The following is a 57,186-nucleotide window of genomic DNA, read 5'->3' as shown; positions in this document are numbered from 1 at the left end:
GTGACCCGGCTGCTGATGGAACGCCGGGCCGAGCTGGCCGCCGCCCATCCGGCGGCGGGACGCATGAGCCCCCGCTCGGCGATCGTCACCGCGCCGTTGTCGCTACACCCGGGCGCGGCCGCCTGGTACCGCGCCACCAAACCGTGACGGCCGGGCCTCACCGGGCCGCAGAGGTGTGCGGCTCGACTGCCGGTTCGTCGTCCGCCGACGGCACCGAGAGGGCGGGAGTCGGGAACCACAGGGCGGCGATCAGCCCGCTGGACTCCCCCGGGCGCATGGTGAGCCGCCCGTCCGACGCGTCGACAAGCACTGCGGCGATCGTCAGGCCGAGCCCGGCGCCGTCCACGTTCTGCGCGTCCGGGGCCCGCCAGAACCGCTCGGTCGCCTGACCGAGCTGACTCTCCGTCATGCCGGGGCCGGAGTCGCGCACCTCCAACGCCACCCCGCCGTCGCGGCGGGCCACCGTCACCGTCACCGCCCCGCCCGCACCGCTGAACTTCACCGCGTTGTCGATGAGCGCGTCCAACGCCTGGTCGACGGCGGTCGGCACGGTCTGGGCGTACGCCGGGGCGTCGCTCGTGGCCAGCCGCAACGCCACCGAGCGGTGCCGGGCCAGCGGCGCCCACGCGGCCACCCGGGAGGCGGCCACCGCCGCGGCGTCGACTGTGACCCGCTCGTTCTCCTCGCGTTCGGCCCGGGCGAGGGTGAGCAGGGCGTCGAGCACCAACGCCAGCCGGTCGGTCTCCTCGAGCGCCAGCCGGTGTTCGGACCGCCCGTCCGGGTCGGAGAGGCTGGGCCCCAACTCCTCCACCCGCAGTCGCAGCGCGGTGAGCGGGTTGCGCAGTTGGTGGCTGGCGTGCGCGACGAAGGCGCGCTGCCGGTCCATCACGTCGGAGACGACGTCGGCCATGTGGTTGAAGCTGGCCGCGAGGCGGCGCAGCTCCGGCGGTCCCAGCCGGTGCTGCACCCGGGCGCCCCGGTCGCCCTCGGCGATCTCGTGGGTGACCGCGTCCAGTTCGGTGACCGGGCGCAGCACCCAGCCGGCCAGCCCGAAGGCGGTGAGCACGCAGGCCAGCACGGCGAGCAGACCGGCCAGGGCGAGCAGCAGCCACCACGCGACGACGGCTCGGCGGATCGGGCCGGACGGGGTCACGATCACCGCCGCGCCGAGCACCTCACCTCCGTCGTTTATCGGCACCGCCACCACCACCGGGTCGGTGGTCCAGGGCCAGACCGACTCGGGGGCGCTCGTCTGCTGCCCGGACAGTGCGACGTCCAGCACCGTCGCGGTCCCCGGGCCGGGCTGCCACCTCGGCGACGAGACGGTGATGTTCCGGTCCCGGTCGACGATCGCGGCGCCGATCGCGTACAGGTCGTCGTAGCTGGCCAGCTCCGACTCGATCGGGCCGGGCCCGCCGTCGCGCAACGCCGGCCCGGCCAGCGAGGCGAAGCGGGTGGCGTCGGCGAGCCGGTCGGCGCGGACCCGTTCGGTCTCGCGGCTGGCCATGGTGGCGGCCAGTGGCGTCTCCAACGCGATCAGGACGAGGACCATCAGCAGCAGATAGCTGATCACCAGGCGACGGCGCACGTCAGCTCCTCACGCGTCCCGCAGCCGGTAGCCGACGCCGCGCACGGTCTCCACCAGGCGGGCGTCGCCGAGCTTGCCGCGCAGCGACCCCACGTGCACCTCGACAGTGTGCCGGTCGGCCCAGGTGGTGCCCCAGGCGTCGAGCAGGATCCGGTCGCGGGGCACCGCCACCCCGGGCTGACGGGCCAGCGAGAGGAGGACGTCGAACTCCTTGCGGGTCAACGTCACGGGGCGGCCGTCGACGGTAACCGTCCGGGCGGCCACGTCGATGCGGACCGGCCCGGCCTCGATGAGGTGCCGCTCGGGCGCGGCGTTCGCGGCGCGGCGCAGCACCGCCTCGATCCGGGCCTGCAACTCCACCATCGAGAACGGTTTGACCACGTAGTCGTCAGCGCCGAGACGCAGACCCAGCACCCGGTCACGTTCCTCGCCCCGGGCGGTCACCGCGATGATGCCGAGGTGACTGCTGCGCCGACGCAGTTCCCGGCACAGGTCGGTGCCGTCCCCGTCGGGCAGGGTCAGGTCGAGCAGCACCAGGTCACAGGGGGCGGCGGAGAGCGCGGCGGCGACGGTCGCCGCGTGCTCGACCTCGTAGCCCCGGCGGGTGAGGGCGGAGGACAGCGCAGCGGCCACCCGGCGGTCGTCCTCCACCAGCAGGATTCGCACCCGTGCCCCCGTCCGTCGCAGCGCTGTTCTGCGAATGGTGGCAGAAGCGCGCGTGGACCGGGAGGGCCGCCCGCCCGCGCCGGGCGGGCCACCTGCCGCTACAGACCGAAGGTGTCGTCGGCGGTGGCGTCCCGCACACCGTCGGTGAACCCGCGGAAACCCGGGTCCTCGTGGCTGGCCGGCACGCTCGTGACGTTGACCCCGCTGGCCTGGGTGACAGCGTCGACGAGGGGCGGATAGTCGATCTCGGCATCCTGGAAGGCGTCGTCGTCCGCCTCGGCCAGGTTGATCACGTGTTGCACGTCGTCGGACGGCGTGTCCGGGTCCTCGGCCCACTCGCCGCCGGCCCGGTAGCACTCGTCGTACAGCGCGCGCTGGCTGTCGGTCCAGTCATCGTCGTAGCTCTGCATCGCCCATCCCTCCGCGGCCGTTGACCTGAGCATGCCCGGCGGGAGGCGACGGGCGCGGCGGTACCGACGAAAACCGGGCGGGTGCGTCGACGGTGGCCCCGTACGCTGCTGTGGTGATCTACAAACTGCTGTCGAACGCGGAATGGGACGACGCGCTCACCGTCGGCGCCTTCGCCGGCTCCGCGGTGGACCGGCAGGACGGTTTCATCCACCTCTCCGGCGCCGACCAGGTGGTGGAGACGGCGCGGCGGCACTTCACCGGTGCGACCGGGTTGACGGTGCTCAGCGTCGAGGAGGAGCGCCTGGGCGACGCGCTGCGGTGGGAACCGTCGCGCGGCGGGCAGCTCTTTCCGCACCTGTACGGCCCGCTGCCGGTCGCGGCGGTGGCGGTGGCGCAGGCGTTGCCCGCGGACCTCCCGGTCGCCGACGCCGTGGCCGCACTGCTGGGCTGACAGCACCGCGCCCGACCCGACGGTGTCGGATCGGGCGCGAGGCCGTGCGGACGGGCTCAGTGGCAGAGCCGGTCGATCTCCTCCTGGAACCGGTCCATCGGGTTGGCCTCGGCGGGGCCGAGCAGGTAGGTCTTCAGCTCCCGGCGGGCCTCGGTCATCGGGTCGTCGCCGGCCCGGGTGACCGACACGATCTTCTCCAGCTCACCGCAGTCCTTGGAGAGCAGGTACGCGGCCCGCGCCGTCGGGTACTCGCGGCGGAACTCGTCCTCCGACAGGCCGGCCGGGTTGGCCACCACGTACGGCCGCTGGCTCTGCACGAAGTCGGACACCACACTGGACACGTCACTGATCAGCAGGTCGGTCTGGTTGAAGCAGTCGAACAGCGCCGGCGTGCGGCCGGTGACCACCAGGTGCGCGGTGCCGTCCAACGAGGACGCGTCCGGGTTGCCGCCGGCGGCACGGATCGCGGTGACGATCCGGTCGTGCACGACCTTCGCCGCCCTGGACCGCGAGCCGGTGAGCGGGTGCGGCTTGTAGATCAGACGGACCCGGGGGTTCGTGGCGAGCAGGCCCTTGACGATCCGGTCACCCATCAGCACCAGCGAGGTGTGGTACGGGTCGTCGTCGAGCCAGCCCTCCCAGGTGGGCGCGTAGAGCACTGTGAACGGCCGGTCCACCGACTCGGCGCCGAAGGTGTGCACGCCGGCGAGTTGCGGCCGGCCGATCTCGACGATGTCCGAGTCGAGAACGCCCACGCCGGCCCGCGCGTAGCGCTCCCGGCCGGCGAGGCCGGCGACCCAGACCTCGTCGTACACCTTGCTGTAGGGGTTGACGCTGGCCTGCTTGTCGCTGTCGCCGTGCCCGACGAAGACGTGCTTCGTCCCCGGCTCGCGGAGCATGTGGATGTTCGCGCCAACGTTCGCGGAGTACAGCGCCGCGCGGATGCCGCCGAGGTCGAGGTTCATGAAGTCGACCCCGGCCGGTACGCAGATCACCGGCAGTCGGGTGTCGGCCAGTTCCAGGAACGCGTCCCGGCTGCGCATCAGCACCACCGCGCGCTGCTGCAGCGCCTCGGTCGGGGCGAGCCACATGTTCGCCTGGTAGACGTCCTTGGCCGGGCCGGCGAAGTAGAGCGCCACCTCCGGCCGGTAGTTGTCCATCCAGCGCTGGACTGCGGGCAGCAGCGGGCCCTGCCCGGCGCCCCGACCGCGGAGCCAGGTCAGCGCGATGATGGCGCCCACCAGTCCGGTCGCCACGACCGCCACCGCGCCGGCCACGAAGAACGGCGTCGGATCGTGCTGCACCGCGGCGGCCACGCCGGCCGGCACCAGCAGCAGGTTGAGCAACGGCATCCGGTCACCGGCGACCGCGGCCGCCCAGGCGGGCGGTTGGGGGGCGCTGGACAGAGGACCCAGCTCGATGTTGCGCACCATTGCGGAGAGCGGGTTACGTCGCTCGATCATGGTGGAGAGCGCACCGGCGAAGACCGACACGACCCACACCGCGGCCGGCAGGACCAGCAGCAGGGTCAGCTCGCCCCCGCTGAGCCGCACCTCGGCGGTGACGAGCAACACGGCGGCGAGGTCGCGGGTCAGCTGCCGGTACGACCAGTGAAGGCCCACCTTCTCCAACAGCAGCTGCGAGGATGGTGACCAGCGGGCTACGGCGAACTCACCGAGGATGGCGGCCAACCCGGCGACGGCGAACAGGCCGACCCAACCGAATACGCCACCGACGAGCATGACCAGGTAGGCCAGAACCAGTAGCGCACTCTGGGCGGCCACTCCGAGGCGTCCTGTCAACGTGCCGAACAAACGAGTTCGCTCCCTACGAGATTTCGTTGCGGGCGGTGCCCGTGATGGACCGACGTCACTCCCCCGTCGCGCAGCGGCTCAGTCGCGGCCGGCTGCGTGTGACTGCGACCTTAACGCGAGGGGACAGCTCGGTGTCGCTCGGGTATCCGGCACCATTTCGGGCAAAGTTCGCCCGGCGGCGCGCCCGACCTGACCACGGGGTCGGGCGCGCGGTGCGGGTGCAGCGCTCAGCCGACCCGCCGGAAACAGGTCATCGCGCCGGGCGCCTTGCGCGTGGCGAACTCCTGGTAGCCCAGTTGCGGCGCGGTGTCGCGGGCGTACTGGTTGCCGTTGTAGACGCAGATGGTGCCCACGTCGACGCGGTCCAGTGCCGGCTTCAGCTCGGCCGGCGTCGGGCTGGCAGTGCCGTCCGCGAAGCCGGCGAGCAGCAGTCGGTCCTTGGCGAACTGGGAGCTGAGGTCGTACTCGACGAGGTAGAAGTCGCGGGGCAGGACGACCCGGACCTCGCTGGTGACGACGGGCGTGGTGCGCATGATCGTCTTCGGGGCGAGCAGCAGGCCCTCCGGACGGTCCAGGTCCTTGATCCAGAACGCGATCGCCTGACGCTGCTGCGGAAGCTTCCAGGTGGGGCGGTCGTGCACCTCGACCCAGCTCTTGGGCGACCACATCGGGGTGGCGAACAGCGCGAACGAGGCCACCAGCAGCACCGCGATGCCCCCGGACGCCGCCCGGCGCAGCGCCCGGGTCGGTGCCGGCACGCGCACGGTGCAGAGCAGACCGATGAGCGTCGGCAGGGCGAGCAGCCACGGCACGCGCCAGAGCACCACCGAGATGCCTGTCAACGCGCTGAGCAGTTCCAGGACGCCGGGCACGAACAAGACGCTGAGCGCCAGGGCGGCGCCGGCGGCGAGCAGCGCCGGCGTACGCCGACGGGCCACCAACGCCCCGCACCACAGCGCCAGGCCACTAATCACCCCGACCACGCCGAACAGGAGGGTCCGCCGGTAGGTGTACGCCGCGTCGAAGAAGGCGTCGTCCGCGCCGGTCGCTGTCATCCCGCCGAGCACCAGGCGGGAGACCACGAGCGAGCCGATCGGGTACGCGAGGGCGGCGACCGCCGCGACGACGGCCGCCTTCCACCGGCCGACGAGCAGCATGGCGAAGCCGGCGGCGCCGACCAGCATCGGCAGGATGATCGCCGCGGTGTTGGTGAGCCCGATCGCGGTGATGGAGAGCGCCACGATGAGCAGCAGGCTGCGCCGCGACCGGTTGTCGAACCACTCGGTCAGGTAGAGCCACATCAGCGGGATGACCGCCGAGACGAACATGCCCTTGCCCTCGTGCAGCCGGGGAAGGTGGAACGTGCCGAGCGCGGCGTCCCCGCCCGCGACGAGGTAGAGGTACGCGACCGCCACGGTGAAGGCGAGCAACGGACGGCGCGGGGCCCACCGGTGCGTCAGCCGCCACAGCGCCAGCACCGCGAGCACGGCCATGATGGGCAGCAGGACGTACCAGAGGGCCGAGCTGGCGTGGATGCCGACGACGTGTGCGAACGCGCCGTCGAAGACCTCGATCGACGGGATGGGTGGCTGCGAGCCCATCGGCGGCAGCACGTTCTCGGAGAACAGGAAGTCGTTGAGCGGGATCAGGTCACGCTCGGCGATCCAGACGGACTTGCCGACGTAGTAGACGTCGTCCGGGGTGTTGCGGGCCAGGAAGAACGACGAGATGCCGACCAGGACCGAGACGACGAGCGCGTACGCCGACTGCGCCGGGGTGGGCACCGGGGCGGCCGGGGTGGGCGCCGGGCCGCTGAGCCATGCCTGGCGCACCAGCAGCAGCCCGCCGACCGCCGCCAGCAGGCCGGACACGGCCGGGATCCACCAGGAGACGTTGACGCTCGTGTTGGCCAGACCGGCGGAGACGGCGGCCACGACGGCGGCGACCAGAACACCGATCAGCAGGCGACGGTCGGCTGCCGGGCGCGGGCTGACCGGCTCGTCCTGCGCCGCCGGGGTGCTGTCGGCCGGGGCGCTGTCGGCCGGGGCGCTGTCGGCCGGGGTGCTGTCGGCCGGGGCGCGGCGGCGGGCGCGCAGCACTGCCACCACTGCGAGCACCACACAGGCCACCAGCCAGATCCGGAAGGTGACCGACGGACGCAGGTCACCCAGGAAGGCCAGGTGGTAGATCACTGTGAAGAGCGCGAACGCGATCACCGCGCCGTCGGTGAGCACCGCCGGGGCGACGGCCACCAGCGCGCGTACCCGGGACAGCCCGGCGCGGCCGTCGGCGGGCCGGGACGCCCGCTCGGGCCGCGGTGTCGGATCCGGTTCGGCGGGCGCTACGGCGATGCTGTCGACGTTGGCCACGGGCGTCCTTACTCGTCAGGCGGATGAGGGGCATCGGCACGGTGACGGCCGGGTGTCAAGGGGGCAGCGTAGCGGAATCGGGCAGGGAGACCGCTGCTGCCGGTGACCGAGTGTCGAAGGGTTGGTCAACCCGACATCGGTGCCGCACGGGGGCGGGGCAGCGAGCTGTTCGCGCCGAGCCCGGCCGCCACCGAGTCGACGAGGTTGTCGAGGTAACCGTCGGTGAGTGGCAGCCGGGCGATGGCGAGCCGCCAGTAGAGCGGCCCCACGATGAGGTCGATGGCGGCGTCCAGCTCGGTGTCGGCAGGCAACTCGCCACGCTGCACGGCACGGGTGACCAGGCGACCGCCGATCTCCTGCTGGCGGGCGTGCACCACCTGACGCAGTGTGGCGTCGATGCTGGGGTTTCGAGCCGCCTCGGCCAGCAGGTCCGGGATGATCTGCGACGCCAGTGGGTGCCGGAGCGCATGGGCCACCGCCTGGAACAGCAGCGCGAGATCACCGCGCAGGGTGCCGGTGTCCAGGGCGGGTAGCTTGCCGTGTGCCGCAGCGGCGACGATCTCCAACACCAGGTCGAGTTTCGAGTTCCAGCGTCGGTAGATCGCCGTCTTGCTGACGCCGGCCCGCCGGGCCACCGCCTCGATGGAGAGCCGGCCGTAGCCGACCGCGGCGAGCTCCTGCATCAGCGCCCGGCGGATCGCCGTGGTGATCTCGCCGCGCAGCACCGCCGCGCCGGCCGGGGCCCGCCTCTTTTCGGCTGTCATCGAGGGCTCTTATCGCAGGTCACGCCGGACAGCGTAGCGCAACGACGATACGGTTGCGTCCCGACGTGTTTCGGACTACTGTCCACGCAGCGACGAGGCGGCGCCCCGCGCATATTTCCCACTAGGATTCGATCGTCGCGAGCAACCCCCGTCTGCACGAAAGATCGGAGCGCCATTTCCATGGCCACCACCGCGCTGGTCGACCCCGAAACGGGCCTGACCCAGGCGCAGCTGGCCGCTCGGCACGGGCTACGGGTCGCCGGTGAGCGACCCAGCCTCGTCGAGTACAGCCGCCGACTATGGGCCTACCGGCACTTCATCGCCGCGTACGCCAACGCCAAGCTCGTCGCCTCGTACAGCAACGCCAAGCTGGGTCAACTCTGGCAGGTGCTCACCCCGCTCACCAACGCGGCGGTCTACTACCTGATCTTCGGGGTGGTGCTGAGTCAGAACGAGATTCCGAACTACATCGCCTACCTGACCACCGGGTTGTTCATCTTCAACTTCACCCAGAGCGCGGTCCTGGCCGGCACCCAGTCGATCAGCAGCAACCTGGGGCTGATCCGGGCGCTGCACTTCCCCCGGGCCAGCCTGCCGCTGTCGACGACCATGACCCAGTTCCAGCAACTGCTGGCCTCGATGGTGGTTCTGATCGGCATCGTGCTGGCCACCGGCGAACCGCTCACCTGGGAGTGGCTGCTGCTCGTGCCGGCCCTGTTCCTGCAGGCGGTGTTCAACGCCGGCGTGGTGCTGATGGTGGCCCGGCTGGGCTCCAAGTCGAGCGACCTGAAGCAGGTCATGCCGTTCATCATGCGCACCTGGATGTACGGCTCCGGCGTCCTCTACAGCGTCAGCCTCTTCGAGCGGCTGCCCGGCTGGGCGACGACCCTCGTGCAGTACAACCCGCTGCTCGTCTACATCGAGCTGGCCCGGTACACGCTGCTCGAGGAGGCACCGCTGCTCAACGAGTCGCTGACCCAGCTCTGGCTGGTCGGCACCGGATGGGCGCTGCTGGCCGGCGTCGGCGGTTTCATCTACTTCTGGCGCGGCGAACAGGAGTACGGCCGTGGTTGAGCGATTCGGCACCCCCATCGAGGCGGCCCCCATCGAGGCGAGCGCGACGATGACCCGGACTCAGGAGCGCATCCCGACAGTGGTCGTGGACGACGCGCACATCATCTACCGGGTGCACCAGGGTGCCGCCGGTGGCACCACGCCGGTGGCCGCGCTGCGCCGGTTGGTCAAGCGCACCCACGCGCCGAACGTCCGGGAGGTGCACGCGGTGAAGGGTGTCTCCTTCACCGCGTACCGGGGCGAGGCGATCGGGCTGATCGGCAGCAACGGTTCCGGCAAGTCCACCATCCTGCGGGCCATCGCCGGCCTGCTGCCGGTCAACCGGGGCGCCATCCACACCCAGGGGCAGCCGTCGCTGCTGGGCGTCAATGCCGCCCTGCTCAACGACCTCTCCGGGGAGCGCAACGTCGTCCTCGGCTGCCTGGCCATGGGCATGCACCCCGACGACGTGGCCAAGCAGGCCGCCGGGATCATCGACTTCTCCGGGATCAACGAGCGGGGTGACTTCGCCAGCCTGCCGATGCGGACGTACTCGTCCGGCATGGCGGCCCGGCTGCGGTTCTCCATCGCCGCCGCCAAGAAGCACGACGTGCTGCTCATCGACGAGGCGCTCGCCACCGGCGACAAGGGCTTCCGCAAGCGCAGCGAACAGCGGGTGCGGGAGCTGCGCGAGGGCGCGGGAACGGTGTTCCTGGTCAGCCACCAGCTCTCGTCGGTACGGGACACCTGTGAACGGACGATCTGGCTGGAATCGGGCCTCATCCGCATGGACGGGCCGACCGACGAGGTCATCCGGGAGTACGAGGCGTACGCGAACAGCAAGTAGAGTTCCGGCGAACGTCCGGCATCGACACGGCACCTGAGGACCGCGTCGCCCACGTTGGGGCGACGCGGTCCGCGCGTTAAGGTTCATTCCGTCGCCGCTCGGGCGGAACCTACCGTTAACGCATCCCTGAGAGTGAGGATCCGGCAATGACGCAGGACCAGACCACTGGCCCGGACGCCGAAGCGGAGACCCCGACGCCGTGGCGGCCCTCGCGGACGGTGGCGGTGGTCCTGGCCGGAGGCACCGGGACGCGGCTGGGCCTCGGCATCCCGAAGCAGCTGCTGAAGATCGCCGGTAAGCCGATCATCGAGCACACCCTGGCGGTCTTCGAGGCGGCACCGGAGATCGACGAGATCATCGTGCTGATGGCCACCGGTCACGTCGAGGACGCCCGGCAGATCGTCGAGAAGGCCGGCCTGCGCAAGGTCACCAAGGTGATCGAGGGTGGCGACACCCGCAACGCCACCACCCGGATCGCGCTCGACGCGGTGGGCCCGGACGACTGCAACATCCTCTTCCACGACGCGGTGCGCCCGCTGCTCAGCGGCCGGATCGTGCGCGAGTGCGTGAACGCGCTGTGGAGCTACGACGCCGTGGACGTGGCCATCCCGTCCGCGGACACGATCATCCAGGTCGACGAGAACGACTGCATCACCGACATTCCGGTGCGCTCCCGGCTGCGCCGGGGTCAGACCCCGCAGGCGTTCCGCTCCCCCACGATCCGGGCGGCGTACCGGATCGCCGAGGACGACACGGACTTCGCCGCCACCGACGACTGCGGCGTGGTGCTGCGCTACCTCCCCGGCACCCCGATCAAGGTGATCGACGGCTCGGACGAGAACATCAAGGTCACCCACCCGGTCGACGTGCACCTCGCGGACAAGCTCTTCCAGCTCGCCGCGGCGCAGGCGCCCCGGCTGACCGACCACCGCAGCTACAGCGAGGAGCTGACCGGCCGCACCATCGTGGTGTTCGGCGGCAGCTACGGCATCGGGCACGAGCTGACCGAGCTGGCCCGCCGCTACGGCGCCCAGGTCTTCCCGTTCAGCCGGTCCAGCACCGGCACCCACGTGGAGCGGGCCGAAGACGTCGAGGCGGCGCTGACGACCGCCTTCGAGGCCACCGGCCGGATCGACCACGTGGTGGTCACCGCCGGCATCCTGGAGAAGGGCGCCCTCGCCGAGATGGACGAGGAGACCATGGACCGGCTGCTCCAGGTCAACTTCGTCGGCCCGGTGACGATCGCCCGCCAGGCCCTCCCGTACCTGCAACAGACCAAGGGTCAGCTGCTGCTCTACACGTCCAGCTCCTACACCCGGGGCCGGGCCCGCTACGCGCTCTACTCGGCCACCAAGGCCGCCCTGGTCAACCTCACCCAGGCGCTCGCCGACGAGTGGGCCGACATGGGCGTCCGCGTCAACTGCATCAACCCGGAGCGCACCGCCACCCCGATGCGGACGCGGGCGTTCGGCGAGGAGCCGGAGCACACCCTGCTCGCCGCGGAGGCCGTCGCCCAGTCGTCGCTGGACGTGCTGATCTCCGACCTGACCGGTCAGGTGATCGACGTACGCCGGGCACCCGGTGACGGGGCCACGCCGAGCGTGCCGGCGCAGGCCGGGGCGGGTCGGCTCGAGACGCCGGCCGGCGCGACCTCCGCCAACTGACGCCGACGGCTGCGGAACCACGAACGGAGCGACATGCGCGGCGACCTGGTCCGAAAGCTGGCCGCCCGGTGCCTGACCACCGGGTTGGCAGTGCTGGCCTTCGTCGTGCTGGCGCTCACCGGCGCCACCGGTTGGGGGCTGGCCCTGGCCGTCGCCGCGTTGGCCGCCGCAGCCGCCGAACAGCGGATCCGGCCCGGCGCCGACCTGGTGGCGGAGACCGCGTTGATCGCCGCGGCGGTCCTGGTCGGATACTCCCGGCGGCTGGATGACGGGCTCGACCTCGCGCTGGTCGCCACCGGGTTGGTCCTGTTGGGGCTGGTGCTGCTGGTGGGGCCGCTGCGCACCGCCGGCAGCCTGGAGATCCGCACGGCGAACCTGCCGGTACGCGCCTGGACGCCGCTGATCGCCGGCCGGCTCGGCACTGCCCTGCTCGGGCTGCTCGCCGCCGTGGCGCTCGCCGCCGCGCTGGCCCTGCCGGCCGGTGTGGCGCTGGCCGCCAGCCTGCTGGTCGCGGCGGGCGCGGGTGCGACAGCACTGGACCTGGCCCGGCGGCGGTTCCGGCCGCGTGCCGGTGGTGGTCCGGTGGCCGCCGCGCTGCGCCGGCACCAGCCGGAGTTCCTGCTCTACTTCTCCGCGCCGCCCGGCTCGGAATACCAGGTCACCATGTGGCTGCCGTACCTGCAACGGATCGGCCGGCCGTTCCTGGTCATGCTGCGCGAGCCGGAGTTCCTGGCCCCGGTCGCCGCGGCCACCGACGCCCCGGTGGTCTACTGCCCCACGCTGGGCGCGATGGACCAGGCGTTGGTGCCGAGCCTGCGGGCGGCTTTCTACGTCAACCACGGGGCGAAGAACAGCCACTGCGTCCGCTTCACCCAGCTCACCCACATCCAGCTGCACCACGGCGACAGCGACAAGGCACCGAGCGCCAACCCGGTGTCCGGGATCTTCGACCGGATCTTCGTGGCGGGGCAGGCGGCGATCGACAGGTACGCCCGCGCCGGGGTGCGGATCCCGGCGGAGAAGTTCGTGGTGGTGGGTCGCCCACAGGTCGAGTCGATCGAGGTACGCCCGGAGCCGGCGCGTGGGCTGGCGCACCCGACGGTGCTGTACACCCCGACATGGACCGGGCACCACGCCGACGCCGACTACTGCTCGCTGCCGGTGGCCGAAGGGCTGCTGCGCCGGCTTCTGGAGCGCGGCGCGACGGTGATCCTGCGGGCTCACCCGTACACCGCGCAGAACCCGGCATCGGCCCGCCAGTTGGGCCGCCTGACCGAGTTGCTCGTCGCCGACCGGGCCCGTACCGGCCGTCAGCACGTGGTCGGCGCGGCGGCGCGGGAGCTGAGCCTGACCGAGTGCGTGAACTCCGCCGACGCGCTGGTCTCCGACGTGTCCGGCGTGATCTCCGACTTCCTCTACTCCGGCAAGCCGTACGCGGTCACCGACATGAGCGACGAGGGCGACCGGTTCGTGGAGCGGTTCCCGCTCGCCGGGTCGGGTTACGTGCTGCGCCGGGACATGTCCAACGTGGACGAGGTGCTCACCGCCCTGCTGGACACCGATCCGCTGGCCGAGGCCCGCTGGGCCACCCGCCGCCGCTACCTGGGCGACTTTCCGGCCGAGTCGTACGCCGAGGCGTTCCTGACCGCCGCCCGCCGGGAGCTGACCCCCGCCGAGACCCTCACCGCGTCCGCACCGGTGTGACCGGTCACCGGTACGGGTCGAGCAGCGCCAGCACCGCCGCCGGGTCCTCCACGTGCGCGTTGTGCCCGAGACCGGGCAGGGTGGCGACCGGTACGCCGTACTCCTTGAGCTGTTCGTCGGTGACCATCGGGTCGTTCTCCCCGCGTGCCAGCACCACCGGCACGTCGGTCGCCGCCAGCAGCGCGGCCAGGTCGGGCTCGCCGACGGCGAAGGCTCCCGGGTCCATGGCGAGGCGCCACCGGCCGTCGACCTGACGCAGCCCGGCGTCGACCACCGGGTGGTCCGGCGACACCAGGCCGGCCAGTCCGGCGACGCGCAGGTGGCGGCGGGCCGCCTCGCTGCGGCTGGCGAACCAGCTCACCGGGCGGGCGGCGACCTCGGCGGCGCGGGCCAGCTCAGCGGGTGACCAGGCCGTCTTGATGCCCAGCCCGACCACCGCGTCCACTGGCGTTCCGGTATCGCGGGCGGCCAGCGCCAGGCCGACCACCCCACCCAGCGAGTGCCCGAGCACCACCAGCCGGTCGTCGGGGGCGAGGGCCTGGGCGATCTGCCGAGCGAAGCCCGCGAAGGAGTACGACGGCAGGGGCTGCGCCCAGCCGTGGCCGGCGAGGTCCGGTGCCAGCCACCGCCCGGGCCAGTGCTGCTCAAGGTACGGAGCCCACGGCAACCACACGTCCCCGGTCGCGCCCATGCCGTGCAGCAGCAGCAGGACCGGCCCACGGCCGGCGGGACCACCCGTCTTCTCCACCACTGTCGCAGTCTTCCACGGTTCACGACCCGGTACGAGAGCCGTGGACGGCGGGCCGCGCGGACAGACGCCGCGGGCGCCGGCCCCTTGTGGGAGACGGCGCCCGCGGCGGTCAGGGTGCCTGGGTCAGGCGGAGTAGCCCCGGCTGGCGATCCAGTTGGCCAGGTCGATCGTGGTGATCCAGTACGACGGGTCGCTCGGGTTCGCCGAGTCGGCGATCCGCACGGTGCGACCGTTGTCCTTGTAGCCGACGACGGCGATGTAGTGCCCGCCGCCGTAGGAGTGCCAGCTGCCGTCGGTGTCGGTGGCGTCTCCGACGACGTTGGCCACCACGCCACGGCCGTCGGTGATGGCAGTCACCACGTCGGCCTGGAGGCGGTCCATCTGGGCGGAGCTGGGTGCGCCGAGGAACATCCGGGTCCGGTACGGGGAGCCCTTCACCTCGGCGTTGAGCACCCGGGTGGTGTCCTCGGCCGAGTTGGTGCCCATCTCGGTGGTGCCGAGTTCGGCGCCGAGTTCCTCCTGGGTGCGGTCGATCCCGCTCGCGCTGAGCGCGTTGCGGGTGGCCGCCGGCCCGCAGTTGTAGTAGGTGTTCTGCGCCTCGTAGTCGTAGTCGAGCACCTTGGTCGCGGGGGGCTTCGGCGGCGTCGGCTTACGGGTGAGGTCCGGGTTGCTCTTGGCCTTGGCGGCGGGCGAGGCGGCGGTGGTGGTCGGGGCGGCGGTGGTCGGCGCGGCGCTGGCCGACGGGGACGCGTCAGTCACCTCGCCCTGGGAGGCGGCGACGTCGCTGCGCATCTCGGCGACGGTGGTCGCGGGGCGGTGGCCGGCCGGGGCGTCGTCGGCGGTGGTGAGCAGGGCGCCGGTGGTGGTGGCGATGGCGAGGGCCGCGGCGGAGGCGGCAACGATCTGGTACGGGCGCTCGGTGGCGAGGCGGCGGAGCTGGCGCTTCACTGTGTGCTTCACGGGGTCCTCCACGGATCGGGGGGTGAGCGGCACACCGGGGCCGGACCGGTATCCGGGCAGGCGCCAGCGCGCGGACAGTGGTCCGCGGATGGTGAACCGCTCAGGGGAACGCCCGGCGCGGCCGGGCGGGTAAGGCGATGACCCGGGGGTCAGCTCACCGTCGTGTGACGAATGAGCGGGTGCACCGCCGCGCCGTGGAGGCGAGGGAACAGCCGAGGGGTGGAAAGGTGCTGCACGAGGATGGGACTCCTTCCGACACCGCCTACCGGGTTAGCTGACGGATTCGGGCGGGAAGATCGCCCTACCGCGGGCCGTGGCTCGCGGATTCACCCCGGACTTACTGATGGGTCCCCGGTTCGTTGATCACGATTGAGCGGGTCGGCGCGGCGTCGCGTCTTGCGATCGGTTACCGCACCGGACGGGACGACACTACTGGCCTCTCCACGCCCTGCCAAGCCAGGTTCACCTGCGTAAACCCCAATTGACGCGACAATTTCTGCGCGTATTGCCGATGATGTGACTCGATGGGACAACCGGTTACGGTGGCGCCTGTGGTCGACAACCGGACAGGCCGCGAAGAAGGCGACCATAATCGCGAGAACAATGCCACCGATCGCGTCGACCGTCCGATTCCGCTATTGGGTGAGCGGCCTCACATCACAGATCGGGCTCAACTCACCCGGGCCGGGAGCCACCGTGTCACGACGGCGGGTCGCATCGCCCGGGCCACCGACCGGCGAGCGGGCAGCGGGGTCGGGCGCAGGCGGGCCGCCGCCGCGTACGCCTCCTCGGCGAGAGTGCGAGCCGACTCGGCGGCCAACTCCGCGTCGCGCCAGACGGCCCGTTCACGGGCGGCGGCCACCTGGTAGTCGGCCCGCCGCGCGTCCCGGACCACCCGGCTGATCAGCACCTCCTGCTCGACCGGGTGTCGCCGGGGATCCCAACCGCGCCGGTGTCCGAACACGTCGCCGAGCTGGGCCATGGTGAGGTCGCCCCGCCAGTACGCCGCCATCGCCGCGCGGTGCAGGTAGCGTTCCCGGGCGGCGTACTCGGTGGGGGTGTGCGGGGTCTGCGGGGTGGGCACCGCCCCGGCCCCCGCGAAGCGACGCGCGACGGCGTCCGCCTCGTCGTACCCGGCCCAGGCCCTCTCCAGTTGCTCCTGAGCGGTCAGCCAGGCGGCGCGTCGGCGCCGGGCGGTGGTGGCCGCGCCGGCCGCGGCCACCGCCACCTCCTCGGCGTAGCGGCGCCTGTCGACGGCCTCGGCGGCGGCCACCTCCCGGGCGGTGGGCTCGGCCGGGGGCGGATCGTCGGTGGGCCGTTCCCGTTCGGGGCGGGCGGCCAGCACGGTGAGCAGACCCAGGGTCAGCAGGAACAGCGTCGACCAGATGGCGGCGGCCTGCGGCACCTCGGTCACGAACTGGTAGAAGACGACGGTCTCCATGGTCGGCACCTCGGGGAGAGAGCAGTGCGATGGGAGCCGCGCCGGCTCGCGGGCCACTGTGGGCCACGGGGCGGCGGGGTGGGAAGCAGGTCTGTCGACGGGGCGCGGTGAGGGGACTGTCGTCCCGGTGGCTCAGCGCGCCGGTGGGGCCCGGGAAGCCCGATTGCTCGCCGCGTGGACGAGGGGCAGCCGGTCCGGCCCGGCCGAGCGGACCGGCAGCACGCCGGCCGCGACGACGCCCTGGTCGCCGGGACGAGCCACCGGCGCGTCGACCGAGCATGCCGCAGCCGACCGTTCGGCGGCCTCGGGCGGTGTCGCCGAGCGCGCCGCACGGTGCGACCCCACCTGCCGGCAGGAGGCTGCCGACGACCCGGCGGCGTCGAAGGCCGGCACCGCCTGCGACGTCGGCACCGGGCTGGGCGTCGACGTGGCGGCCGTGGCCGGGCCTGCGCCGAGCGCCAGGGCCGCGACGACGGCGAGGCTGGTCAGCACCCGCGTCGCCCAGCGCGCCACCCACCACAGCGGACAGGTGAACGCGACCGGAAGCACGTCACCACGCTACCGTCGGGCCGACCCGGGCGCACCGACCACGGGCGTGTCGGATCACGCCGCGCCGACCCTGCTGACCAGGGCGGATGCTGTCAGCGCCGGTCGACGTACGGTGATCGACCGCCGGGCTGACCGGCCTCGTCGGCGGCCCCGCCGGCCTCGCCGCGGGCGTTGCTCGCGGGGTCTCCGGCGTCGTCGGCGGCGGTCCGCTGTCGGGGGACGGACGCCGGACGAGCCGCACGGCGCGGCGCGAGCCGGCGCATCATCGGCGTCTCGACGAAGCGGTGCAGCAGCCCGGCGAGGATCAGGTTCGCCACCAGGAAGCCGAGCACCACGGCCGGGCCACGCCAACCCGCGAAGCCGACCCCCCAGGTGCCGCTCCAGCGCAGCACGCTCGTCATCACCAGCACGTGCACGAGGTAGAAGGCGAACGAGACCTCACCGAGCCAGATCAACGGCCGGGACCGCCACGGCGAGCGCCGACCCCGCACGTCCGCGTCCGCGGCGGCGGTGATCACCAAGAGGTACGCGACGGCGAGCAGCGTGGTCCACAGCTCGGCGCGGATCCACTGCGCCGCCGCCACCCAGGTGACCACGAAGATCCCGCTGGCCACCGTCAGCCGGGGACCGCGCCACAGCCCTCGGCGCATCAACTCGGCCGCCACCGCCCCCAGCCAGAACTCCAGCGACCGGACCGGTGGGAAGACCTGGGTGAACCACCACCGACTCACCTCCGGCACCAACTCCTGCGCCGGCCACAGCGCGAGGATCAGCAGCGGCATGGCGACGACCAACGCCCAGAGCAGCTTCGGTCGGGCCCGGCGCAGCAACGGCAACACCAGCGGAAGGCAGAGGTAGAAGAAGAACTCGCAGGAGAGCGACCAACTGACCGTGTTGATGCTGTAGAACCAGCCCGGCCGGGGGTCCCACGCCTGCAACAGCAGCAGGTTCTCTAGCGCGGCCACCGGCAGGACCGGGTCGGCGAACCACCAGGCGACCACCAGCGTCGCTGCCCACAACACCAGGTGGTTGGGGTAGATCTTGGCGACCCGGCGACGCCAGAAGGTACGCCGGGAGTCGCCCACACGGGCCGACCAGACGAGCACGAAGCCGCTGAGGATGAAGAAGAACTGCACCCCGGAGAGGCCGAGGGTGAACAACGCGTCGACAACCGCCTTGTAGTCCGGCTCGGCGATGATCCGCATGGTGCCCGCGTGGAAGCCGAAGACCAGCAGGGCGGCGATCCACCGCAGCCCGGTCAGCGAGGGCAGCCGGGACGGGGCGGGTGCTGGCCCGGCGGCCGACGTCGCGGCGACGCTCGTCATGCCGGGATCCCGGCGCTCGGCAGGGTCACCAGCACGGTTCGTATCCTCCTCGGCGCGGCGTCGGACGGCGCGACGGCGACGCCCACGACGGCCCGGCAGGGCCGCACCGAGGCACCCTACCGGGTCACTACCGGCGGAACCGGACGCGTCCCACCCGCCCCACCAGGCCACGGCCCCAGGGCCCGGGCGCGGCCCACCGGCCGGCGTTAACCTTCCGCTGGGCGGGAGTTCAGGGATTCCACCATCGGCGGCAACGTCAGGTTCCGGGGCCGGCCACCCGGGTCGTCGAAGGTGGCGGACGTGGTCAATGAGCCGACGCACGCACCGCTGCTGAGCATCGTCGTGCCCGTGTACGGCGTCGAGGCGTACCTGTACCAGTGCCTCGAGTCGATCCGGGCCGACATCCCGGCGGGCGAGTCGGAAGCGGTCGAGCTGATCGCCGTCGACGACGCCTCCCCGGACGGCTGCGGCGACATGCTCCGCGCGTACGCGGTCGGCCGCACCGGCGTCCGTGTCGTGCACCTGAGCAGCAACGTGGGTCTGGGGTTGGCCCGCAACGCCGGGCTCGACGTGGCCACCGGCCGGTACGTCTGGTTCGTCGACAGCGACGACTGGTTGCCGTCGGGCACCATCGCCGCGGTGCTGGACCGGTTGCGCCAGCACCAGCCCGACGTGCTGATGCTCGACCACCTGCGGGTGCACGAGGACGGCCGACGGGAGGTCGACGCGAGCAGCCCGCTGCTGCGCGGGATACCCGACGTGACCCGGCTCGCCGACCAACCGCGGCTGCTGCGGGTGCAGCACACCGCGTGGAACAAGGTTGTCCGCCGGGACTTCATGGACGAGCTGGAGCTGCGCTTCTTCCCCGGCTGGTACGAGGACATCCCGTTCAGCCACCCGCTGCTGATCGGGGCCGAGAAGATCTCCGTGCTGGACCGGGTCTGCTACCTGTACCGCCAGGGCCGCCAGGGCGCCATCACCTCCACCCGCAGCGGCCGGCACTTCGACGCCTTCGACCAGTACGAGCGGCTGATGGACTGGGTCGCCCGGAAGCACCCGGACGAGCGGTTGCAGGCCGAACTGTTCGAGCTGATGATCAACCACTACCTGGTGGTGGTGGGCAACGACGGTCGGCTGCACCCACACCTGCGACGTGACTTCTTCCAGCGGGCCGCCGCGCACTACCGGCGGTACCTGCCCAGCGGCGACCACCAGCCGCCCCCGGGAGTGTCCGGGCTCAAGCACCGCCTCGTCGGGCGGGGTGACTGGTTGGCGTACTCGGCGCTGCGCCAGGCCCACCGGGTCGCCGGCCGCCTGCGACGGCCCGGCCCGGTGGCCGGCGCCGACAGTGGTTCGGCCGACAGCGGTCCGGCCGCCGCCGACGAGGACCCGGGCCGAGCGGCGGGCGCCGAGCCGACGCGCGACGGTGGGCCCGCGTCGGAACGGCGCGACGCGCTGGCCGGTGGCCGGCTGCCGTGACCGACTCCACCACCGAGCACGCCGGGAGCCGGGGCGGCTCCCGGCGTCCCGGTTTTCCAGGTCGTCCGCCCGCCGGGTGGACGACGACAGCACCACCGCACCACGGTGCGGGCGTACCTGAGCAGAGGTCGGAATGACGGCGACAATCAAGATCGGACCGCACGCGGTCGGTGCCGGGGAGCGACCGTTCGTGGTCGCCGAGATGTCCGGCAACCACAACGGCGATCTGAACCGGGCGCTGGCCATCGTCGACGCGGTGGCCGAGAGCGGTGCGCACGCGCTCAAGCTCCAGACGTACCGACCGGACACGATCACCATCGACGTCGACACCCCCGCGTTCCGGATCTCCAGTGGGCACGAGCTGTGGGGCGGGGAGAACCTGTACCGCCTCTACGAGCGCGCGCACACCCCGTACGAGTGGCACGCCCCGATCTTCGCGCGGGCCCGCGAGCGTGGCCTGACCGTCTTCTCGTCGCCGTTCGACGCGACCGCCGTGGAGTTGCTGGAGTCGCTCGACGCGCCGGCGTACAAGATCGCTTCGTCGGAGCTGGTCGACCTACCGCTGATCCGGCTCGTGGCCAGCACCGGCAAGCCGATGGTGATCTCCACCGGGATGGCGACGGTCGCCGAGATCGACGCCGCTGTACGCACCGCCCGCGAGGGTGGCGCGGCGGGCATCGTCCTGCTCGCCTGCACCGCCTCTTACCCGGCACCGCCGGCCGACAGCAACCTGCGCCGGTTGCCGGTGCTGGCCGGCGCGTTCGACGTGCCGGTGGGGCTTTCCGACCACACGCCCGGCATCGGGGTAGCTGTCGCCTCGGTGGCGCTGGGTGCCTGCTTCATCGAGAAGCACGTGACGCTGGACCGGGCCGACGGTGGCGTGGACTCGGACTTCTCGCTGAACCCGGCCGAACTCACCGCCCTGGTCGCCGAATCCGGCCGGGCGTACGCGGCCCTGGGCGGCACCGCGATCGGCCCGACCCCCGCCGAGCAGGAGGGGCTGCGGTTCCGCCGGTCGCTCTTCGTGGTCGAGGACGTCCGGGCCGGCGACCCGGTGACCGCGCAGAACGTCCGCTCGATCCGGCCGGCCGGCGGGCTGGCCCCGGTGGAGATCGACCGGGTGCTGGGCCGCACCTTCACCACTGACGTCCCCCGCGGAACCCCCCTGACCTGGAACGAGATCTAACCCCAGGCCCATCCCGGGCCCTGCCTCGGCCCTGGCCCGTCGATCATGGAGTTGTGGTGGGCGTTTCGCCCGTCGGTGCCCGTTCTGCACAGCACCACAACTCCTTGATCGACCGGGGCGGAGCCGGGGCCGGGGCGGGCGGCGGGGGCGGGAGGGTCGGGGCGAAGCCGACGGTGATCACCAGGTCGGCCAGCCGCAGGGTCCGCCAGACTGCCGGTCCGTCGGCCGGCGCGCCCAGGCCGTGCCGATGCCACCAGGACGCCACTGGCACGTCGGCCAACTTGCAGTAGCACTCGGCGCGAGTCCACCGCGCCCAGAAGTCGCTCGCGCCGAACCGGCGGGCCAGCGCCGGCGGCACCGGGGCGTCGGCGCGTTCCGCGTCGATCGCCACCCGCCAACCGGGCACCGACGGCCCGTACCAGCCGACGCAGCGCCCGTCGTCGAGGTAACTGCGGGTCACCGCGTCGGCCAGGGCGGCCGGTGACCCGCAGCGCAGGTGCCGCTCGGCGGCAGCCAGCAACGCCGGCACCGGACGGGTCACGGCGGCGCCCACCCCCGGCGACACGGCCGTCCGGGCACCGCCTGCCGGCCGCGCCGGGTCAGCCGGCGGGAGACCCGGCCGCAGGTCAGATGGCGGCGGCACCGTCCACCACGATGACCTGGCCGTTGATGTTGGTGTGCTCCCGCAGCAGCATCCGCACGACAGGGGTGACCTCCACCGGCTCGGTCAGGTGACCCGTCGGGGTGCGGCGCACGATCTGGTCGAGCTGGGTCGGGCCGAGCACCGCCGACATCTCCGAGGCGAAGAAGCCGGGCGCCACCGAGTTGACGAGCATCCGGCCGCCCAGTTCGCGGGCGAGCGAACGGGTGGCGGCGTCCATGCCGCCCTTGGTGGCCGAGTACGCGACGAGGCCGGGGAAGCCACGCTGCCCGCAGATCGAGGTGATGTTGACGATCCGCCCGCGCAGCCCCTTGGCGAGCATCCGGCGGATCACCAACCGGGTCAGCTGCAGCGGGGCGGTCAGGTTGGTCTCGATGATCCGGGCGATGTCCTCGTTGGCGGTGTGCGCGTGCAGGGAGTCCTGCCCCATCGCGGCGTTGTTGACGATGCCGTCGATCGGGCCGAGGTGTTGCTCCACCTCGCGGATGAAGCTCTGCGCGGCGCGCAGGTCGGTGACGTCCACCGAGCCGACGTGCACCAGGTCGGGGTGCTCGGCGGCGAGCTTCTCCAGCTCCGGGGTGACGGTGCGGGCGAACGCGGCCACCCGTACGCCGGCGTCGAGCAGGTCGGTGACGATGGCCAGGCCCAGGCCACGGGAGCCGCCGGAGACGAGCACGACGGAGCTGGGCGGGACGAGTGGGGTGTCGGCGGGCTCAGACATCGCTCTTCAGGGTCTCCTTGACGGGAATCTCGGTCAGGACGCGAATGCGGCGGGGCACCGCGTGCTCGGGTAGCCGGTCGGCGCACCAGCGGACCAGCGCGGCCTCGTCGGTGTCCACTGAGGACGCGGTGAGGACGACCTCGGCGACCACCATCCGCCCGAGCACCGGGGCACGGCGGCCGGTCACCCGGGCCCAGGCCACCGCGGGGTGACCACTGAGCACGTTGCGGACCACGCCGGCGGAGACCTTGCTGCCACCGACGTTGATCTCGTCGGAGTCCAGTCGGCCGGTGATCAGCACCCGGCCGTCGAGCACCTGCACCCGGTCGCCGGTGCGGACCGGGCCGCCGAGCCCGGCCCCGTGGTACGGGGAGGTGACCACCAGCTCGTCGTCGCGGACGGAGAGCGTCGGGCGGCCCGGGGTCTCCCGGTCCAGCCAGTCGACCGGGAACCCGGCTTGCCCGTCGTGCACCACAATGGACGCCCCCACCTCGGAGGACGCGTAGATCCAGGAGATCCGGGCCGCCGGGAAGAGTGCCCGGAGCTGGTCCAGGATCGCCTGGTCCACCGGCTCTCCGCCGAGGGTGATCTGACGCAGCGGCACCCGGGCCAGCGCGTCGGCGTCGCGGTAGAGGGTGCGCCGCCAGAAGGTCGGGGTGCCGGAGGCCGCGTCGACCCCGTGGGCGGCAGCGATCGAGGGCCAGTCGTCCAACTCGTCGGGCTCGACCACCACCAGGTGCTGGCCGGGCTGGGTCAGCGACAGGGTGACCACCTGCCACCAGGCGTACGTGCCGGGGGCGTACGGGCAGAGCCAGGTCCGGTCGGGCTGGTCGGCGCGCACTGTGGTGAGCGTGTCGAGGGTGTGCCCGACCCGCTTCGGTCGCCCGGTGGAGCCCGAGGTCAGCAGCCAGAGCCGGCCGGGCTCGGCGGCTCGCGCCCGGGCCGGTGCGCTCGGGTGCCCTCCGTCGTCGTCGAGGACGGTGACGGTGAACCCGGCCTCCAGCACCTCGGCGCGCATCGCGTCGTCGACCCGGCCGGTGGTGCTGAGCAGCAGCTCGGTGCCGTGCACGGCGTGCTGCCACGCGGCGGTGAGCGCGTGCACGGCGGAATGGGCGAGCACGGCCGCCGGATCGGGCAGGACCGGCGTCGGCAGTGCGCGCCAGGTCAGCGCGGCGCCACCGACGACCAGTCGGTTGTCGACACCGGCCGGCTCCGGGTGCCCGGGGGTGGGGCGCCGCGACGTCGTGAGGGTCACTGGTGTTGAAGCTCGACGAGGAAGTCGAGGACGTCCCCGACGGTGGCGATGCGACGCAGCCCAGGGGCGTCGAAGTTGAGCTCCTCCCCCGTCTCGTCCTCCACCCGCAGGGCCAGCTCGGAGAAGTCGAGCGACCGGAAGCCGATCTCCCGCAACTGCGCCGCGTCGTCCGCGGGCAGCTCCTTGTCCTGGTTCTTCAGCACCTGAGCCATGAGGTCGCGGATCTGCGCGCGACTCAATTCGTTCATGTGCCGCAGTCTACAACCCGACGAATGGAGATCTGATTTCCCGGTAGGCCCGGGTAAGGTGCCGGGACCCGACGTGAACGGCGAGGAAAGCGAGACGCACGTGTTGCGCGAAGCAACGGCGGACGACGTTCATCTGATGTTGTCCTGGCGTAATCAGGAAACCAATCGACAGGTCAGCAAGACCAGTCACGAGATCACCGTCGAGGAGCACGCCCGGTGGTGGTCGGCAGTCCGCGACGACCCGTCCCGGCGGGTGCTGGTGTACGTCCGCGACGACGTCCCCTGCGGGGTGGTCACCTTCTTCGACCTGCGCCTGGACGGCCCCCGTACCGGGGCGTGGGGCTTCTATCTGGACGCCGACGGGCTGGACGGGCGGGGCGAGACGCTGCCGGCCTGGCTGGGGGTCATGCGGGAGGCCGTCGAGTACGCGTTCGACGGGCTGCACCTGGATCGACTCGACGGCGAGGTGCTCGGCCACAATACGGTGGTACGACAGATGAACCGGCGTTTCAGATTCGTCGAGGGCACCCCACGACAGGAGCTGTCCGACGGTCGGGAAATCACCGTCATCCCGATTTCCCTGGCTCGGGAGGACCGCCGTCAGCGCTGATTGTCGGAACGTTTTCCGGACTGGAGGTTAACCATTAACTGCCGGTCCCCCCGGTGGACATCCGCCGTTCACGAATAGCGGTGTCCACCGGGGCCGATGAGGTCAGGCGCGCCGCCAGGCCGCCCAGTGCTGCTCCGGGTTGCCGCCGAGCCGAACGAAGCCGTACGCGGTGCCGTCCCAGTCGTCGGCCTGCCCGGGCGCCCAGCGGGCGAACACCACCTGCGCGGCGGCCGGCGGCTGCCCGAGCCCGAACCACCTGACGTCGGTCCAGGTCACCTGGTGGCTGAGGTTGAACCGGAGGATGTAGTGCACGCCGGTCGAGGCCCACACCCGCTCGCCGGGGCGTACGCCGACGTCGGCCACCCGGGGCGTGGGCGCGGTGCTCGCGGCGGTGGGCTGCACGATCCGCTTGTCGATGACCTGCATGGTGACGAGGTTGACCACCACCAGGACACCGAGCATCGGCAGCCGCAGGCGGGGCACCCGGACGGCGGCGACGAGCAGCACACAGCCGGCGACGCCGACGAGCGATCCGACCACCGGCCGCAGCTCATGCCAGCCGCCGGTCAACGCCACCAGGTCCGGCGCGCTGAAACCGCCGTAGCGCAACCGGTGGCCCTGGCTGGCCACGTACGCGAGTCGGGCGGCGACCAGCGCGCCACCGCCGACGAGCAGCGCCACCGCGACGGCCGACCGGCGCAGCACCGCCTGCCACCCGGCGGTGAACAACATCCCCAGCCCGACCAGCAGCCAGAACGGTGCCAACATCTGCACGTACCGGCCGTAGATGGCGTCCAGCGGCTTGCCGGTGATGCCGGAGAGGATCACCGACGCGCCGCCGGCCACCCCGACGGTCACCACAAGTGCCACGCCCATCGTCCAGCGTGCCGCGTCGCCGTGCCGTGGACGCCACAGCTCGCGCACGGCGCCGGCCCAGGCCACCCCGGCCATCCCGAACGTGATCACCACGAGGTACCAGAGCTGGGTGGTGACTGCCGCGCTGGTGCGGATCACCCCCTGGGCGGAGGCGAGCGCCTCCAGCGTGCTGCCGCCGGGGGTGCTGCCCAGCAGGTAGACCTTGTCGCCGAGGTGGCGGATGACGACCGCGTTGACGAGCGCCATGGCGAGCACCGGCAGCAGCGCCGCGAGCACCGCTGGTGGGCTGATCCGGCGGCGGACGAACAGCAGCAGGACCAGCCCGGCGTGCACCGCCACGATCACCAGGCCGCGGGAGTGCAGCAGGTGGAAACCGCCGACCAGCAGGCCGACGGTGGCGGCGGCGAGCGGGCCGGGCCGGGAGATCCAGCGGTGTACGGCGAGCAGCCAGGCGACCACGAGTGGCGCCATCACAGCGTCGATCATGGCGACGCCCGAGTAGAAGGCGGTGGCCGGCAGGGTCGCCGCCGCGACGGCGCCGAGCAGGGCGTACGAGCGGCGCAGTGGGAACAGGCGACGACCGAACAGGTACGCCAGCGGCAGCAGCGCGGAGTTCACCATCGCGTTGATCAGCTGGACGAGCCGGTAGCTGTCGGTGAAGTCCCGGTCGCCGAGGAACGCCGGTGAGATCAGCATCGGGTAGCCGACCCGGCGCAGCAGGTCGTTCTCGCTGCTGAAGCCTCCCGGGCCGCCGGCCAGCGCGCGGGCGGTGTTCAGGTAGCTGTCCTCGTCGGTGTGCGCGATCGGCAGCACGATGTGCCGGGACCACCACATCCGCCAGGCCACGCTGAGCACCCAACCGACGACGAGCAGCAGTGGTACGAGCCAACGCCGGGCGGGCGGGCCGCTCGGCGTCCCGGCCACCGTCACCGGCCGTTCGATCACGTCACTACCGGGTGCCATCAACGCCTCCAGAACTGCCGGCCGGACCGGGCCCACGCCGATGTGACGGGCTCGTCGGGCCGCCCCGGTGACGCCGGGGTGGCCCGCTCGCACCGGGCTGGTGTGGATGTCGGGTGAACGCGGGAGCCGACTGCGCGCAGGGCAGCCGGTCGTACGCGCGGTCACTGTAGCGGCCCGATCGGGCCAGGTCAGCCCACCTGTCGGGCGGTCGGAAGTGTTTGCCTGCACGGTGTCCGGCATTCACGGGACCAGAGTTTGCGGTTCACCCGCGAACGCCGGGGAGTTAACCCGCCATGGCTAGCGTGTCACCCCGGTCGGCCGGCCCAGGGCCGCTCGTTCATCCACGAACACGGGAGCACCACATTGAGTGAGTTGAATGGATCGTCCATTCTGATCACCGGGGGAACTGGTTCCTTCGGCAGGACGTTCCTCCGGCACATCCTCAACGAGGCCGATCCCGCCCGCGTGGTGGTCTTCTCCCGCGACGAGCTCAAGCAGTACGAGCTGCGCCAACAGCTCGGCGACGACCCGCGGCTGCGCTGGTTCATCGGCGACATCCGGGATCGGCACCGCCTGACCCGCGCCATGCACGGCGTGGACCACGTGGTGCACGCCGCCGCGCTGAAGCAGGTGGACACCGCGGAGTACAACCCCTCGGAGTACATCGCCACCAACATCACCGGCTCGCAGCACGTCGTCGACGCGGCGATCGAGGCCGGCGTCAAGAAGGTCATCGCGCTCTCCACCGACAAGGCGTCCAGCCCGATCAACCTGTACGGGGCGACGAAGCTGGTCGGCGACAAGCTGTTCGTCTCGGCCAACCACTACGCCGCCCAGCACCCCACCCGGTTCGCCGTGGTGCGCTACGGCAACGTGGTGGGCAGCCGTGGTTCGGTAGTTCCGCTGTTCCGCCGGCTGGCCGCCGAGGGCAAGAGCCTGCCGATCACCGACAAGCGGATGACCCGCTTCTGGATCACGCTCGACCAGGCCGTGCAGTTCGTCATGGACTCGTTCGACCAGATGCAGGGCGGCGAACTGTTCGTGCCGCGTATCCCGAGCATGCGCATCCTCGACCTGGTCGAGGCCGTGGCACCGGACGCCACCACCCACGAGATCGGGATCCGGCCGGGCGAGAAGCTGCACGAGGAGATGATCGCGCCCGACGACAGCCGGCGAACGCTGCGCGCCGACGGCCGCTTCATCGTCCAGCCAACCATCGCGACCTGGGGCTACCAGGCGCCGGTCGACTGTGACCCGGTGCCGGACGGCTTCGCCTACCAGTCGGACACCAACGACGAATGGCTCACCGTCGAGCAGTTGCGCGACATGCTCGGCATCAACGGATGACGGGGATGCTCCCGTACGGCCGACAGTCGATCGACGAGGACGACATCGCGGCCGTCGCCGACGTGCTGCGCGGCGACTGGCTCACCACCGGGCCGCAGGTCGACGCCTTCGAGGCCGACCTCGCCCGATGGACCGGCGGGGTCGGGGTCGCCGCCGTGTCCAACGGCACCGCGGCGCTGCACGTGGCGTACGCGGCGGCCGGGGTGGGACCGGGTGACGAGGTGGTCGTCTCGCCGATGACGTTCGTGGCGACCGCCAGCAGCGCGGTCGCCCTCGGCGCGACGATCGTGTTCGCCGACGTCGACGACGAGACGTTCTGCCTCGACCCGGCGGCGGCCGCCGCCGCGGTCACCTCGCGGACCGCTGTCGTCGCCGCTGTCGACTACGCCGGCCATCCCGCCGACTACGACGCGCTGCGCACGTCGATCGAGGGCAGCGACGCGCTGCTGCTCGCCGACGCGGCGCACTCGATCGGCGGGACGTACCGCGGTCGGTCGGTGGGCTCGCTCGCCGACCTGACCACGTTCTCGTTCTTCCCCACGAAGAACCTGACCACCGCGGAGGGCGGCGCGGTCGCCGCGCTGGACCCGGAGATCCTGAAGCGGGCCCGCCGGTACCGGGGCGTCGGCATGGTCCGCGACCGCGACGACCTGCGCTTCCCCGACGAGGGCGGCTGGCACCAGGAGGTGCACGAGTTCGGGCTGAACTACCGGCTGCCCGACGTGCTCTGCGCCCTGGGCCGCAGCCAACTGCGCCGGCTGGCCGCGTTCAAGGCACGCCGGACCGCCCTGGTCGCCCGCTACGACGAAGCGCTCGCCGACCTGGACGGGGTGCTGCTGCCCGGCCGCAGGTCGTGGGCCGACCCGGCCTGGCACCTCTACCCGATCCGGGTGCTCGACGGACGCCGCCGCGAGGTGTACGACCGGATGCGCGCCGCCGGGATCGGCGTACAGGTCAACTACGTGCCGGTGCACTGGCACCCGGCCTTCGCCGACCTGGGGTACCGGCGCGGATCCTGCCCGGTGGCCGAGTCGTTCTACTCCCAACAGCTGTCGCTGCCGCTCTACCCGGGTCTCAGCGACGCCGACCAGGACCGCGTCATCGACGCGCTGACCGCCGCCCTGCGGGTCGGCGCGGTGCGTTCCGCCGCCTGATGGGAACCTGATGCACCACGCCAACCACTTCTACGGTCACGCCCACGTGCTGGCCCGCTACGCCGGCCTCGGCGACAGACATCCACCACGGATCAACGGGTACGTGCAGCACGGCTGGAACATCGGTGACGGCCTGGCCCCCGGCCACCCGTACGCCGATCGCACCCCCAGCCTGCTCTGGTCCGAGCAGACCCGCCGCCGGGCCTGGTCGGTGGGCCGCCGCAACGTGGTCGTCATCGGCGCGCCGTTCGTCTACCTGCTGGCCCTGCGACCCGAGGAGCCGCCGGCCGAGGAACGGGAGGGCACCATCTGGTACCCGTTCCACGGCTGGGAGGGACAACACGTCAAGGGTGACCACCGCAAACTGATCGCCCTCATCCAGGACACCGAACCCGGCCCGGTCACTGTGTGCCTCTACTGGCACGAGTACCGGATGCGCAACGTGCGCCGGCTGTACGAGCGCGCCGGGTTCCGGGTGATCTGCCACGGTTACCGGGGGCACTGGTGGAAGGACACCGACAGCGAGTTCCTCGACCGGCAGCTCACCGAGCTGCGCCGGCACCGCCGGGTAGCATCCAACCGGCTGACCAGCGCGATCTTCTACGGCATCGCCGCGGGGTGCGAGCCGGCGGTCTACGGCGACCCGATGATCCTCTCCAACGAGGACCCGACCTTCGGCGGCACCGCCCGGATCCGTCGGCAGTGGCCGCAACTGCACGGCACCACCGTCGACCTGCCCACCGCTGTCGAGATCGCCCGCGCCGAACTGGGCACCGACCACCGCTGCACGCCGGCCGAGCTGCGCGAGCTGCTCGGTTGGGCGAACCTCCAGGAGGAAGAGGAAGACCGTGACGACTGAGACGGCACCCGCCGGCCGGATCACCCTGCCGGGCGGCGAGATGCTGGCCTGGTCGGACCTGCCGCAGGAACGGCTGGCCAACGGTGGACCGCTCGCCGCCCTGGCCGCCCGGCTGGTGCCGCCCGGCGCCCGGGTCCTGCTCGCCGGACCACACGACCCGGCGCTGCTCGACCAGCTCACCCACGCCGAGGTGACCTGCCTGCTGCGCAGCCACCCGGACGCGGTGGCGCTGGCGCACCGGGCCGCCCACGTGGTGGTGGGCGGGCCGGCCGGCCTGCCCGACGACGAGACGTACGACGTGGTGATCGCGGCCGCCGGATTGGACCCGGTGGAGTCGGTGGAGGGCACCCGGCTCGGCTGGGACGGTGTGCTCGCCCGACTCGTCGCCGCGCTGCGACCGGGCGGAGCGTTGCTGCTGCGCCTGGACAACCCGCTGGGCCTGCACCGGTTGGTCGACACCAACCCCTGGTACGCCCGCCGCGACGACTCCGCCTGGGTGATCGGCGGCGTGCTGGACCAGGCCCACCCGGCCAACCGGGACCAACTGCGCGAGCGACTCGGCGCGGCAGGGCTCCTGCCGGCCGCGTGCTGGGCCGCGTACCCCGACGTCAGCACCCCGACGGCGCTGCTGGACGCCGACCACCTCGACCGGGACGCGGGTTCCGGGTTGTTCGACGCGGTGCTGCACGGTGCCTGCGCCGGCGGTTTCACGAGCGCCACTGTGCTCCAGGACCCGGCCCGGCTGGCGGTGGACGCGCTGCACGCCGGTCGCGCCGCCGACCTCGCACCGGGCTGGCTGACCCTCGCCCACCGGCCCGCCGACGCCAGCGACCCGACAGCGCCGACAGTCGACAAGGACCTGCCGGTGGCCCTCGTGCAGACCGGTCGCCCCGGCATCGGCGTGCTGGAGGTCCTGCACGGGCCCTCCGGTTGGCGCTGGGGGCTCATCCCGGCCACCGACACGACGACGCCGGCCGGCGCGCCGTTCGCCAGCCGCGAGGCCGCGTACCGGGACGCCGACTCGCTGTCCGGGCCGGTGCCCTCCGGCCGGCTGCTGCGTACCCTGCTGCTCGACGCGTCCCTGCGCCGCGACCTGGCCACCCTGCGCACGCTGCTGCACGGGTACGCGGGCTGGCTCGCCGACCAGGCCGACGCCGACGGTCGGATCGCCGGCGCGACGGCGCTGGCCGGCACCGACAACGTGGTGGTCGACGGCGAGCGGTACGCGGTGCTCGACCCCAGCTGGCGGGCCACCGCCGCGCTGCCCGCCGACGTGGTGCTGGCCCGCGGCCTGTGGCGCTTCGCGGCGGGCCTGCTCACCGGCGGCTACGCCCACCCGTGGTCCTCCACACTCGACGTCGCGGGCCTGACAGTGGTGCTCGGCGGAATCGCCGGTCACGACCTCGACCGGGCGACGGTGAGCGAGGCGGTCGAGGCCGAGGCAGCCATCGCCGCCGCGCTGCACGGGCTGGACGCCGGCCGCACTGTCGACCTCGCCGCCGAACTGCACGCCGTCGCGCCCACCGACCCGCCGGTCGGCGGGCACAGCTACCAGCAACTGCGTGAGGCGTGGCTGCGCCAGCGCGAGGAACTCACCCGGCTGGCCGCACTCACCGCGTGGACCGAGGAACTGCTCACCTCACGGGAACGGGCGCTGCGCCGGGCCGAAACCACCATCAGCCTGCTCAGCGGGTCCATCAGCTACCGGGTGGGCCGGCTCGCCATCACCCCGGCCCGACTGGCCAAGCGGGGTGCCCGCGCCGCCAAACGCCGGGCCACCGCGATGCTCTCCCACACACAGGAGGAGCAGCAGTGACCGGCGTACCGCAGCCCGCCCCCGACGCGAACGGCACGGGGCCACGGATCGTCGGCATCGTGCAGGCGCGCATGGGTTCGTCCCGGCTGCCCGGCAAGGTGCTCCGCCCCCTCGCCGGGCGGTCGGTTCTGGGCCGGGTCGTCCGCGCCGCCCGCGACAGCGGTGTCCTCGCCGACCTGGTGGTCGCCACCAGCACCGACGCCGTGGACGACGCGGTGGCGGTCGAGTGCGCGCGGCTGGACGTGGCGTGCCACCGCGGGCCGGTCGACGACGTCCTGGACCGGTTCGTGGGCGCCCTCGCGGCGCACCCGGGGGACGCCGTCATGCGGTTCACCGCCGACTGCCCACTGCTCGACCCGGAGATCATCACCCTTGTCGCGTCGGTGTACCGGGCGGTGCCCGGGCTGGACTACGCCAGCACGTCGATCGCCCGGACCCTGCCCCGCGGCCTGGACGTCGAGATCATCCGAGCGGACACACTCCGCACCCTGGGTCGGCTCGCCACCGACCACCACCGGGTCCACGTCACCTCGTACGCGTACACCCACCCGGAGCTGTTCCGGGTGCTCGGGGTGACGCTCACCCCGGACCGCTCCGCACTGCGGCTGACCCTCGACACCGAGCAGGACTGGGCACTGGTCAACGCGATCATCGACCACTTCGGTGACGTGAGCGTGCCGCTGGCCAAGCTCACCGACTGGCTCGACGGTCAACCCCGGCTGATTGCGCTGAACGCCGACGTTCGACAGAAACAGTTGGAGGAGTCCTGAGCACCCTCCGGGTCGGGTTGCGCTGCGACGCCGGGCCCCGGCGCGGCGTCGGCCACCTCGTCCGCTGCCTGGCGCTCGCCGAGGAGTTCCTCGCCCGGGGCGCCCACGTCGCCGTCCTCGGCACCGTCGAACGGCTCGACTGGGCAACCGCCGAGCTGGCCGCGCGAGGCATCCCCCTGCTCCCCGGCCCGGACACGGCGGCCGACCTCGTCGAGGCGGCCCGCCGACACGAACTGGACGTCCTGGTCCTCGACTCCTACGAACTGGACCCGGCCGGGGCCGGCGCCCTGCGCGACGCCGGTGTGTACACCCTCGCCATCATCGACGGCGACAGCAGGGGTCAGGTCGCGGACCTCTACCTCGACCAGAACTTCGGAGCGGAGCTGCCGGGGCTGGGGTCAGGGCTCGGGCCGGAGCTGCCGGGGGCGGGTTTCGGAGGGAGGCTGCCCGGTCGGCTGCTCGCCGGGAGTAGGTACGCCCTGCTGCGGGACGCCGTGACCAGCGCCCGGCCGCCGGTCGCCCCGCCCGCCACTGCGGTCGGTCGCCCTCGGGTGCTGGCCTTCTTCGGCGGCACCGATGCCGTCGGCGCGGCCCCGGTCCTGACCCGCGTGCTGGTGGCCACCGGTCACCCGATGGACCTCACTGTCATCGTCGGGCGACCCGAGATCGAGGCCGAGGTCGAGGACGTCACCCCCGGCCGGGGGCAGATCATCCGACCGGTCCCGCCCACCACCGCGCTGCCGGACCTGATCACCGCAGCCGACCTGGTGGTCAGTGCCGCCGGCACGTCCACCTGGGAACTGTGCTGCCTCGGCGCGCCCAGCGCACTCGTCTGTGTCGTCGACAACCAACGTGAGTCGTACACCCGGGTGGTGCGGCACGGCCTGGCCGCCGGCCTCGGTGAGCTGCCGGAGCTGACCGCCGGTGGCGTCGCCGGACGGGCCGCCCGCGCGGCGGCGGCACGGACCCTGCACGGACTGCTCGGCTCGCCGCAGCGGCGCGCGACCCTCGCCGCACGGGCGTGGTCCACCATCGACGGGCAGGGCCGCGCCCGCGTGGTGGACGAGGTGTTCGACGCCGTACGCGCCGCCGCCGGCGACACCGTTCCCGTCAGCGGCTGACGGTCGAGGTCGCGCCGCCCAGAGGCGGGCGGCACGGCCCACGGCTAGCACGGGTGTACGAAAGTGCTGCTAGGGTGGCCGCATGACGCCTGCCGCCTACCAGCCGTCGATGCTCGACCTGGTCGACGCCGGGCCGACCCTGGGCCCGCTGCCCGGCCAGATCCGCCGACACCAGCTCAGCCGGGGCGCCTGGGTCGACCACCTTCCCGGCTGGGTGCGCGGCTCCGACACGGTCCTCGACACCCTGCTCACCGAGGTGCCCTGGCGTGCCGAACGGCGCACCATGTTCGACGCCGAGGTCGACGTGCCCCGCCTGCTCTGCTGGTACGACGGCGCGACGCCACTGCCCCACCCCGTGCTCACCGCGGCGCAGACCACGCTCACCGAGCACTACGCGCCCGAGCTGGGCGAACCCTTCGTCACCGCCGGCATGTGCCTCTACCGGTCCGGGCGCGACAGCGTGGCCTGGCACGGCGACACCATCGGCCGCTCGGCGCACACCGACACGATCGTCGCGATCGTCTCCTTCGGAGCACCACGACCGCTGCTGCTCCGCCCACGCGGGGGTGGCGAGCGCCTGCGCTTCCCGGTGGGCCACGGCGACCTGATCGTGATGGGCGGCTCCTGCCAACGCACCTGGGAACACGCCATCCCCAAGACCACCCGCCCCACTGGCCCCCGCGTAAGCGTCCAGTTCCGCCCCCACAACGTCGCCTAACCCCAGCCCAGTCCAGTCCAGCCCTCGTCGATCTTGCACTTTCGGTTGCTTGTATGCCCTTTTTGTGGTTTTTGTCGGCGCAGAAAGTGCAAGATCGGCGCCGTTTGCCGGCGGCAGTAGCCACGGCTGGGGCCACTCCGGGCGGCACCCATCGGCGCGAGCGGGGCGGCGGGTTAGAGGAGACCGGCCAGTTTGTAGAGGACCAGGGAGCCGGCCACCGCTACGTTCAGGCTGTGGCCCTGGCCGACCATCGGAATCTCCACCACCGCGTCCAACTGGTCGAGCGCCTCGGGTGGGATGCCTGTCGCCTCGTGTCCCAGCAGCACGACGGTGCGGCCCCGAGCGGCGGGCAGATCACCGAGCCGGACGGCCTCGTCGGCCAACTCGACACCGAGGACCCGGGTGCCGGCGGCCCGCTCGGCGGCGAGCCAGCGCACCGGGCTGCCGACCCGGTGGACGCAGCCCGGTTGGCGCAGCGTGTTGCCCCGGGCCACTGCCTCGTCCACCCAACGGAACGGGGGTACGGCCAGGCAGGCACCCACCGCGTCGCACGTGCGCAACAGGGTGCCCAGGTTCGCGCCGTGCAGCGGCCAGAGTGGGGCGGCGACCAGGTGACCCCAACAGCGGTGTGGCCGGGGACGACGGGCGGCGCGTAGCTCACGCCTCGACCGAACCCGGATGGCGGCGCTCACGCCGCACCGGCGACTCCGCCGGACAGAAGACAGATCATGGTGAGGGGTGCTTCGCGGTGCACCCAGACCCTCGCCGACAACAGAGGGCCCCACCATACCGCGCGGGCGGGCACCGCCACTGGCCACGATCGTGCTCGATCCAGGGTCGAGTGGCATCACCGCGCCGGTGACGCCACTACTTCCGGGATCGAGCACGATCTCCGAGTGCGGTCAGTCGCGTTCGATCAGGTGGCCCACGACCGTCGGGCCGAGCATCACCGCGAAGCCGCTGCCGTCGCGGCGGGGGTCCGCGGCCGGCAACTCCACCGGGTCGCCGGTGGCTGTCGCACCGACCGGTCGCGGCCCCACCCAGGCGACGGCCACGTCCGTCTCACCCTTGAGGAAGCGGTGCGCGCGTACGCCGCCGGTCGCCCGGCCCTTCGGTGGGTACGCCTTGAACGGCGTCACCTTCACCGTCGCGCCGGTGGAGGTGACCACCATCGGCTCACCATGCCCCGGGTCGTCGGTGCGGACCGCGCCGAAGAACGCGACCTGCGCTCCGGCCGGCAGGTTGATGCCGGCCATACCGCCGCCCTTGAGGCCCTGCGGCCGGACCAGCCCGGCGGGGAAGCGCAACAGCGACGCCTCCGACGTGACGAAGGTGAGCGTCTCGGTGCCGTCGGTCAACCAGGTGGCCCCCATCACCTCGTCACCGTCGCGCAGACCGATCACCTCGAACTCGTCGGAGCGCACCGGCCACTCCGGTGCGCAGATCTTCACCGCGCCCTGCCGGGTGCCCAGCGCCAGCCCCGGTGAGCCCTCCGCCTGCCCGCCGAGCGGGGCCAGGCCGACGACTGTCTCCCCCGCCGCCAACGGCACCAGCTCGGCCGCGGACATGCCGCCACGAAGTGACACGGTGCCCGCCTGCTCGGGCAGCACCGGTAACGGCAGAACGTCGACCTTGAACGCCCGACCGGCGCTCGTCACCAGCAGCACCCGACCACGGGCGGTGGAGTGCACGATGGCGCGTACCGTGTCGTGCTTGACCCGACCGTTGCGTCGGCGCCCCTCGGAGCTTTCCTCCGACTCGGCCGCGGTCCGGGCGACGAGCCCGGTCGCGGAGAGGATCACCTGGCACGGGTCGTCGGCGACCTCCAGCGGGCCGGCCGGCGCGGACGCGGCAAGCACCTCCTTCAGGTCACCGTCGACGAGGGTCGTACGACGTTCGGTGGCGAACTGCTTGACCACTGCCGCCAGCTCGTCGGAGACCACCTTCCGGAGCACCCGCTCGTCGTCGAGGATCTTGCTCAACTCGGCGATCTCGGCGCGCAGCCGCTCCTGCTCGGCCTCCAACTCGATCCGGTCGAATTTGGTCAGCCGGCGCAGCGGAGTGTCCAGGATGTAGGTGGCCTGGATGTCGGAGAGGCCGAACCGGCTCATCAGCCCGTCCTTCGCGGCCTGCGCGTCGTCGCTGCCCCGGATCAGCCGGACCACCTCGTCGATGTCCAACAGCGCGATCAGCAGACCGTCGACCAGGTGCAGCCGCTCCTGACGCTTGCGCCGGCGGAACGAGGTGCGCCGGGTGACCACCTCGTACCGGTGGGCCAGGAAGACCTCCAGCAGCGCCTTCAAGCCGAGCGTGCGCGGTTGCCCGTCGACAAGGACCAGGTTGTTGACGCCGAACGACTGCTCCAGCGGGGTGAGCCGGTAGAGGTCGGCGAGCAGCGCCTGCGGGTTGACCCCCACCTTGCACTCGACGACGAGACGGGTGCCGCTCTCCCGGTCGGTGAGGTCCTTGACGTCGGCGATGCCGGTCAGCCGTTTGGTCTTGGTGACCTCGTTGGTGATCGCCGCGATGACCTTCTCCGCGCCGACGCCGTAGGGCAGCTCAACCACCGTGATCGCCTGTCGACCTCGGCTGCCCTCGATCGGGCCGATCTCCACCTTGCCGCGCATCCGCACCACGCCACGGCCGGTCTCGTAGGCCCGGCGCACCTCGTCGAGCCCGAGCAGCACGCCACCGGTCGGCAGGTCGGGGCCGGGGACGAACTCCATGAGTTTGTCCAGTGTGGCGTCCGGGTGGTTGATCAGCCAACGGGCGGCCTGGACGACCTCGGCGAGGTTGTGCGGGATCATGTTGGTAGCCATGCCGACAGCGATCCCGGACGCGCCGTTGACGAGCAGGTTGGGGAAGGCCGCCGGCAGCACCGTCGGCTGGGTCAGCGAGCCGTCGTAGTTGGGCTCGACATCGACGGTGTCCTCGCCGAGCTCACCGACGAGCAGCATGGCCTCGCGGGACATTCGCGCTTCGGTGTAACGCGAGGCGGCGGGGCCGTCGTCCGGGGAGCCGAAGTTGCCGTGCCCATCGATGAGCGGCACGTTGAGGGAGAAGTCCTGGGCGAGGCGGACCATGGCGTCGTAGATCGCCGTGTCGCCGTGCGGATGGTACTTGCCCATGCAGTTGTGCACGACGTAGCCCTCGGCGACGAACGCGTGCTCGTCACTGCCAACCTGTATGTCGTACGTGGCTTCGGGCGACACCGCTTCAACCGACGTGACCCGCAGGAACGAGCTACCAACCAACGCGTCCAGCCGAGCGGCGAGCGGCGAGCCGAGGCGATGAAGTTTGTTGATCCAGCCGTCTCGTACCGCCCGCTCCAACTGGAACGATCGATCCGCGAGCGGGACGCCATTGCGGTCCTTGCCATACCGAACCTTCGGGCCACCGCTCGCCGATAGCGAGTCGCGGAAGGCCTGGCCGTCTCGGTCGCGAAACCATCCGCCGCCTTGGTGCGCGGCCGTGAACTCCGCAATGACCGGCCCGTACGGCAACCGGTCGTTGCCTTGCTTGCCGCTGTACTCGTAGCCGATATCGGTGACCCGCTGCAAGCCGTCGTGCTTGTACCCAATCCGCACCCAGGGCAGCAGCATCCGGGCAAGCTCTGCGGCGTCCCGCCCTGAGACCGAGAGACCAAAAAGTGGGCTTCCTGCGGAGGCGCGACCGCTGGTCCAGTGATGTCCGTGCAGCCCAAGGTCGGCGAGCATGGCGTAGATCTGCCGTATCAGCGCCTCACTCGTGCTGACGAAGACGATCTCCCTGAAGCGCTTACGAACGTAGCCGTCCCCGTCGAAGAAACCGGCGAGGAACGGCGCCCATGCCGACCGGTTCTCGACGATGTCGCGTGGTACGCACTTGCCCCGGCTGAGCGGCTGGGTGGCCTCCAGCAGCCCCTCGTGCCGGCTGAAGGTCAGAATGTGCTGATCGCGATGGAGAGGGTTGCGCGCCTCGCGCTTACCTCGCGAGACATTCAACCCGCTGGCGATAGCCCAGCCGTGAGCGACATCCAGCGGCTCGACGTCACACATGTGGATTCGGACCCGACCGTCCGCCTCGCGAGAACGATGGACAGGAAAACCTTCGGCAACCAGCAGGCCGCGCACGTAGTCATAGACGTCACCTGCGGGCGTCGGCAGTGCTTTGCGGCGACTGCCGTAGGCCAATGTCAGCCGCCCCGAGAGATCCCGAGCGTCCGTCCATTCGATCGAAAGGTCATCGGCGACGACGCGGAAGCGCTGACCCGGGGTGACGAGCATCGTGTGCCCATTGCTCCACGTCAGGCGCACGAGGTCGGAGGTCGGGTTCGCATACACAGCGGTTACTGGCACGGGGTTTCCGTCGCCGTCCAGCACGAGGTCCCCAACCTCGATCTCCTCAATGGCCCGTAGACCGTCGGGCGTGGAGACCAGTGTGCCGGCGACGAAGCAGTCCCCGACAATTCGGGCAGACTTCACGTGCCCGCGGTCCGGGCGGTAGCCCTGCTCGTACATCGACCAGAGGATGCGCCGGTGCACGGGCTTGAGGCCGTCCCGGGCGTCCGGCAGGGCGCGGGAGTGGATGACCGAGAACGCGTACTCCAGGTAGGAGTCGGAGACCTCGGTGACCAGCGGGTTGTCGAACACCCGCGCGCCGGCCTGGTCGAACGAGGAGAGATCGACCTTGTTTTCCTTACGGCGTGCCATGACTCAGCTCTCCATCGGAACGGAACGGGCGCTCATGCGTCGATCGCATCCCGGTCGACGCGGTCGGCGGAGTCGATGAGCCAGTTGCGGCGCGGCTCGACCTTCTCGCCCATCAGCAGTTCGAGGATGCGTTCGGCGGCGTCGACGTCGTCGAGGGTGATCCGGCGAACGGCACGGGTGGCCGGGTTCATCGTGGTGTCCCACAACTCGTCGGCGTCCATCTCACCGAGACCCTTGAACCGTGGGATGGGCGTGACGATCTGCTTGCCGGCCTTTTCCAGCTTGCGGACCGTCGTCTGCATCTCGGCCTGGGTGTAGGTGTAGACGGTCTGCGGGTTGCGCCCCCTGGTGGTGATCTTGTGAAGGGGTGGCATCGCGGCGTAGAGCCGACCGGCCTCGATCAGCGGCCGCATGTACCTGGCGAACAGGGTGATCAGCAGCGTACGGATGTGGGCGCCGTCCACGTCGGCGTCCGCCATGATCAGCACGCGGCCGTAGCGGAGCGCGGAGAGGTCGAAGGTGCGCCCCGAGCCGGCGCCGAGGACCTGCACGATGGCGGCGCACTCGGCATTGTCCAGAACCTGCTGGAGGTTGGCCTTCTGCACGTTGAGGATCTTGCCGCGGATCGGCAGCAGCGCCTGGTATTCCGACGAGCGGGCCATGCGGCTCGTCCCCAACGCGCTGTCGCCCTCGACGATGAACAGCTCGCTGCGGTCGATGCCTGTCGCACGGCAGTCGACCAGCTTCGGCGGCATGGACGCGCCCTCCAGGGCGGTCTTGCGCCGGGCGGCGTCCTTCTGCTGCTTTTGGGTGAGTCGCACCCGGGCGGCGTCGACGATCTTCTGCAGGACGGTGCGCGCCTCGGCCTTGGTGCGCCGGTCCTCCAACCAGGCCTTGATGTGCGCGTCCACCAGGGACTGGAGGACCTTCGTGATGCCGGTGGTGGAGAGCTCGTCCTTGGTCTGCGAGGTGAACTGCGGCTCCGGGATGCGCACGTGCACCACCGCTGTCATCCCCTCCAGGACGTCGTCCAGGGTGGGCGGCTCCTCCTTGGCCTTGAGCAGACCGCGGGTGTTGCGGATCGCGTCGGCGAGCGCGCGGACCAGGGCCCGCTCGAAGCCCTTGCGGTGGGTGCCGCCGTGCGCGTTGCGGATGGTGTTGGTGAAGCACTCGACGGTGCGCTCGTAACCGGTGCCCCACCGGAACGCCACCTCGACCTCGGCGCGGCGCTGCACGTTCGACTGCATGACGCCGTTGGCGTCGGCGGCGTTCTCCCGGTAGGTGCCCTCGCCGTTGACGAGCAGGGTGCCGGAGACCGGCCGGTCGCCGCCCGGGGCGAGGAACTCGACCATGTCGCTGAGCCCGTCGGGGTAGTGGAACCGCTCCTCGGCGGGCTCCTCGCCGGTCAGGTCGCGCAGCAGGTACGTCACGCCGGGGACCAGGAACGCGGTGTTGCGCAGCTTCATCCGGACGGCGTCGACGTCGAGCGCCGCGCCAGTCTCGAAGTAGCGGGCGTCGTGCCACCAGCGGATCGAGGTGCCGGTGCGCTGGCCGCGCTTCATGGCGCCGGTCACCTGGAGCCCGGGGCCGGCGGTGAACGGGGCCTCTGGCCCGTCGCCGTCGAAGATGCCCGGGACGCCGTGCCGGAACGACATCGCGTGGATCTTGCCGGCCCGGCGGACTGTCACGTCGAAGCGGCGCGACAGCGCGTTGACGGCCGACGCGCCGACGCCGTGCAGGCCGCCGGAGGTCTTGTAGCCGGAGCCGCCGAACTTGCCGCCGGCGTGCAGTCGGGTCAGCACCAGCTCGACGCCGGAGATGCCGGACTTGGCGTGCACGTCGGTGGGGATGCCCCGGCCGTCGTCGTCGACCTGCACCGACCCGTCGGCGTGCAGGATCACCTCGACGTGGCTGGCGTGACCGGCGACACCCTCGTCGGTGGAGTTGTCGAGGATCTCGTTGACGAGGTGACCCACGCCACGGCTGTCGGTGGAACCGATGTACATGCCGGGCCGCTTGCGGACAGCGTCCAGCCCCTCAAGGTGGGTGAGGTCATCGGCCCCGTACAGGGTGTCAGGCTCTGCGGTCAACTGGTCGTACTCCCCGGTCTCGGCGGTGTGCTGCCGGTCACCGGCGACATCAGCCGGCGTGGCGCGCCGCAGCGAGCCTAGCCCGAGGCTATGACAACCACCGGAGGACCTGTCCGACCCGCCGCGCGTCGCCCTCCGGACGTGAGCCAACGAACAGCCGGCGGTGATCATGGGACCACGCAGAGACACCGCCACCGGTACGCTGACGCGTGATCGCGGCCGGTTGAGCGCGGGGCACGCCGGCCCGGGTCGAGGGATTCAGGAGGCGATCGAGGTGGGCGGGACGATTCGTGACGCGCTGCGGCGCTCCCTCGGCACCCGGGCCCGGCGGTGGCTGCTGGCGGGCACCCTGGTGGCGGGGCTCCTGGCCGCCGTGGCGCTGGTTGCGGCGGCGGTTCCCGCCGATCGGACCTTCGCCGAGCTCTCGGGCACGGTGCAGAGCCTGATGTCGGTCGCGACCCCGCTCTTCGGCATCCTGCTGGTCCGCGAGTTGCGCCGGGCGTCCGTCCGACTCCCGGTCCTGCTCACCGTGCTCGCGGTGGGGCTGCCTGCGGTCGTCATCGGCGTGGTCGGTGTGCTGATCTGCGCCGCGACGCTGGCGCTCACCCCGGCCGAGGTCGCCGACGAGCCGTGGCGCTTCGCCGGGACGGTCGCGGTGGGCAGTGTGCTGGTGCAGATCGTCGCCGGGCTGGTGGGCACCGGGTTGGGCCTGTTGCTGCGCTCGGTGGTGGTGGCGTTCCTGGCCACGATCATCCTGCCGCTGGGGCTGTTCGCGCTGCTGGGTGGCGTGGAGTCGGCGCAGCCGTGGCTGACCCCGTTCGGCAGCGTCCGCAACCTGCTCTCGGGGGAGATGAGCGCGCTGCGGTGGGTGCAGTGGCTGTGCGTACTCCTGATCTGGGGTGTCGGTCTGAATGCCGTGGGCGCGGCGGTGCTGAAACGGCGCGAGCGTCCGGCCGGTCGCTGACTGCCGTTCGCGGGTCGGTGGGGTGAGGCAACCCGGGGCGCGGGTCCACTCTCGACGGGGGTAGGCCCTGATGCCTACGGGCGTGTGTCTTTCGTCGAACGAATCTGTTACGGGCCATTGACGCCTGTCGCGCAGGGGTGATCTGATCGCGCTCTCAGAGAATCTTTCATCTTTCGATGGTTGGGAGCCCCATGCCCAGGTTCCGGCGTACCGCGCTCGCCGCGGGACTGACGATCGCCATGGCCGCGTTGTCGACAGCCGTCGCGCTGGCCGCACCCGCGTCCGCCGCGTTGCCCACCGCAGCGGTGGCACTCGGGGACAGCTTCATCAGTGGCGAGGGCGCCGGGGCGTACACCCCGGTGGTCGACGTCAACGGAGTCAGCCAGGGCTTCCCCGGTTGGTCGGCGGCGAACAACAACGCGTTCTTCTGCCACCGTTCGGCGAACGCCTCGCTCAACCAGGCCAACCTGCCGGGCATCCAGAACCGGTTCAACCTGGCCTGCTCCGGCGGCCAGCCACACGACATCGCCAACGCCTCGCAGGCGCGGACCAACGGTCGTACCGTGGCCGCGCAGCTCGACCAGCTGCGCGCCGTCGCGCAGACCCAGGACATCGACCTCGTGCTGATCGGCCTGGGATCCAACAACAGCTCGTTCACCTTCGGCAGCGTCGCGGAGAAGTGCGCCAACCGCTTCATCGCCGACGCGTGGACCGGCTGGTGGGAGTTCTGGGCGTACCTGAACGGGCCGGTCGAGCAGAAGCCGTGCAGCGACGCCGACCTGGCCACCGCCGCGCAGGTGAGCGCCGCGACCGCGGAGACCACCGCAGCGGTACGCCAGGTGCTGACCACGCTGGACCAGATCGACGCGGACGGGCAGCACCGGGTGGTGTTCCAGGACTACACGAACCCCCTGCCGTTGGATCTGAACCCGCAGTTCTACGAGGAGGACAGCCGCGACGACACCCGGGACAAGTTCCGTGACCTCGGTGCCGAGCGGTACGCGGCTGGCTGCCCGATCCACCTCGCCAGCCTGGCGCCGGGTCACCGGTTCTCGCAGAGCCTGGGCAGCATCGTGAAGTCCACCCGGGACACCCTGGCCGCCGAGTTCCCCGGTGACGACCTGGTGTACCTGAACGTGCAGCAGGCCTTCAACGGCGCCCGGCTCTGTGAGCAGACGAGCAGCCCGAGCGGTGCGTTGGCCACGCCGATCCGGTTGCAGGACGGCGCGACCGGCACCTTCGTCACGAGCCTCGCCGGCAAGGACAAGATCGCGATCCAGCGGATCGCCAACACCTGCGTCAGCTACTTCCAGACCTGCCAGGAGTCGTGGCACCCGAACGCCACCGGGCACCAGGTGCTCGGCCAGTGCCTGAGCGGCGCGGCCTCCACCAGCGCCCGTGCGGTGGCCTGTGTCCGGGCCAGCAACGGGGCGATCTCGGTCTCCTGACCACCGCGTCCATCGGAGGGCTCCGCCGGTCGGCGGGGCCCTCCGTCGCGTCCGGCGAGCGCCCGAGTCGACGGCTACCCGCCGGTAACGTCAGGCCGTAGGCTGGGCCGATGAACGGGGACCCGGAGTACGCACAGGAGTTCGTCGAGGTCGACGGTGGCCGGCTGGGTGTGCAGGTCTATCCGGAGCCGGCCGGGGCACCGGGAGCGCCGGTGGTGGTGATCTGGCCCGCGATGGGGGTCCGGGCCCGCTACTACCGACCATTCGCCGCCGCGCTGCGTGCGGCCGGGCTCGCCGTGGTCGTGGCCGACCTGCGCGGCACCGGAGCGAGCACGCCCGCACCGAGCCGGGCCGACAGGTACGGCTACGCCGATCTGGCCGGTGACGTCGGGGCGGTCCTGGCCGCCCTCAAGCCCCGACTGGACGGGCGCACCCGACTGCTCCTCGGGCACTCGCTCGGCGGGCAGGCCGCGCTGCTGCACCTCGCCCTGCACGGCAGCGACGAGGTGGACGGGTTGGCGCTGATCGCGGTCGGCATCCCGTACTGGCGGACCTACCCGGGTCGGCGAGGCCTCGGCGTGCTGCCCTACACCCAGGGGATCGCCGCCACGGCGGCGCTGCTCGGGGTCTGGCCGGGCTGGGGCTTCGGTGGCCGGCAGGCGCGCGGTGTGATCCGCGACTGGGCGTCCACGGCGCGGACCGGCCGGTTCCCCCGGCTCGACGGTACGGACACCGAGGCCGCGGTCCGCGCGGTGCGGACCCCGGTGCTGGCCGTCAGTGTGGACGACGACCAGTTCACCCCGCACGAGACCCTTGACCACCTTTGCGCGAAGCTCACCGGCGCGCCGCTGACCCGGGAGCGGTACACGGTGGCGCAGGCCGGCACGACGTTGGACCACTTCACCTGGGTCCGCGCGAGCGGCCCGCTGGCGCGGCGGATCGCCGGTTTCGTCGGCGACCTGCCGCCCCGCTGAGCCGTACCGGCTGTTCGGCGGACGAGCGTCGGCTCACTCGTCCTGATCCAGCGGCACCAGCTCGCCGTCCCGCTCCACCTGGATCTCGGCGTGCTCCTTGCGGGGCGCGACCTCGGAGGTCTTCCGGTGTGGGTCGTTGTCGGGGTGCATGAGCACTGCGTCTGTTTTGGGGGTCTTCTCCCGGCTCTCGTCCGGCTGCGACATCGCGTTCCCCTCTCGTCGGCGTCGCTCGGGATCTACCCGCCACCGGGCGAACGACTCCTGCCCGGGCGAAGCCGGCCCGCAGTGGGCACCGATGCCCGGTAGCTGCCCAAGGCGGTGCGGATCGGCCCGACCGGGGCGGGGTTAGCTGCCCGAGCGGCGGGTAAGCCGCACCGCCCGACACGGCGGAAGGGGATCACATGTCCGAACGGCACACCGCACTGCGCTCGATGCACGATCTGGGCCTGGCGGCCTGGTTTGGCGGCTCCCTCATGGGTGCCTTCGGCGTCAACGGCGCAGCGGCGAAAATCAGCGACTCGACCCAGCGACTCCCGGTCGCCTCGGCCGGATGGTCCAAGTGGACACCGGTCAACGCGGCCGCGATCGGCGCCCACCTGGCCGGCGCGGTCGGCGAGTTGGTCACCGAGAGCCCACGGGTGGCGGCCCAGTCCGGCGTCGGCCGGGCCAGCGCCATCAAGACGGCGTTGACGATCGGCGCGCTGGCGGTCACCGGTTACAGCCGCTTGGTAGGTATGCGGCTGGAGAAGGCCGGCGGTCCGTCAGTGAGCGGCGCCACCGAGCCGAACCACCAGACCCCGGCCAGTGTGGCCTCGTCGCAGCGGCAGATGAAGCTGTTGCAGTGGGCCATTCCGGCGCTCACCGGGACCCTGGTCGTGGTCACCGCGTACATGGGTGAGCAGCAGAAGCCCGGCCAGGTGTTCCGCGGGATGCTCGGTCGCGCCGGTGGGATGAAGGGCGCCTCGAAGGGCATGATCAAGATGGCGGGAATGAGCAACGGCAAGCGGCCGATGGCAATGGCCGGACGCTGAACGTCGGGCCGACCGGCGTCCCGCCGCCACCTCGACGGCGGGGCGCTGGCCGGCCCTGCGCGCGCACCGGAGCCACGACGGTTCCCGTGTGCGCGGCGGCGTACCGGCGACATGTCGGACGCCGCGCTCGGGCGGGCAGTCCCGGCCCGAGAAGGGGCCCATCGTCCGCCGCTGTCGGCGGACCGACGAGCGGGGTGGCCATGACGGCGCACAAGGGACGCGACGGGAACAACGACCGGCTGGAGCCGGAGGCGACCACGCCGTGGGGCACCGGCGACGGCTTCGACGCCGACGCGCCCTGGGGCGCTGGCAACGACTCCCCCATGGACGAGGGCAGCGAGGAGACAGCGGTTCCCGAGGGACGGCGCGGAGAGCGGCGCGCTGGCGCCCCGGCGGGCCGGTCCGACCCGGCGGGACGGCACGGCTTCGGCTCGGTCGAGCCGACCCGCACGACGATGGCCGGACCGGGCGCCCCACCCGATCCCGCCCCCAGCGGGCGCACCTTCCCGGACGACGCCGACATCGGCGACTCGACCCAGGACGCCCTGCGCAGCCGGGGACGACGGTCCTAGGCCGACGCCCGACGGCTGTCCCGTCCGACGCTCAGCCGGTCATCGGGACGGCGTGCTCGCTGAGCATCGTCTCGGCGAGCAGTTGCGCCAGCCGGGTGGCGTCGCGCTGGGCCTGACCGGCGCAGCAGTTGTTGAACAGCACGTGCAGGTCGTCAGGGAGGTCGGCGAACTCGGCGAGCCGGCCGGCCCAGTGCCGGAGTTCGTCCTCGGCGTACGCGTACCGGAACTTCTCCTGCTTGTCGCCCGTACCCCAGGCGTCGCTGTGCCCGTGGAACCTGACGATTGCCGGCTCCGCCGTCCCGGTCAGGATCGGCGGCACCGACGACGGGTGCCCCTGCGGCATGTCGACGCAGACCAGGGAGAGGTCGTGCGAGCGGAGCAGGTCCAGAGTGTCGGTCGCGGCGTCGTCGTCGAACCAGGACCCGTGCCGTAGCTCCACACCGACCCGCCACGGCCGGCAGCGCTGTGCCAGCTCGACGATCCGGCGTTCGGCCGCGGGGCTGCGCACCAGCCAGGGCGGAAACTGCAACATCACCACACCGAGCTTGCCGGCCGCCGCGATCGGGTCGAGGGCCGCGCGGAACCGGGCCCACAGCTCGTCGTACGCCCGCTCGGGCAGGTCACGGCGGCGGATCCGGCTCGGGCCGGCGGCCGGGCGGAGATCCCGGGGCAGTACGGCGACAGGCGTCGGGTGACCGGTGAAGAGGCTGAACGCCTTGACGTCGAAGGTGAAGTCGTCCGGTGTGGCGTCCACCCAGCCCTGGGTCGTCTCCGGCACCGGGATGGCGTAGTAGGACGTGTCCACCTCGACCATCGGGAACTGGCTGGCGTAGAAGCCCAACCGACGAGCTGGCGTGGTGGCCGAGCGGGGGTACCACCCGGAGCGCAGCACTGACTGGTCCGCCCAGGACGACGTGCCCACCTTAATCACACCCATGTTGTTCAGTGGACCGCCACCGGCGCGGATCGGCAACCGCTGGCGGGTCTCCCGCCAACCCGGTGTGGTGTCCGGGAAGTGTCGGTGCCTCGCCCTACGGTGACCTCGGGTGGACATCAACGAGGGGTGGCGGCATGACAAGCACCGAACAGCTGACCGGTGAGCGCACCGACTTCCTACAGTCGCTCCGCAGGCACCGCGGTTTTCTTCTGCAGACCGTCGACGGGCTCACCGACGAGCAGGCGGCCAGCCGTCCCACCGTCAGCGGCCTCTGCCTCGGCGGCATCATCAAGCACGTGGCCGGCGTCGAGCACCGCTGGATGCTCTTCGCCGTCGGCGGTGCCGAGGCGATGGGCCGCGAGGAGGTCGACTGGGTCGGTCAGTTCCAGATGGCGCCGGGCGAGACCCTCAGCGCGCTCGTCGCACACTTCCAGGCGGTGGCCGGCCGCACGGACGAGCTGGTCGCCACCCTCGACCTGGACGCGGCGCACCCGCTGCCGGAGGCGCCCTGGTTCGAGCCCGGTGCGAGGTGGACGGTCCGCCGGGTGCTGCTGCACCTGATCGCCGAGACGGCCCAGCACGCCGGGCACGCCGACATCCTGCGGGAGTCGATCGACGGTGCCAGGACCATGGGCTGACCTCGGCACACCGCCGGTGGCTCAGCGCAGGCGGTGCCGGCGTTCGGTGGTCCGGTCTCTCGCGTAGGCGTCGGAGTGACCCCAGCGGCCCGGGATGTCGAGCAGTTCCAACCGACCGAATCCCTCCGGCACCGCCGGGTTCACCAGCAGGTTGTCACCGGTGGGTCGCAGGCCCAGCATGGTGCCGAGCAGCATCAGCATCCCTCCCGACGACCAGGCCTGCGGGCGGCAGCTCGTCGTCAGTTGCACGGGGTAGGTCGTCAGGGCGCGGTCGTAGCCGGCGATCACTCCCGGCGCCGAGCTGCCGATCGTCTGCGCCATGTCGAAGATGCCGCCCGCGATCCGGGCCGCCTGTTCGTCCAGGCGGTAGCGACGCAACCCGGCGGCGATCAACGCGTTGTCCGAGGGCCACACAGCGCCCAGGTGTGTGCCGACCGGGTTGTAGGTGCGCTGCCCCTCGGCGAACGTCCGCACCCCCCACCCGCTGAACAGTCGCGGCCCGACCAGGTGCTCGGCCACCGCTTCCGCGCGGTCGTCCGCGACGATCCCGCTCCAGAGCAGATGCCCCATGTTGGAGGCCAGCGCGTCGACAGGTTCGCCGTACGGATCCAGCGCCAACGCGTAGTACTCCCGGTGGGGCAGCCAGAAGTCCCTGTTGAAGCGATCCTTCAGCGCTTCCGCCTCCCGTTCCAGCCGGTCCGCGTACGCGGGGTCACCCCAGAACTCCCGGGCCAGCCGGGCGCCACGTCGTTTCGCGTCGTACGCGTAGCCCTGCAACTCGCAGGTGGCGCGGGGGAAGGCGGGCTGCCGGCCCCGGGCGTCGACGATCGCGTCCGGGGAGTCCTTCCAGCACTGGTTGATGGCGCCGTCGCGTTCGTTGCGGCGCTGGTAGCCCAGGTAACCGTCCCCGGTCAGGTCGCCGTACTCGTCGATCCAGTCCAGCGCCATCCGGGCCGGGTGACGCAGTTCGCGGATCAGGTCGGCGTCACCGGACCAGCGCTCGTACTCGTCGAGCAGCACGACGAACAGCGGGGTGGTGTCCGCCGCGCCGTAGTACAGCGCGCTCGCCCGGTCGCTGAACGCCCCGGTCTCGCCGTAGCGGAGCTGGGCCAGGATCTTGCCGGGCTCCTCGTCCAACGCGTCGTCGAGCTGGCCGCCCTGCATCAGTGCCAGCATCCGCAGCGTCGCGGGGGCCAGTTCGGGGGTGAACGCCATCGTCTGCAGGCAGGTGATGAGGGCGTCCCGTCCGCACAACCCCATCGCCCAGGGCAGACCGCCGATCGGCACCCGCTCGCGGTACGACAGCGGCCGGTAGCGCAGCGCCGCCAGGTCCGTGAGGGTGCTCTGGTACAGCTCCTCCAGGCCCCTGCGTTCGGCCACCAGTCGCGGCGCCCGGTCCAGCCACCGCACCAGGTCCTCGCGCATCCCCGTCCGCACGGTCTGCTGGTGCGGCCGCAGATCGGCGCGGAGGTCCCGGCCGTCCTCGCCGCCCATCGTCACGCTGACGTGCAGGTCGGTCTCCCACACCCCGTCGGGTGCGATCCGGACCCGGAACGTCATTCCCTGCTCGTCCACCTCGGCGGGGAAGGTGCTGCGCACTGTGGTCTCGCGCACGAACCGGTCCCGCTGGTAGCGCAGGACGAGTTGCTGGTTCGTCGAGTCGGCGGTGACGTCGACGGCCCGTCGCCGCAGCTGCCCGACCTCGACGACGTCGGTGAAGTCGCTCGCCATCTCCACCCGGACCGTGTATTCGGCGGGCTGCGACGAGTGGTTGAGCACTGTGATGTTCTCGTGGAAACAGTCGTGCACCGAGCGGTGCCTGATGATCGACACGTCGGCGTCGACGTAGTGGCTCGCCGCGCCGGGGACCAGGAAGAACCGGGTCTCGAAGTAGGTGAGGTCGTCGCGGGACAACGCGTTGACCCGTTCACCGTCGATCCGGAGCACCCAGTGGGACAGGAACCGGGTGTCGTACGCGAACAGCCCGACCGGGGCCCGCGGGTCGGCCTCGATGTCGCCCTGGGCGTCGCCGATGGCGAACAGGTTCCCGGCGATGACGTGCACCAGTTCCTGCTTCACCGCCGCTCGTCCCGAGCGGTCGTCGCACCCTGGCCGACCAGCGCGGCCCGGCCCAGCTCGCGGGGATGACGGGCGCCGTCCGGCCCGGCGAAGATCCGCCGCAGCAGCATCAGCAGCCGCATGTTGCCCTGCACTGTCAGCTCGTTGCGCAGCAGGCCGGCGCCAGGGTGCAGCTCGCCGCGGGCCATCCGGTCGAAGACCTCCCGGTCGGCCCGCACCACCAGTTCGGCGTCGTCGGCCGAACGGGTCACCCGGACCTGTTGGTCGGCGACGGTCAGGTACCAGTGATCGGTGCTGCCGTCGTCGCGGACGTCGAGCCGCAGCGTCCCCGTTGTGGTCTCCGGCAGGTCGGGCCGCCGAGAGGTGTCCAGCTGTCCCAGGTACTGCTCCACCGTCGCGCCCATCGGGCCCCCTCCCCAGGGTTTCCCGCAGGATCACCCGCGTCGGGGTGAGCCCGGTTCACCCGAACCGGGTGAGAGCGGTCAGCCGGCCTCGATCAGGCCGCGCACGTAGGCGGCCTGGCCCACGTGTTGCAGGTCGTCGTCGGCGACGCTCACCAACCGGACGCCGAGGGTGACCGGCGGGTCCCACGCCTCGTCGACCACGCGGTCCAGGTCCGCCGGGCCCAGACCGGCCAGGAAGCTTCCGGTACGCGCCGCCACCGCCTCGTAGTAGTCGATCAGCGCCTGCGCGCTCTCCGGCCGCACCGCCGTGACCTGGGCGGCCGAGTGCCCGTAACCGATGTCGTCGGGGTCGGCGCTGAGCCCGAACCGGCCCGCCCACTCACCGCTCACCCAAACCTGGTCGGCGTCGAGCAGGTCGGCGACGTGGTGGTCCTGCACCCGGGTGAGGTGCCAGACCAGCCAACCCACCGGGTTGGCACCCGGGCCGGGCTGGTGGCGCAGCTGCTCGGGGCTGAGGCCGTCGACGGCAGCGCGGACGAGGTCGGGCAGCCGGCCGTACGCCTCGGTCAGCAGGTCACTCACATTCACGGCTACGCCCTCCCTGTGTCGCTTTCCGACCAGGTACCGCCGGATCCGGGCGGGCAAACCTCGGAACTACGGTGATCACATGGTCGCCGCAGTGGAGTTGTACCTGGACCCGGACGCCACCCGCCGGATCCGGGTGCTCTGGGACGCGCTGGAGGCCGAGGGAGTGCAGAGCATGCGCTCTCTGCTGGAGCAGCGCCACCGTCCGCACGTCTCGCTCATGGTGGCGCCCCGTTTCGACAGGGAGCAGGTCGTCGAGGCGCTACAGGGGACGGTGGTGGCCGCCCCACTGCGGCTCGACTTCCAGCACGCCGGCCAGTTCGTCGACCGGGTGCTCTGGCTCGGCCCGGTACCCACCCCGGAGTTGCTGGCGCACCACCGGCTGGTGCACGACCGGCTGGCCGCTGCCGGAATCCCCCTCGCGGAGCACTACCAGCCGGGGCGGTGGGTGCCGCACTGCACGCTCTCCATGCGGGTGCCGAACTCGCTGATGGCCGCCGCGGTGCGCCGCTGCCTGGAGGTGTTGCCGCTGGCCGCGACAGTGGTCGGCGCGGCGCTCACCGACCACGCGCGCGGCATCGCCCACCCGCTGCCTTGACCGTGCCTCGACCGTAGACGCGTAATGTCCGGTTTGGCGGGCCGCAGTCGGAAACCCGAAAACAAGCGGTGCGGATGTGGCCGGGCGTGGGATGGTTCGAGTGGCCGTCGTACCGGTGGTGGGCTGCTTATAGGCGGTTCACCCGGCCGGTGTGGCGCGGCGCGGGGTCACCCCGCTCCGCCCACGGCGGCTTCGACGAGGAGAGGCAGGGCCCATGCAGGCTCAGCGCAGGCCACCGCGTACCGAGCGGAGCCAGACCCGGGACGACCGGACCGGCGGCGGGATGACCGGGGCGGCGACGCCGCTGACGATCTGGGCGGCCGCCGTACTGCTCGGCCGGATCAGCGCCGGCGACGACGACGTCGAGGACGAACGGCACATCCTGCGCGGCATCGAGTGAGTTCGAGCAGTGCGGCTCAGAGCCAGCCGCGCCGCTTGAAGATCACATAGAGGGTGCTGCAGACCAGCAGCATCAACAGCAGCGCGAACAGGTAGCCGAAGCGCCAGTTCAGCTCCGGCATGTGGACGAAGTTCATGCCGTAAACGGTGCCGATGAGCGTGGGGGCGAACAGGATCGCCGCCCAGGATGAGACCTTCTTCAGCTCCTCGTTCTGGCTGTAGCTGGCCGCCGTGAGGCTGCGCATCTCCTCGTTCTGCTGCTGCGAGACGAGCGTGGCGTTGACGGTGAGGATGTTCTGCAACAGGTGCCGGAAACCGTCCACCCGCTCCACCACCTGGGTCAGGTGGTCGGTCACGTCACGCAGGTAGCGGCGCAGCTCCTCGTCCGCGCTGGCGCTGCCGGCGCCGCCGGCCAGCGAGTCGAGCACACTGAGCAGCGGCCGGGCGGCCCGCTGGAACTGGATGACCTCGCGGCTGAGGCCGTAGATGCGGCGGCTGGCGTTCGGGTCACCACCGAACACCTGGGTCTCGATCTCGTCGATGTCGTTCTCCAGCCCGGCCACCACCGGCGCGTACCCGTCGACCACCTGGTCGAGGATCGCGTACAGGATCGCCTCCGGCCCCCGGGCGAGCATCTGCACCTCGGTTTCCAGCCGCCGCCGCACCGCCGCCAGGTCGGGAGCCTCACCGTGTCGGACGGTGACCACGAAGCCCGGCCCGATGAACAGGTGCAGCTCGGAGAACTCGACCTCTTCCCGCAGGTCGTCGTAGCGGGCGGCGCGCAGCACCACGAACACGGTGTGCCCGTACCGCTCCAGCTTGGGCCGCTGGTGGGCGTTGATGGCGTCCTCGACCGCCAGGTCGTGCAGCCGAAACTCGCGGGCCAGCGAGGTGATCTGCTCGATGTCGGGCCGGTACAGCCCGATCCAGGCCATCGCGCCGTCCTGCTCCTGAAGGCAGCGGTACGTCTCGGCGAGGCCGGACGGTGAGGCGAACCGGTGGCCCCGGAGGTAGACCGCACTGTCGACCAGGCCGCCACGCGGCGCGGGGGGCGACTCCGTGGACGGCCGCTCGCCCACTCTGGTCTCGTACTCGTCGAGTTGACGGCCGAAGCCACCATCGGGGCGGAAGCGACGGCCGCCGACCATGCCCTGTCCCCTCCCCCGGTGCCGTCCGGTCCAGCCCGGGGCGCTGCTTCCCCCCTGTCTCGGGCGCGAAACCCGCCGTGGCGTCGGCCGGGTTCGGCGCACCGGCGGACGCCGGCGGCCCGGCGGGCGGATACTCACGGTGACCGCGGGTGGGATGACGGGGGACGCGCCGGTGACTGTCGACAGACGCGGCGGCCGGTTGCGGGGGTGGCTGCTCGACGCCGGCTCGGACCAGGCCGTGCAGCACCCGGGGCCGCACGCCCGCCCGCCGGAGCACCGGCACCACCCGTGGTGGAAGGTGATGTGCCTGACCGGTGTCGACTACTTCTCCACACTCGGTTACCAGCCGGGCATCGCGGCGCTGGCGGCCGGGGCGCTCTCACCGGTGGCGACGTTGGTGCTGGTGCTGGTGACCCTGCTGGGCGCGCTTCCGGTCTACCGGCGGGTGGCGGTGGAGAGCCCGCACGGTGAGGGTTCGATCGCGATGCTGGTACGCCTGCTGAGCTACTGGCCCGGCAAGTTGCTGGTGCTGGTGCTGCTCGGTTTCGTGGCCACCGACTTCATCATCACCATCACCCTCTCGGCGGCCGACGCGACGGCGCACATCGACGAGAACCCGTTCTGGCCGAGCGGGCTCAAGGGGCACGAGGTGCTTGTCACGCTGCTGCTGGTGTCGCTGCTGGGCGCGGTGTTCCTGAAGGGATTCACTGAGGCCATCGGGATCGCCGTCGTCCTGGTCGCGGTCTACCTGACGCTGAACGCGGTGGTCGTGGCCGACGCGCTGTGGCGGGTGGTGACGCATCCGAGCGCGGTGGGCGACTGGACCACCATGCTGACCACCGGGCACGGTGATCCGTGGCTGGTGGTCGGGCTGTCGCTGCTGGTCTTTCCCAAACTGGCGTTGGGTCTGTCCGGCTTCGAGACCGGGGTGGCGGTCATGCCGAGCGTACGGGGTGACCCGCAGGACTCGGAGGCACGACCGCTGGGCCGGATCCGTGGCACGCGCCGGTTGCTCACCACCGCCGCGGCGATCATGAGCGTCTTCCTGATCACCAGCAGCGTGACGACCACAGTGCTCATCCCTCCGGAGGCATTCAAGCCGGGTGGGCCGGCGAACGGGAGGGCGCTGGCCTACCTGGCGCACGCCCACCTCGGCGAGGTGTTCGGCACCGTGTACGACCTGTCCACGATCGGGATCCTCTGGTTCGCCGGGGCGTCGGCGATGGCTGGTCTGCTCAACCTCGTGCCGCGCTACCTGCCCCGCTACGGCATGGCGCCGACCTGGGCACGAGCTGTCCGGCCGCTGGTGCTGGTCTTCACCGCCGTGGCGTTCCTGATCACGGTCGTCTTCAAGGCCAGCGTGGACGCGCAGGGCGGCGCGTACGCCACCGGGGTGTTGGTGTTGATCACCTCGGCCGCGACGGCGGTGACGCTCGCGGCGCGCCGGCAGCGTCAACGCGGCCGCACCATCGCCTTCGGAGCCATCGCGGTGATCTTCGTCTACACGACGCTGGCGAACGTGGTCGAGCGCCCGGACGGCGTCAAGATCGCGGCCTGTTTCATCGGCGGGATCATCCTGGTGTCGGTGCTGTCCCGGCTGATGCGGGCCTACGAGCTACGCGTCGACCACGTCGAGTTGGACCCGGCCGCGTCCCGGATGATCGACGAACGAGCCGGGCGGCGGATCCGCCTGATCGCGCACGAACCCGACCGGCGCGACGAGGCGGATTACCGCGCCAAGCTGGCCCAGACCATGGCGGACAACGACTTCCCCGACGACAGCGACATCGTCTTCGTCGAGGTCACCGTCACCGACCCGTCGGACTTCGAGACCGAACTGCTGGTCTGCGGCAGCGTGGTCGACAGTCGCTTCCCGGTACTCAGTCTGGCCAGCTCGTCGGTGCCCACGGCACTCGCCGCCCTGCTGCTGGAGATCCGGGACCGCAGCCGTCGACGCCCCCACATCTACTTCGAGTGGTCCGAGGGCGGCCCGGCCCGCAACTTCCTGCGTTACCTGGCGTTCGGGCAGGGCGCCATCGCCTCGGTCACCCGGGAGATCCTGCGCCGCCAGGAGCCCGACCCGCACCGTCGACCGCACGTGCACGCCGGCTGACCTGCGAACGGGCGGAGCGTCGCGCACGGTGAGCGTGGTCATAACGACTGGACGGTCGACCCGTTGGTGCTGCTAGCCTCGGCGCAGGTCATGAGTGCCAGCGCGAAGCCCCGGCTCGCTGGCCGGCAACCCTCCTCCGCGGTGGGGTGCCCCGGGTGAAGACCAGGCACCGGCTCGACGTCGGTGCAAGCGTGGCCTGGCACCCAGGTCAGCACTAGACCCGGGAGAACCATGCGCATCCTCAGCACCGCCCCACCGACCGACGTCGCGGCTTCCCGCACCGGTCGACAGTCGCCGGCACTGACCCGGCGACGGCACGTGGACATGATGCGAATGTGCAGCGCCGCCTGTCGTCGCGGCACCGCGCTCTAGCACCCCCTTCCCGAACTTCCTCCCACCGGTACGCCCATCGGGCGCGCCGCCGGTGGCGCACACCAGTGCGCGCCGAGACACCACCCTTCGGAGACACCAGTGCGACTTCTTCCTGCCCTGACCCGTGCCGCTGCCCTGGGCGCGGCCACGATCCTCGCCGCCACCGCCCTCACCGCGTGCGGCGACGACAGCTCGTCCGACGCCACCACGAACCCGTACGGCCTGGCCCAGCCGGGCGTGCTGCGCGCCGGCACGCTCACCGACGCCCCACCGAACGTGTACCTCGAGGACGGCAAGTTCACCGGCTTCGACAACGACCTGCTGACCGCGGTGGCCGGCAAGCTCGGCCTCACTGTCGAGTTCGTCGGCACCGACTTCTCGGCGCTGCTCAGCCAGGTGAACAACCACAAGTTCGACGTCGGAAGCTCCTCGATCACGATCACCGAGGCCCGCAGGAAGACAGTCGACTTCGGCAACGGGTACGACTTCGGCTACTTCGGCCTGGACGTGCCGGCCGGCTCGCCGGTCACCGGCTTCGACCAGCTCACCGGCAAGCGGGTGGTGGTGGTGCAGGGCACCGTCCAGGACGACTACGCCACCGGCAAGCAGCTCAACCCGGTACGTGTGCCCGACTACAACGGCGCGATCAACCAGCTCAAGGCGGGCACCGCCGACGCGTGGATCGCCCCGGCGGAGATCGGCGAGAAGTCGGCCGCCGACAGCAAGGGCAAGATCACCGTGGCGGCCAAGCAGCTCAGCCCGGCACCGACCGCGTACGCCGTGGCCAAGGGCAGCGACAAGCTGCGCCAGGCGCTGAACAGGGCCCTCGACGAGGTCATCGCCGATGGCACGTGGAGCCGGTTGCAGGCGCAGTACTACCCGGGTCGGCCGATCCCGGCGGACTTCAAGCCGGGCAGCGCGGGGGCGACAGCACCGTCGGCGTCCGCGTCGGCGGCACCGTCCGCGTCGGCCGCGTCCTGAGCCGGTGACGAGCGAGCGGGGCGGTGGGAGGAGTAACCGATGGATCCGTTGAGCACCCTGTGGGAAACCTTCTTCGACGCCGACGCGATGCGCGAGGCGCTGCCCGAGATGCTCACCGTCGGGTTGCCCAACACGCTGATCCTGGCGGTCTCCGCCGCCCTGCTCGGCTCGGTGCTGGGCCTGCTGCTGGCCGTCGCCGGGATCTCCCGCAGCCGCTGGTTGCGCTGGCCGGCGCGGATCTACACCGACGTGTTCCGGGGGCTTCCGGCCGCGGCGACGATCCTGCTGATCGGCGTGGGGTTGGCTCCGCTGGGCATGCGGGTCTGGGGGCCGGATCCGTACCCGTTGGGCATCCTGGCGTTGTCGCTCATCGCCGCCGCGTACATCGGGGAGATCTTCCGGTCGGGTATCCAGTCGGTGGAGGCCGCCCAGGTGGAGGGCGCCAGGGCACTCGGATTCTCCTGGGCCGACACGATGCGGCTGGTGATCGTTCCGCAGGGCATCCGGCGGGTGCTGCCGGCCTGGGTGAACCAGCTCATCGCGCTGATCAAGGACTCCAGCCTGGTGTACTTCCTCGGCCTGGTGGCCAGCCAGCGGGAGCTGTTCCGGATCGGGCAGGACTATGCGGCCACCACCGGCAACGAGTCCGCGTTGCTACTGGCGGGGCTCTGCTACCTGGCGTTGACGGTCCCGCTGACGCACGTCGTCAACTGGATCGACAGGCGGCTGCGCAACGGTCGGCCGGTCGCCGCACCTGACGACGAGCGCGACGAGCCGCTGTTGCCCACCCCCACCCAGGGAGACCGCCGATGACCACCACCGGAACGACGACCTCGGTCAGCCTCGACGTACGGGACGTGCACCTCGCCTTCGGGCCGAACCGGGTGCTGCGCGGCGTCGACCTCTCGGTGCCGCGCGGCGCGACGGCCTGCGTCATCGGCCCGTCCGGGTCGGGCAAGTCAACGCTGCTGCGTACCATCAACCGGCTGATCGAGCCGGACCGGGGCGACGTGCTGCTGGA

53 protein-coding genes, 2 pseudogenes and 2 riboswitches (2 of these 57 only partly in view) are annotated in these 57,186 nt (G+C 71.7%); of the genes and pseudogenes, 28 read left to right on the top strand and 27 right to left on the bottom strand.

The genetic code is table 11. The annotated features are described in order from the left end of the window. On the top strand, positions 1–147 hold the 3' end of the coding sequence (locus ABZ406_RS07255; RefSeq protein ID WP_357756697.1) for a TAXI family TRAP transporter solute-binding subunit. Its footprint begins 810 nt before the window's first position; only the last 147 of its 957 coding nucleotides appear in the window; its start codon lies off the left edge, out of view; the stop codon is at positions 145–147. A gap of 10 nt (positions 148–157) precedes the next feature. Here the strand turns inward: ABZ406_RS07255 and ABZ406_RS07250 are convergent, their stop codons facing one another. From ABZ406_RS07250 to ABZ406_RS07240, 3 genes are all read right to left on the bottom strand, one after another. Beyond that, a complete protein-coding gene (locus ABZ406_RS07250) occupies positions 158–1,588 on the bottom strand; it encodes a HAMP domain-containing sensor histidine kinase (protein ID WP_357756695.1) in 1,431 nt (476 codons plus the stop codon). A 9-nt stretch (positions 1,589–1,597) separates the two neighbouring features. Further along, complete coding sequence (locus tag ABZ406_RS07245; protein ID WP_357756693.1) at positions 1,598–2,254, bottom strand: response regulator transcription factor; 657 nt, start codon at positions 2,252–2,254, stop codon at positions 1,598–1,600. Positions 2,255–2,352: 98 nt separating this feature from the next. Further along, positions 2,353–2,664, bottom strand: a complete 312-nt coding sequence (locus ABZ406_RS07240; RefSeq protein ID WP_204944301.1) for a hypothetical protein — start codon at positions 2,662–2,664, stop codon at positions 2,353–2,355. Positions 2,665–2,777: 113 nt separating this feature from the next. Between ABZ406_RS07240 and ABZ406_RS07235 the strand changes: the two genes are divergently transcribed. Next, entirely contained in the window at positions 2,778–3,116 is a 339-nt protein-coding gene (locus ABZ406_RS07235) for a DUF952 domain-containing protein (protein ID WP_357756689.1), read from the top strand. A gap of 56 nt (positions 3,117–3,172) precedes the next feature. On the opposite strand, the gene ABZ406_RS07230 is transcribed toward ABZ406_RS07235, so the two are convergent. From ABZ406_RS07230 to ABZ406_RS07220, 3 genes are all read right to left on the bottom strand, one after another. Next, a complete protein-coding gene (locus ABZ406_RS07230; protein ID WP_357756686.1) occupies positions 3,173–4,930 on the bottom strand; it encodes a CDP-glycerol glycerophosphotransferase family protein in 1,758 nt (585 codons plus the stop codon). A gap of 227 nt (positions 4,931–5,157) precedes the next feature. After that, positions 5,158–7,299 (bottom strand): DUF6077 domain-containing protein, encoded by a 2,142-nt coding sequence (locus ABZ406_RS07225; RefSeq protein ID WP_357756683.1) that lies wholly within the window; start codon positions 7,297–7,299, stop codon positions 5,158–5,160. A 125-nt stretch (positions 7,300–7,424) separates the two neighbouring features. Then, on the bottom strand, positions 7,425–8,063 hold the full coding sequence (locus ABZ406_RS07220; protein ID WP_357756680.1) for a TetR/AcrR family transcriptional regulator: 639 nt from the start codon (positions 8,061–8,063) through the stop codon (positions 7,425–7,427). 180 nt (positions 8,064–8,243) lie between these two features. Here ABZ406_RS07220 and ABZ406_RS07215 point away from each other — a divergent pair, with 180 nt between their 5' ends. The 4 genes from ABZ406_RS07215 (at position 8,244) to ABZ406_RS07200 (ending at position 13,331) form a co-directional block, all read left to right on the top strand. Then, the gene (locus ABZ406_RS07215; RefSeq protein ID WP_357756677.1) at positions 8,244–9,137 is read left to right on the top strand and encodes an ABC transporter permease; all 894 of its coding nucleotides are present in this window, start codon (positions 8,244–8,246) and stop codon (positions 9,135–9,137) included. Between the two features lie 49 nt (positions 9,138–9,186). Continuing rightward, entirely contained in the window at positions 9,187–9,963 is a 777-nt protein-coding gene (locus ABZ406_RS07210) for an ABC transporter ATP-binding protein (RefSeq protein WP_357757263.1), read from the top strand. Positions 9,964–10,109: 146 nt separating this feature from the next. Continuing rightward, entirely contained in the window at positions 10,110–11,627 is a 1,518-nt protein-coding gene (locus ABZ406_RS07205) for a bifunctional cytidylyltransferase/SDR family oxidoreductase (protein ID WP_357756675.1), read from the top strand. A 33-nt stretch (positions 11,628–11,660) separates the two neighbouring features. Continuing rightward, on the top strand, positions 11,661–13,331 hold the full coding sequence (locus ABZ406_RS07200; protein WP_357756673.1) for a CDP-glycerol glycerophosphotransferase family protein: 1,671 nt from the start codon (positions 11,661–11,663) through the stop codon (positions 13,329–13,331). A gap of 4 nt (positions 13,332–13,335) precedes the next feature. Here ABZ406_RS07200 and ABZ406_RS07195 read toward each other — a convergent pair whose 3' ends face one another. The 5 genes from ABZ406_RS07195 to ABZ406_RS07175 form a co-directional block, all read right to left on the bottom strand. After that, complete coding sequence (locus ABZ406_RS07195) at positions 13,336–14,082, bottom strand: alpha/beta fold hydrolase (protein ID WP_357756670.1); 747 nt, start codon at positions 14,080–14,082, stop codon at positions 13,336–13,338. A gap of 123 nt (positions 14,083–14,205) precedes the next feature. Beyond that, positions 14,206–15,054, bottom strand: a complete 849-nt coding sequence (locus ABZ406_RS07190; RefSeq protein ID WP_357756667.1) for a C39 family peptidase — start codon at positions 15,052–15,054, stop codon at positions 14,206–14,208. Positions 15,055–15,286: 232 nt separating this feature from the next. Continuing rightward, positions 15,287–15,428: riboswitch (cyclic di-AMP (ydaO/yuaA leader) on the bottom strand. A 284-nt stretch (positions 15,429–15,712) separates the two neighbouring features. Next, entirely contained in the window at positions 15,713–16,483 is a 771-nt protein-coding gene (locus ABZ406_RS07185; RefSeq protein ID WP_357756664.1) for a hypothetical protein, read from the bottom strand. Positions 16,484–16,615: 132 nt separating this feature from the next. After that, positions 16,616–17,032: a hypothetical protein gene (locus ABZ406_RS07180; RefSeq protein WP_357756661.1), complete on the bottom strand. Its 417-nt coding sequence runs from the start codon at positions 17,030–17,032 to the stop codon at positions 16,616–16,618. A gap of 92 nt (positions 17,033–17,124) precedes the next feature. Then, positions 17,125–18,357: an acyltransferase gene (locus ABZ406_RS07175; protein WP_357756659.1), complete on the bottom strand. Its 1,233-nt coding sequence runs from the start codon at positions 18,355–18,357 to the stop codon at positions 17,125–17,127. 300 nt (positions 18,358–18,657) lie between these two features. Between ABZ406_RS07175 and ABZ406_RS07170 the strand changes: the two genes are divergently transcribed. Beyond that, on the top strand, positions 18,658–19,836 hold the full coding sequence (locus tag ABZ406_RS07170; RefSeq protein WP_357756656.1) for a glycosyltransferase: 1,179 nt from the start codon (positions 18,658–18,660) through the stop codon (positions 19,834–19,836). Positions 19,837–19,969: 133 nt separating this feature from the next. Beyond that, positions 19,970–21,022 carry a pseudaminic acid synthase gene (gene pseI, locus ABZ406_RS07165; RefSeq protein ID WP_357756653.1) on the top strand — a complete coding sequence of 351 codons (1,053 nt, stop codon included), beginning with the start codon at positions 19,970–19,972 and terminating at the stop codon, positions 21,020–21,022. A gap of 43 nt (positions 21,023–21,065) precedes the next feature. On the opposite strand, the gene ABZ406_RS07160 is transcribed toward pseI, so the two are convergent. The 4 genes from ABZ406_RS07160 to ABZ406_RS07145 all read right to left on the bottom strand — a co-directional run bounded on the left by ABZ406_RS07160 (position 21,066) and on the right by ABZ406_RS07145 (position 23,907). After that, on the bottom strand, positions 21,066–21,563 hold the full coding sequence (locus ABZ406_RS07160) for a hypothetical protein (protein ID WP_357756650.1): 498 nt from the start codon (positions 21,561–21,563) through the stop codon (positions 21,066–21,068). Positions 21,564–21,648: 85 nt separating this feature from the next. Further along, a complete protein-coding gene (locus tag ABZ406_RS07155; RefSeq protein WP_357756647.1) occupies positions 21,649–22,404 on the bottom strand; it encodes an SDR family NAD(P)-dependent oxidoreductase in 756 nt (251 codons plus the stop codon). Beyond that, on the bottom strand, positions 22,397–23,659 hold the full coding sequence (locus tag ABZ406_RS07150; RefSeq protein WP_357756644.1) for an AMP-binding protein: 1,263 nt from the start codon (positions 23,657–23,659) through the stop codon (positions 22,397–22,399). Before ABZ406_RS07150 ends, ABZ406_RS07155 begins: the two co-directional genes overlap by 8 nt. Continuing rightward, positions 23,656–23,907: an acyl carrier protein gene (locus tag ABZ406_RS07145; protein WP_091401397.1), complete on the bottom strand. Its 252-nt coding sequence runs from the start codon at positions 23,905–23,907 to the stop codon at positions 23,656–23,658. The genes ABZ406_RS07150 and ABZ406_RS07145 overlap by 4 nt, the downstream gene beginning before the upstream one ends. Before the next feature lie 73 nt (positions 23,908–23,980). On the opposite strand from ABZ406_RS07145, the gene ABZ406_RS07140 reads away from it, so the two are divergent. Further along, a complete protein-coding gene (locus ABZ406_RS07140; protein WP_357756640.1) occupies positions 23,981–24,517 on the top strand; it encodes a GNAT family N-acetyltransferase in 537 nt (178 codons plus the stop codon). 102 nt (positions 24,518–24,619) lie between these two features. Here ABZ406_RS07140 and ABZ406_RS07135 read toward each other — a convergent pair whose 3' ends face one another. Beyond that, positions 24,620–26,356 carry a hypothetical protein gene (locus ABZ406_RS07135; RefSeq protein WP_357756638.1) on the bottom strand — a complete coding sequence of 579 codons (1,737 nt, stop codon included), beginning with the start codon at positions 26,354–26,356 and terminating at the stop codon, positions 24,620–24,622. Positions 26,357–26,719: 363 nt separating this feature from the next. On the opposite strand from ABZ406_RS07135, the gene pseB reads away from it, so the two are divergent. From pseB to ABZ406_RS07100, 7 genes are all read left to right on the top strand, one after another. Further along, entirely contained in the window at positions 26,720–27,703 is a 984-nt protein-coding gene (pseB, locus tag ABZ406_RS07130) for a UDP-N-acetylglucosamine 4,6-dehydratase (inverting) (protein ID WP_112585521.1), read from the top strand. After that, positions 27,700–28,857: a DegT/DnrJ/EryC1/StrS family aminotransferase gene (locus ABZ406_RS07125; RefSeq protein WP_357756636.1), complete on the top strand. Its 1,158-nt coding sequence runs from the start codon at positions 27,700–27,702 to the stop codon at positions 28,855–28,857. Before pseB ends, ABZ406_RS07125 begins: the two co-directional genes overlap by 4 nt. Before the next feature lie 10 nt (positions 28,858–28,867). Continuing rightward, complete coding sequence (locus tag ABZ406_RS07120) at positions 28,868–29,716, top strand: hypothetical protein (RefSeq protein ID WP_357756633.1); 849 nt, start codon at positions 28,868–28,870, stop codon at positions 29,714–29,716. Then, the gene (locus ABZ406_RS07115; protein WP_357756631.1) at positions 29,706–31,532 is read left to right on the top strand and encodes a class I SAM-dependent methyltransferase; all 1,827 of its coding nucleotides are present in this window, start codon (positions 29,706–29,708) and stop codon (positions 31,530–31,532) included. The genes ABZ406_RS07120 and ABZ406_RS07115 overlap by 11 nt, the downstream gene beginning before the upstream one ends. Next, on the top strand, positions 31,529–32,302 hold the full coding sequence (locus ABZ406_RS07110) for a glycosyltransferase family protein (protein WP_357756627.1): 774 nt from the start codon (positions 31,529–31,531) through the stop codon (positions 32,300–32,302). The genes ABZ406_RS07115 and ABZ406_RS07110 overlap by 4 nt, the downstream gene beginning before the upstream one ends. Continuing rightward, positions 32,299–33,423: a spore coat protein gene (locus ABZ406_RS07105; protein WP_357757260.1), complete on the top strand. Its 1,125-nt coding sequence runs from the start codon at positions 32,299–32,301 to the stop codon at positions 33,421–33,423. The genes ABZ406_RS07110 and ABZ406_RS07105 overlap by 4 nt, the downstream gene beginning before the upstream one ends. Before the next feature lie 82 nt (positions 33,424–33,505). After that, entirely contained in the window at positions 33,506–34,141 is a 636-nt protein-coding gene (locus ABZ406_RS07100) for an alpha-ketoglutarate-dependent dioxygenase AlkB (protein ID WP_357756624.1), read from the top strand. Positions 34,142–34,314: 173 nt separating this feature from the next. Here ABZ406_RS07100 and ABZ406_RS07095 read toward each other — a convergent pair whose 3' ends face one another. The 5 genes and pseudogenes from ABZ406_RS07095 to ABZ406_RS07075 form a co-directional block, all read right to left on the bottom strand. Further along, entirely contained in the window at positions 34,315–34,833 is a 519-nt protein-coding gene (locus ABZ406_RS07095) for a TrmH family RNA methyltransferase (protein ID WP_357756621.1), read from the bottom strand. A 210-nt stretch (positions 34,834–35,043) separates the two neighbouring features. Continuing rightward, positions 35,044–37,743 (bottom strand): DNA topoisomerase (ATP-hydrolyzing), encoded by a 2,700-nt coding sequence (locus ABZ406_RS07090; RefSeq protein WP_357757258.1) that lies wholly within the window; start codon positions 37,741–37,743, stop codon positions 35,044–35,046. Between the two features lie 33 nt (positions 37,744–37,776). Further along, positions 37,777–38,604, bottom strand: a pseudogene (locus ABZ406_RS07085) (LAGLIDADG family homing endonuclease); the annotation flags it as partial. After that, positions 38,578–38,832, bottom strand: a pseudogene (locus ABZ406_RS07080) (DNA gyrase subunit A); the annotation flags it as partial. The pseudogenes ABZ406_RS07085 and ABZ406_RS07080, both read right to left, overlap by 27 nt. A gap of 32 nt (positions 38,833–38,864) precedes the next feature. Then, positions 38,865–40,922, bottom strand: a complete 2,058-nt coding sequence (locus tag ABZ406_RS07075) for a DNA topoisomerase IV subunit B (protein ID WP_357756618.1) — start codon at positions 40,920–40,922, stop codon at positions 38,865–38,867. 169 nt (positions 40,923–41,091) lie between these two features. On the opposite strand from ABZ406_RS07075, the gene ABZ406_RS07070 reads away from it, so the two are divergent. From ABZ406_RS07070 to ABZ406_RS07060, 3 genes are all read left to right on the top strand, one after another. Beyond that, entirely contained in the window at positions 41,092–41,886 is a 795-nt protein-coding gene (locus tag ABZ406_RS07070; RefSeq protein ID WP_357756615.1) for a hypothetical protein, read from the top strand. A 191-nt stretch (positions 41,887–42,077) separates the two neighbouring features. Beyond that, a complete protein-coding gene (locus ABZ406_RS07065) occupies positions 42,078–43,334 on the top strand; it encodes a hypothetical protein (RefSeq protein WP_357756612.1) in 1,257 nt (418 codons plus the stop codon). A 110-nt stretch (positions 43,335–43,444) separates the two neighbouring features. Further along, a complete protein-coding gene (locus ABZ406_RS07060; RefSeq protein WP_357756609.1) occupies positions 43,445–44,308 on the top strand; it encodes an alpha/beta fold hydrolase in 864 nt (287 codons plus the stop codon). 33 nt (positions 44,309–44,341) lie between these two features. Here ABZ406_RS07060 and ABZ406_RS07055 read toward each other — a convergent pair whose 3' ends face one another. Then, complete coding sequence (locus tag ABZ406_RS07055; protein WP_357756606.1) at positions 44,342–44,512, bottom strand: hypothetical protein; 171 nt, start codon at positions 44,510–44,512, stop codon at positions 44,342–44,344. A gap of 197 nt (positions 44,513–44,709) precedes the next feature. On the opposite strand from ABZ406_RS07055, the gene ABZ406_RS07050 reads away from it, so the two are divergent. Together ABZ406_RS07050 and ABZ406_RS07045 are read left to right on the top strand one after the other, a co-directional pair. Then, positions 44,710–45,339, top strand: a complete 630-nt coding sequence (locus ABZ406_RS07050) for a hypothetical protein (RefSeq protein ID WP_124821501.1) — start codon at positions 44,710–44,712, stop codon at positions 45,337–45,339. A 200-nt stretch (positions 45,340–45,539) separates the two neighbouring features. Next, complete coding sequence (locus ABZ406_RS07045) at positions 45,540–45,911, top strand: hypothetical protein (RefSeq protein WP_357756604.1); 372 nt, start codon at positions 45,540–45,542, stop codon at positions 45,909–45,911. A 31-nt stretch (positions 45,912–45,942) separates the two neighbouring features. Here ABZ406_RS07045 and ABZ406_RS07040 read toward each other — a convergent pair whose 3' ends face one another. After that, entirely contained in the window at positions 45,943–46,848 is a 906-nt protein-coding gene (locus ABZ406_RS07040) for a DUF72 domain-containing protein (RefSeq protein WP_357756601.1), read from the bottom strand. A 134-nt stretch (positions 46,849–46,982) separates the two neighbouring features. On the opposite strand from ABZ406_RS07040, the gene ABZ406_RS07035 reads away from it, so the two are divergent. Further along, entirely contained in the window at positions 46,983–47,486 is a 504-nt protein-coding gene (locus ABZ406_RS07035) for a DinB family protein (protein ID WP_357756599.1), read from the top strand. Positions 47,487–47,507: 21 nt separating this feature from the next. Here ABZ406_RS07035 and ABZ406_RS07030 read toward each other — a convergent pair whose 3' ends face one another. The 3 genes from ABZ406_RS07030 to ABZ406_RS07020 all read right to left on the bottom strand — a co-directional run bounded on the left by ABZ406_RS07030 (position 47,508) and on the right by ABZ406_RS07020 (position 50,557). Continuing rightward, positions 47,508–49,565, bottom strand: a complete 2,058-nt coding sequence (locus ABZ406_RS07030) for a glycogen debranching N-terminal domain-containing protein (protein WP_357756596.1) — start codon at positions 49,563–49,565, stop codon at positions 47,508–47,510. Further along, positions 49,562–49,969 carry an SCP2 sterol-binding domain-containing protein gene (locus ABZ406_RS07025; protein ID WP_357756594.1) on the bottom strand — a complete coding sequence of 136 codons (408 nt, stop codon included), beginning with the start codon at positions 49,967–49,969 and terminating at the stop codon, positions 49,562–49,564. The genes ABZ406_RS07030 and ABZ406_RS07025 overlap by 4 nt, the downstream gene beginning before the upstream one ends. A gap of 78 nt (positions 49,970–50,047) precedes the next feature. After that, the gene (locus ABZ406_RS07020; protein ID WP_357756591.1) at positions 50,048–50,557 is read right to left on the bottom strand and encodes a DinB family protein; all 510 of its coding nucleotides are present in this window, start codon (positions 50,555–50,557) and stop codon (positions 50,048–50,050) included. Positions 50,558–50,636: 79 nt separating this feature from the next. Here ABZ406_RS07020 and ABZ406_RS07015 point away from each other — a divergent pair, with 79 nt between their 5' ends. Next, the gene (locus ABZ406_RS07015; protein WP_357756588.1) at positions 50,637–51,152 is read left to right on the top strand and encodes a 2'-5' RNA ligase family protein; all 516 of its coding nucleotides are present in this window, start codon (positions 50,637–50,639) and stop codon (positions 51,150–51,152) included. A 214-nt stretch (positions 51,153–51,366) separates the two neighbouring features. Then, complete coding sequence (locus ABZ406_RS07010; protein WP_238677098.1) at positions 51,367–51,552, top strand: hypothetical protein; 186 nt, start codon at positions 51,367–51,369, stop codon at positions 51,550–51,552. Between the two features lie 16 nt (positions 51,553–51,568). Here the strand turns inward: ABZ406_RS07010 and corA are convergent, their stop codons facing one another. Further along, a complete protein-coding gene (corA, locus tag ABZ406_RS07005; protein ID WP_357756585.1) occupies positions 51,569–52,699 on the bottom strand; it encodes a magnesium/cobalt transporter CorA in 1,131 nt (376 codons plus the stop codon). A gap of 172 nt (positions 52,700–52,871) precedes the next feature. Here corA and ABZ406_RS07000 point away from each other — a divergent pair, with 172 nt between their 5' ends. From ABZ406_RS07000 to ABZ406_RS06985, 4 genes are all read left to right on the top strand, one after another. Then, positions 52,872–54,812, top strand: coding sequence for an amino acid transporter (locus tag ABZ406_RS07000; RefSeq protein ID WP_357756580.1), 1,941 nt, complete (start codon positions 52,872–52,874; stop codon positions 54,810–54,812). Positions 54,813–54,898: 86 nt separating this feature from the next. Then, positions 54,899–55,010: riboswitch (SAM riboswitch) on the top strand. A gap of 273 nt (positions 55,011–55,283) precedes the next feature. After that, a complete protein-coding gene (locus ABZ406_RS06995; protein ID WP_357756578.1) occupies positions 55,284–56,165 on the top strand; it encodes an ABC transporter substrate-binding protein in 882 nt (293 codons plus the stop codon). 39 nt (positions 56,166–56,204) lie between these two features. Then, positions 56,205–56,978 carry an amino acid ABC transporter permease gene (locus ABZ406_RS06990; protein ID WP_357756574.1) on the top strand — a complete coding sequence of 258 codons (774 nt, stop codon included), beginning with the start codon at positions 56,205–56,207 and terminating at the stop codon, positions 56,976–56,978. Beyond that, positions 56,975–57,186 carry the 5' portion of an amino acid ABC transporter ATP-binding protein gene (locus tag ABZ406_RS06985; protein ID WP_357756571.1) on the top strand. 535 nt of this gene lie beyond the right edge of the window, so 212 of the gene's 747 nt are visible here — the first part of the coding sequence; the start codon lies at positions 56,975–56,977; the stop codon falls past the right edge of the window. Before ABZ406_RS06990 ends, ABZ406_RS06985 begins: the two co-directional genes overlap by 4 nt.

The sequence above is a fragment of the Micromonospora sp. NPDC005710 genome (assembly GCF_040630995.1).
Classification (GTDB): Bacteria; Actinomycetota; Actinomycetes; order Mycobacteriales; family Micromonosporaceae; genus Micromonospora.
Note: the sequence above shows the minus strand (reverse complement) of the source record. Positions and strands in the feature narration are given on the sequence as shown.

Coding starts and splice junctions, on each gene's coding strand:
- ABZ406_RS06990 (WP_357756574.1), top strand. CDS start 56,205: ATGGATCCGTTGAGCACCCTGTGGGAAACCTTCTTCGACGCCGACGCG.
- ABZ406_RS07145 (WP_091401397.1), bottom strand. CDS start 23,907: ATGAACGAATTGAGTCGCGCGCAGATCCGCGACCTCATGGCTCAGGTG.
- ABZ406_RS07220 (WP_357756680.1), bottom strand. CDS start 8,063: ATGACAGCCGAAAAGAGGCGGGCCCCGGCCGGCGCGGCGGTGCTGCGC.
- ABZ406_RS07175 (WP_357756659.1), bottom strand. CDS start 18,357: ATGACGAGCGTCGCCGCGACGTCGGCCGCCGGGCCAGCACCCGCCCCG.
- ABZ406_RS07215 (WP_357756677.1), top strand. CDS start 8,244: ATGGCCACCACCGCGCTGGTCGACCCCGAAACGGGCCTGACCCAGGCG.
- ABZ406_RS07015 (WP_357756588.1), top strand. CDS start 50,637: ATGGTCGCCGCAGTGGAGTTGTACCTGGACCCGGACGCCACCCGCCGG.
- ABZ406_RS07025 (WP_357756594.1), bottom strand. CDS start 49,969: ATGGGCGCGACGGTGGAGCAGTACCTGGGACAGCTGGACACCTCTCGG.
- ABZ406_RS07155 (WP_357756647.1), bottom strand. CDS start 22,404: ATGTCTGAGCCCGCCGACACCCCACTCGTCCCGCCCAGCTCCGTCGTG.
- ABZ406_RS07090 (WP_357757258.1), bottom strand. CDS start 37,743: ATGCTGCTGCCCTGGGTGCGGATTGGGTACAAGCACGACGGCTTGCAG.
- ABZ406_RS07240 (WP_204944301.1), bottom strand. CDS start 2,664: ATGCAGAGCTACGACGATGACTGGACCGACAGCCAGCGCGCGCTGTAC.
- ABZ406_RS07210 (WP_357757263.1), top strand. CDS start 9,187: ATGACCCGGACTCAGGAGCGCATCCCGACAGTGGTCGTGGACGACGCG.
- ABZ406_RS07050 (WP_124821501.1), top strand. CDS start 44,710: ATGTCCGAACGGCACACCGCACTGCGCTCGATGCACGATCTGGGCCTG.
- ABZ406_RS07010 (WP_238677098.1), top strand. CDS start 51,367: ATGCAGGCTCAGCGCAGGCCACCGCGTACCGAGCGGAGCCAGACCCGG.
- ABZ406_RS07100 (WP_357756624.1), top strand. CDS start 33,506: ATGACGCCTGCCGCCTACCAGCCGTCGATGCTCGACCTGGTCGACGCC.
- ABZ406_RS07205 (WP_357756675.1), top strand. CDS start 10,110: ATGACGCAGGACCAGACCACTGGCCCGGACGCCGAAGCGGAGACCCCG.
- ABZ406_RS07120 (WP_357756633.1), top strand. CDS start 28,868: ATGCACCACGCCAACCACTTCTACGGTCACGCCCACGTGCTGGCCCGC.
- ABZ406_RS07135 (WP_357756638.1), bottom strand. CDS start 26,356: ATGGCACCCGGTAGTGACGTGATCGAACGGCCGGTGACGGTGGCCGGG.
- corA (WP_357756585.1), bottom strand. CDS start 52,699: ATGGTCGGCGGCCGTCGCTTCCGCCCCGATGGTGGCTTCGGCCGTCAA.
- ABZ406_RS07035 (WP_357756599.1), top strand. CDS start 46,983: ATGACAAGCACCGAACAGCTGACCGGTGAGCGCACCGACTTCCTACAG.
- ABZ406_RS07065 (WP_357756612.1), top strand. CDS start 42,078: ATGCCCAGGTTCCGGCGTACCGCGCTCGCCGCGGGACTGACGATCGCC.
- ABZ406_RS07055 (WP_357756606.1), bottom strand. CDS start 44,512: ATGTCGCAGCCGGACGAGAGCCGGGAGAAGACCCCCAAAACAGACGCA.
- ABZ406_RS07040 (WP_357756601.1), bottom strand. CDS start 46,848: ATGGGTGTGATTAAGGTGGGCACGTCGTCCTGGGCGGACCAGTCAGTG.
- ABZ406_RS07125 (WP_357756636.1), top strand. CDS start 27,700: ATGACGGGGATGCTCCCGTACGGCCGACAGTCGATCGACGAGGACGAC.
- ABZ406_RS07045 (WP_357756604.1), top strand. CDS start 45,540: ATGACGGCGCACAAGGGACGCGACGGGAACAACGACCGGCTGGAGCCG.
- ABZ406_RS07185 (WP_357756664.1), bottom strand. CDS start 16,483: ATGGAGACCGTCGTCTTCTACCAGTTCGTGACCGAGGTGCCGCAGGCC.
- ABZ406_RS07070 (WP_357756615.1), top strand. CDS start 41,092: ATGGGACCACGCAGAGACACCGCCACCGGTACGCTGACGCGTGATCGC.
- ABZ406_RS07200 (WP_357756673.1), top strand. CDS start 11,661: ATGCGCGGCGACCTGGTCCGAAAGCTGGCCGCCCGGTGCCTGACCACC.
- ABZ406_RS07060 (WP_357756609.1), top strand. CDS start 43,445: ATGAACGGGGACCCGGAGTACGCACAGGAGTTCGTCGAGGTCGACGGT.
- pseI (WP_357756653.1), top strand. CDS start 19,970: ATGACGGCGACAATCAAGATCGGACCGCACGCGGTCGGTGCCGGGGAG.